Source organism: Mycobacterium sp. 141 (genome assembly GCF_000382405.1).
Lineage (GTDB): Bacteria > Actinomycetota > Actinomycetes > Mycobacteriales > Mycobacteriaceae > Mycobacterium.
Genome location: NZ_KB908273.1, coordinates 1 through 57,671, shown reverse-complemented (window position 1 = coordinate 57,671; position 57,671 = coordinate 1). Strand labels below are relative to the sequence as shown.

General features: G+C 65.5%; 51 protein-coding genes and 1 pseudogene (1 of these 52 running past the window's edge). 28 read left to right on the top strand and 24 right to left on the bottom strand.

The genetic code is table 11. The annotated features are described in order from the left end of the window. Positions 1–47 carry the final stretch of an NAD(P)-dependent alcohol dehydrogenase gene (locus H276_RS0119470; RefSeq protein WP_019972960.1) on the top strand. 994 nt of this gene lie to the left of the window's left edge, so 47 of the gene's 1,041 nt are visible here — the last part of the coding sequence; its start codon lies off the left edge, out of view; it ends in the stop codon at positions 45–47. Between the two features lie 51 nt (positions 48–98). On the opposite strand, the gene H276_RS0119465 is transcribed toward H276_RS0119470, so the two are convergent. From H276_RS0119465 to lon, 7 genes are all read right to left on the bottom strand, one after another. Then, the gene (locus H276_RS0119465) at positions 99–3,245 is read right to left on the bottom strand and encodes a helicase HerA domain-containing protein (protein ID WP_026357203.1); all 3,147 of its coding nucleotides are present in this window, start codon (positions 3,243–3,245) and stop codon (positions 99–101) included. Beyond that, a complete protein-coding gene (locus H276_RS0119460; protein WP_019972958.1) occupies positions 3,245–3,898 on the bottom strand; it encodes a hypothetical protein in 654 nt (217 codons plus the stop codon). Before H276_RS0119460 ends, H276_RS0119465 begins: the two co-directional genes overlap by 1 nt. After that, positions 3,895–4,869 (bottom strand): endonuclease domain-containing protein, encoded by a 975-nt coding sequence (locus tag H276_RS0119455; RefSeq protein WP_019972957.1) that lies wholly within the window; start codon positions 4,867–4,869, stop codon positions 3,895–3,897. The genes H276_RS0119460 and H276_RS0119455 overlap by 4 nt, the downstream gene beginning before the upstream one ends. Positions 4,870–4,916: 47 nt before the next feature. Beyond that, positions 4,917–6,161, bottom strand: a complete 1,245-nt coding sequence (locus H276_RS0119450; RefSeq protein ID WP_019972956.1) for an NAD(P)/FAD-dependent oxidoreductase — start codon at positions 6,159–6,161, stop codon at positions 4,917–4,919. A gap of 91 nt (positions 6,162–6,252) precedes the next feature. Further along, the gene (locus tag H276_RS0119445; protein ID WP_026357202.1) at positions 6,253–6,822 is read right to left on the bottom strand and encodes a hypothetical protein; all 570 of its coding nucleotides are present in this window, start codon (positions 6,820–6,822) and stop codon (positions 6,253–6,255) included. Positions 6,823–6,914: 92 nt separating this feature from the next. Then, a complete protein-coding gene (locus tag H276_RS0119440) occupies positions 6,915–7,553 on the bottom strand; it encodes a hypothetical protein (protein WP_019972954.1) in 639 nt (212 codons plus the stop codon). A 51-nt stretch (positions 7,554–7,604) separates the two neighbouring features. Beyond that, complete coding sequence (lon, locus tag H276_RS0119435; protein WP_026357201.1) at positions 7,605–9,959, bottom strand: endopeptidase La; 2,355 nt, start codon at positions 9,957–9,959, stop codon at positions 7,605–7,607. 249 nt (positions 9,960–10,208) lie between these two features. On the opposite strand from lon, the gene H276_RS0119430 reads away from it, so the two are divergent. Next, positions 10,209–10,586 carry an STAS/SEC14 domain-containing protein gene (locus H276_RS0119430; RefSeq protein WP_026357200.1) on the top strand — a complete coding sequence of 126 codons (378 nt, stop codon included), beginning with the start codon at positions 10,209–10,211 and terminating at the stop codon, positions 10,584–10,586. A gap of 57 nt (positions 10,587–10,643) precedes the next feature. Further along, a complete protein-coding gene (locus H276_RS0119425) occupies positions 10,644–11,288 on the top strand; it encodes a TIGR03085 family metal-binding protein (protein ID WP_369758524.1) in 645 nt (214 codons plus the stop codon). Between the two features lie 73 nt (positions 11,289–11,361). On the opposite strand, the gene H276_RS0119420 is transcribed toward H276_RS0119425, so the two are convergent. The 3 genes from H276_RS0119420 to H276_RS0119410 all read right to left on the bottom strand — a co-directional run bounded on the left by H276_RS0119420 (position 11,362) and on the right by H276_RS0119410 (position 16,088). Then, the gene (locus H276_RS0119420) at positions 11,362–12,312 is read right to left on the bottom strand and encodes an esterase family protein (protein ID WP_369758525.1); all 951 of its coding nucleotides are present in this window, start codon (positions 12,310–12,312) and stop codon (positions 11,362–11,364) included. Positions 12,313–12,522: 210 nt separating this feature from the next. Further along, positions 12,523–13,923: a mechanosensitive ion channel domain-containing protein gene (locus H276_RS0119415; RefSeq protein ID WP_019972949.1), complete on the bottom strand. Its 1,401-nt coding sequence runs from the start codon at positions 13,921–13,923 to the stop codon at positions 12,523–12,525. Then, entirely contained in the window at positions 13,920–16,088 is a 2,169-nt protein-coding gene (locus H276_RS0119410) for an adenylate/guanylate cyclase domain-containing protein (protein WP_019972948.1), read from the bottom strand. Before H276_RS0119410 ends, H276_RS0119415 begins: the two co-directional genes overlap by 4 nt. 92 nt (positions 16,089–16,180) lie before the next feature. Between H276_RS0119410 and H276_RS23325 the strand changes: the two are divergent. Then, positions 16,181–16,629, top strand: a pseudogene (locus H276_RS23325) (DUF1810 domain-containing protein). On the opposite strand, the gene H276_RS0119400 reads toward H276_RS23325, so the two are convergent. The 5 genes from H276_RS0119400 to H276_RS0119380 form a co-directional block, all read right to left on the bottom strand. After that, positions 16,613–17,920 (bottom strand): alpha-amylase family protein, encoded by a 1,308-nt coding sequence (locus tag H276_RS0119400; RefSeq protein WP_019972947.1) that lies wholly within the window; start codon positions 17,918–17,920, stop codon positions 16,613–16,615. The pseudogene H276_RS23325 and the gene H276_RS0119400 sit on opposite strands and share 17 nt — an antisense overlap. Further along, positions 17,913–18,392: a nucleoside deaminase gene (locus H276_RS0119395; RefSeq protein ID WP_026357197.1), complete on the bottom strand. Its 480-nt coding sequence runs from the start codon at positions 18,390–18,392 to the stop codon at positions 17,913–17,915. Before H276_RS0119395 ends, H276_RS0119400 begins: the two co-directional genes overlap by 8 nt. A gap of 109 nt (positions 18,393–18,501) precedes the next feature. Then, entirely contained in the window at positions 18,502–20,499 is a 1,998-nt protein-coding gene (locus tag H276_RS0119390) for an FUSC family protein (protein WP_019972945.1), read from the bottom strand. A gap of 84 nt (positions 20,500–20,583) precedes the next feature. Continuing rightward, positions 20,584–20,847: a bacterioferritin-associated ferredoxin gene (locus H276_RS0119385; RefSeq protein WP_231376720.1), complete on the bottom strand. Its 264-nt coding sequence runs from the start codon at positions 20,845–20,847 to the stop codon at positions 20,584–20,586. Positions 20,848–20,871: 24 nt separating this feature from the next. Then, a complete protein-coding gene (locus H276_RS0119380) occupies positions 20,872–21,504 on the bottom strand; it encodes a hypothetical protein (protein ID WP_019972943.1) in 633 nt (210 codons plus the stop codon). 238 nt (positions 21,505–21,742) lie between these two features. Between H276_RS0119380 and bfr the strand changes: the two genes are divergently transcribed. Together bfr and H276_RS0119370 are read left to right on the top strand one after the other, a co-directional pair. Continuing rightward, entirely contained in the window at positions 21,743–22,222 is a 480-nt protein-coding gene (bfr, locus tag H276_RS0119375; protein ID WP_019972942.1) for a bacterioferritin, read from the top strand. A 156-nt stretch (positions 22,223–22,378) separates the two neighbouring features. After that, entirely contained in the window at positions 22,379–24,430 is a 2,052-nt protein-coding gene (locus H276_RS0119370) for an MDR family MFS transporter (protein ID WP_019972941.1), read from the top strand. A gap of 123 nt (positions 24,431–24,553) precedes the next feature. Here H276_RS0119370 and H276_RS0119365 read toward each other — a convergent pair whose 3' ends face one another. Beyond that, positions 24,554–25,480: an SDR family oxidoreductase gene (locus H276_RS0119365; protein WP_019972940.1), complete on the bottom strand. Its 927-nt coding sequence runs from the start codon at positions 25,478–25,480 to the stop codon at positions 24,554–24,556. A gap of 101 nt (positions 25,481–25,581) precedes the next feature. Here H276_RS0119365 and H276_RS0119360 point away from each other — a divergent pair, with 101 nt between their 5' ends. From H276_RS0119360 to H276_RS0119350, 3 genes are all read left to right on the top strand, one after another. Further along, positions 25,582–26,493, top strand: coding sequence for a dienelactone hydrolase family protein (locus tag H276_RS0119360; RefSeq protein ID WP_019972939.1), 912 nt, complete (start codon positions 25,582–25,584; stop codon positions 26,491–26,493). Positions 26,494–26,706: 213 nt separating this feature from the next. Continuing rightward, positions 26,707–27,861 carry a glycosyltransferase gene (locus H276_RS0119355; protein ID WP_019972938.1) on the top strand — a complete coding sequence of 385 codons (1,155 nt, stop codon included), beginning with the start codon at positions 26,707–26,709 and terminating at the stop codon, positions 27,859–27,861. A 38-nt stretch (positions 27,862–27,899) separates the two neighbouring features. Beyond that, a complete protein-coding gene (locus tag H276_RS0119350) occupies positions 27,900–28,280 on the top strand; it encodes a cupredoxin domain-containing protein (protein ID WP_019972937.1) in 381 nt (126 codons plus the stop codon). 162 nt (positions 28,281–28,442) lie between these two features. On the opposite strand, the gene H276_RS23320 is transcribed toward H276_RS0119350, so the two are convergent. After that, a complete protein-coding gene (locus H276_RS23320) occupies positions 28,443–28,808 on the bottom strand; it encodes a MarR family winged helix-turn-helix transcriptional regulator (RefSeq protein WP_019972936.1) in 366 nt (121 codons plus the stop codon). Positions 28,809–28,982: 174 nt separating this feature from the next. On the opposite strand from H276_RS23320, the gene H276_RS0119335 reads away from it, so the two are divergent. From H276_RS0119335 to H276_RS0119310, 6 genes are all read left to right on the top strand, one after another. After that, the gene (locus tag H276_RS0119335) at positions 28,983–30,047 is read left to right on the top strand and encodes a substrate-binding domain-containing protein (RefSeq protein ID WP_051111483.1); all 1,065 of its coding nucleotides are present in this window, start codon (positions 28,983–28,985) and stop codon (positions 30,045–30,047) included. Between the two features lie 217 nt (positions 30,048–30,264). Then, positions 30,265–30,780: a N,N-dimethylformamidase, small subunit gene (locus H276_RS0119330; RefSeq protein ID WP_231376719.1), complete on the top strand. Its 516-nt coding sequence runs from the start codon at positions 30,265–30,267 to the stop codon at positions 30,778–30,780. Positions 30,781–30,906: 126 nt separating this feature from the next. Further along, positions 30,907–33,345 carry a LamG domain-containing protein gene (locus H276_RS0119325; RefSeq protein WP_231376718.1) on the top strand — a complete coding sequence of 813 codons (2,439 nt, stop codon included), beginning with the start codon at positions 30,907–30,909 and terminating at the stop codon, positions 33,343–33,345. Further along, a complete protein-coding gene (locus H276_RS23705; RefSeq protein WP_155943178.1) occupies positions 33,342–34,292 on the top strand; it encodes a hypothetical protein in 951 nt (316 codons plus the stop codon). Before H276_RS0119325 ends, H276_RS23705 begins: the two co-directional genes overlap by 4 nt. After that, the gene (locus H276_RS0119315) at positions 34,289–34,990 is read left to right on the top strand and encodes a hypothetical protein (protein ID WP_155943177.1); all 702 of its coding nucleotides are present in this window, start codon (positions 34,289–34,291) and stop codon (positions 34,988–34,990) included. Before H276_RS23705 ends, H276_RS0119315 begins: the two co-directional genes overlap by 4 nt. Positions 34,991–35,080: 90 nt before the next feature. After that, positions 35,081–35,617 carry an AmiS/UreI family transporter gene (locus H276_RS0119310; RefSeq protein ID WP_019972929.1) on the top strand — a complete coding sequence of 179 codons (537 nt, stop codon included), beginning with the start codon at positions 35,081–35,083 and terminating at the stop codon, positions 35,615–35,617. Positions 35,618–35,730: 113 nt separating this feature from the next. On the opposite strand, the gene H276_RS0119305 is transcribed toward H276_RS0119310, so the two are convergent. Both H276_RS0119305 and H276_RS0119300 read right to left on the bottom strand, forming a co-directional pair. Further along, on the bottom strand, positions 35,731–36,057 hold the full coding sequence (locus H276_RS0119305; protein ID WP_019972928.1) for a hypothetical protein: 327 nt from the start codon (positions 36,055–36,057) through the stop codon (positions 35,731–35,733). A gap of 17 nt (positions 36,058–36,074) precedes the next feature. Continuing rightward, the gene (locus H276_RS0119300; protein ID WP_019972927.1) at positions 36,075–36,281 is read right to left on the bottom strand and encodes a hypothetical protein; all 207 of its coding nucleotides are present in this window, start codon (positions 36,279–36,281) and stop codon (positions 36,075–36,077) included. A 132-nt stretch (positions 36,282–36,413) separates the two neighbouring features. Between H276_RS0119300 and H276_RS0119295 the strand changes: the two genes are divergently transcribed. From H276_RS0119295 to H276_RS0119285, 3 genes are all read left to right on the top strand, one after another. Then, positions 36,414–37,364 carry a threonine/serine dehydratase gene (locus tag H276_RS0119295; RefSeq protein ID WP_019972926.1) on the top strand — a complete coding sequence of 317 codons (951 nt, stop codon included), beginning with the start codon at positions 36,414–36,416 and terminating at the stop codon, positions 37,362–37,364. Between the two features lie 310 nt (positions 37,365–37,674). After that, positions 37,675–38,778, top strand: a complete 1,104-nt coding sequence (locus H276_RS23310) for a hypothetical protein (RefSeq protein ID WP_019972925.1) — start codon at positions 37,675–37,677, stop codon at positions 38,776–38,778. Between the two features lie 237 nt (positions 38,779–39,015). Then, complete coding sequence (locus H276_RS0119285) at positions 39,016–39,801, top strand: L,D-transpeptidase family protein (RefSeq protein ID WP_019972924.1); 786 nt, start codon at positions 39,016–39,018, stop codon at positions 39,799–39,801. Between the two features lie 173 nt (positions 39,802–39,974). On the opposite strand, the gene H276_RS0119280 is transcribed toward H276_RS0119285, so the two are convergent. Both H276_RS0119280 and H276_RS0119275 read right to left on the bottom strand, forming a co-directional pair. Further along, positions 39,975–40,241, bottom strand: a complete 267-nt coding sequence (locus H276_RS0119280) for a metal-sensitive transcriptional regulator (protein ID WP_026357194.1) — start codon at positions 40,239–40,241, stop codon at positions 39,975–39,977. A 94-nt stretch (positions 40,242–40,335) separates the two neighbouring features. Then, positions 40,336–41,070: a peroxiredoxin gene (locus H276_RS0119275; protein WP_019972922.1), complete on the bottom strand. Its 735-nt coding sequence runs from the start codon at positions 41,068–41,070 to the stop codon at positions 40,336–40,338. A 599-nt stretch (positions 41,071–41,669) separates the two neighbouring features. On the opposite strand from H276_RS0119275, the gene H276_RS0119265 reads away from it, so the two are divergent. From H276_RS0119265 to H276_RS0119220, 10 genes are all read left to right on the top strand, one after another. Beyond that, entirely contained in the window at positions 41,670–42,233 is a 564-nt protein-coding gene (locus tag H276_RS0119265; protein WP_081625513.1) for an MmpS family transport accessory protein, read from the top strand. Next, positions 42,230–45,172, top strand: coding sequence for an RND family transporter (locus H276_RS23305; protein WP_051111482.1), 2,943 nt, complete (start codon positions 42,230–42,232; stop codon positions 45,170–45,172). The genes H276_RS0119265 and H276_RS23305 overlap by 4 nt, the downstream gene beginning before the upstream one ends. 478 nt (positions 45,173–45,650) lie before the next feature. Then, a complete protein-coding gene (locus H276_RS0119255; RefSeq protein ID WP_019972919.1) occupies positions 45,651–48,023 on the top strand; it encodes a plasma-membrane proton-efflux P-type ATPase in 2,373 nt (790 codons plus the stop codon). A gap of 67 nt (positions 48,024–48,090) precedes the next feature. Then, on the top strand, positions 48,091–48,507 hold the full coding sequence (locus tag H276_RS0119250; protein WP_019972918.1) for a DUF302 domain-containing protein: 417 nt from the start codon (positions 48,091–48,093) through the stop codon (positions 48,505–48,507). Positions 48,508–48,812: 305 nt separating this feature from the next. Beyond that, entirely contained in the window at positions 48,813–49,430 is a 618-nt protein-coding gene (locus tag H276_RS0119245) for a hypothetical protein (protein WP_231376717.1), read from the top strand. Between the two features lie 84 nt (positions 49,431–49,514). Beyond that, a complete protein-coding gene (locus H276_RS0119240; protein ID WP_019972916.1) occupies positions 49,515–50,258 on the top strand; it encodes an HAD family phosphatase in 744 nt (247 codons plus the stop codon). Between the two features lie 45 nt (positions 50,259–50,303). Beyond that, positions 50,304–50,516: a hypothetical protein gene (locus tag H276_RS25395; protein WP_019972915.1), complete on the top strand. Its 213-nt coding sequence runs from the start codon at positions 50,304–50,306 to the stop codon at positions 50,514–50,516. A gap of 153 nt (positions 50,517–50,669) precedes the next feature. Further along, on the top strand, positions 50,670–53,393 hold the full coding sequence (locus tag H276_RS0119230) for a glycosyl hydrolase 2 galactose-binding domain-containing protein (protein ID WP_019972914.1): 2,724 nt from the start codon (positions 50,670–50,672) through the stop codon (positions 53,391–53,393). 9 nt (positions 53,394–53,402) lie between these two features. Further along, positions 53,403–53,627, top strand: a complete 225-nt coding sequence (locus H276_RS0119225; protein ID WP_019972913.1) for a hypothetical protein — start codon at positions 53,403–53,405, stop codon at positions 53,625–53,627. A 76-nt stretch (positions 53,628–53,703) separates the two neighbouring features. Beyond that, on the top strand, positions 53,704–54,987 hold the full coding sequence (locus H276_RS0119220) for a competence/damage-inducible protein A (protein ID WP_026357191.1): 1,284 nt from the start codon (positions 53,704–53,706) through the stop codon (positions 54,985–54,987). A gap of 24 nt (positions 54,988–55,011) precedes the next feature. Here the strand turns inward: H276_RS0119220 and H276_RS0119215 are convergent, their stop codons facing one another. The 3 genes from H276_RS0119215 to H276_RS23300 all read right to left on the bottom strand — a co-directional run. Next, positions 55,012–56,400, bottom strand: a complete 1,389-nt coding sequence (locus H276_RS0119215) for a pyridoxal-dependent decarboxylase (RefSeq protein ID WP_019972911.1) — start codon at positions 56,398–56,400, stop codon at positions 55,012–55,014. A 91-nt stretch (positions 56,401–56,491) separates the two neighbouring features. Beyond that, entirely contained in the window at positions 56,492–57,238 is a 747-nt protein-coding gene (gene yaaA / locus H276_RS0119210; RefSeq protein ID WP_019972910.1) for a peroxide stress protein YaaA, read from the bottom strand. A 43-nt stretch (positions 57,239–57,281) separates the two neighbouring features. Next, on the bottom strand, positions 57,282–57,671 hold a 390-nt coding region (locus H276_RS23300; RefSeq protein ID WP_036461383.1), incomplete at its 5' end, for an MMPL family transporter.

Here is a 57,671-nt window from a genome sequence, read left to right as displayed (position 1 = left end):
GTGACAGCGATGCCGCCAGCCTCAAGTCCATCGTCCGCCCGCGGTGAGTGACCCGCCGCGCCGCCGAGGTGCACCGGTGGCAAGTTGGTCCCGAATGTCTACCTGGGAGCCAGCTTTCGTTGGGCGAGGGCCAACACCTCCTCGGTGGTCGGCGGGCTCGCGGGATGATGCGACAGGGACCACGGCGTCTTGATCTTGTGGAAGGCTTCGCCTTCCGCCGCGACATAGAAAGTGCCGGCCCGCAGCCTGCTGATATCGGGCACCTCGCCACCCTTGACCCGGGCGAACTCGACGGCGGTCGCGATCTGGGCCGGTGAGTTGAGGAAGCCGTAGACCTGCGTGGCGGCGTTGCTGGGAATCCCGGTGTTGATGCCCTTGGGCATCTGGGTGGCGTAGAGCAGCCCCAGTCCGTACTTGCGGGCCTGTGACGACAGGGCCAGTGTGCTGCGAAGGCTGACGGTAGAGCGTCCCGAGGGGGCGAAGTTCTGCGCCTCGTCCATCACCAGTAGGCCGCCAAGTGGGCGGTCCCCGGCGGGATGGCGCTTGATCCACGAGAACAGGGCCATCTGTAGCTGATTGACGAATGCCTGCTTCTGTTGGTCGCTGATGAGGCCGATCATGCTGATCACCGACACCCGCGCCCGATAACCGTCCGACGGGGTCAACAACACTCCAGGGTCGGCGGATTCACCCGCGCCGCCGAACATGTTGTCGTTGATCATCGCGACGCGCAGGTTTGTCGCCAACTCCGCGGCCCGTTCCCGGGCGCCGGTCAGCGTGCTGGCTTCGTCGGGGAGGTCGGCCAGCACCCCGATGAACTCTTTCAAATCGGTGCCGGAGCGGCGTCCGTACCACTGCAGGGCCTCCTTGAGCACTGCTTGAGCGTGGGCGATCTTCGACTTGCTCCCGGTGATCAGCGCCCTGGGTTCCAGGGCGGCGACAGCGGATTCGACCGCTTCGTTGAACTCGTCGGGGGCGTCGACGACGCTGCCGAAATCGGGCAGCGGCTGAAAAGCCAACGGACGCCCGCTCATCCGGTTCGGTGTCCACACCACCACCTCGGTGTTGTCGAGATAGTCGTGGGCCCGCGGAGTGTCCTGCGGGTTCCAGCCCGGCGGGGTTTCCGGCCACGGCAGCCCAAGTCGGGACAGGTCGTTGTTCACGTCGAGGACGATCGACGACACGCCGCGCAGCGCGCATTCCTCCACGATGCGCCGCAGCAGCACCGTTTTGCCCGACCCGGAACCCGCGAAGATGGCGACATGCTTGCGCAGTGCGACAAGGTCGACAGTACGCGTGACCCCGCCGATGTTGTCGACACCGAGCGGGATGGCGGTGGGAGCGATGAGTGCGTCGAAAACCGGTGCGGGCGTAGGCTCGTCGACCGCCGCGTATTCGCGCGACTCGGGTACCGGTGGTGGCGTGTCGCCGGCCTCGTCGCCGAGCGCCTCCCGCAACAACGCGACGCCGTGCGCGGGCTTGCGGGACGCAAGCCAGGCGGGCAGATGTGGGGGATTCTCATCGATCAGGTCGCGCAGTGCGACCATGGTGCGCACGTCGTCGTCGGACATGCGCAGGGTGCGCCCGCCCGCCGCCTCGAGTTCGGCGATCATCTCCACCATCTTCTTGCCGCTCGGCCACGCCGTATTGCGCAGGAAAAACAGCTGGCGACGCTTCGCGTCGGTACCGAATCCTGTTGCACTCCAAGCATTTCGAATCCGACTCTGAGCTGCGACGGCGTTTGGAGCTGCGATCGCGCGAAACGCCCAGTGTCGTTCATCGTCGGTGGTGGAGTCCAGACTCTGCCGCAGTCTGGCGTGCAGCACGGCCTTGGCGCCGGGCCTGGGGTCGATCCGGAACTCTTGCTCGCCGCCGTCGCGTTCGACGATCCAGGCGGTCAGCGCTGCTCCGAGCAGGTCGGGCACCGTGGTGTCTTCGCCTTCCGGGTCGAAGGCAGCGATGGTGACCGCGCGCCGGCGGTAATCGGCGAACCGTGCGTCCAGCGCCGCGGTTTCGTCGTCGGTCAGCACGGGCTCCGGTGGCGCTTCGTCATGCGATGGCACCTGCGCGTCGGCGGCCAGGGCGCGTAGCTCCTCGACGGTCCCACCGGCCAGGCACGCCCGGATGTGCGTATCGGCCCGTTTGAGCAATTGCCGCGGAGTGTAGGCCGGGGCGTCGGCGAAGGCCTCGGGCAGAATCGGCCAGCTCGGGTAGGGCGGGGCGAACCCGACCGTGGCGTAGTCGGAGGCGAACCGCCGTTCCAGGATGGCCCGACCGACCTCCGGGGTGGGCAGGCCTTGCAGCGGCGAGGTTTCCCTGAACCGGTCCTGCACCGTCGAGGTGGCGTGGCGGCGAATGCTCTCCCAGGCGGTCGGCAGGCAGGCCACGACGCCCACCGTGCGGCGCATCGTCTGCCTGATCGACATCAACCCGTGGGCGACGTGCTCGATGTCGCGGTTGTCGGTGCGTTCGCTTGCCGATTCCGTGCGTTCAGTGGATTGCGCCAGCAAGGTGTCGATCTGGTCGACCGCCAGTACCGAGGGACCCGCCAGTGCCACCACCCTGGAGATGTCGCGCACGACTTCCTGCGGGGTGCCCGCCGGAGCCGGTAGCCCCCACGTGGCTCGCTCACCGGCAGGGCTGTCGGTGCCGTTGAGATAGGCGTCGCCGATGTCCTGGAGGCCGAAGTCGTTCGAGCCGGACAGCACCAGGGCACGGACCATGTGCCGGCACTGCCTCATGGTTTCCCGGTCCACCTTGCTCAACGCGGTGATGAACCCGTCGAGCGTTTCGGGTGACAGGTCGTCTTCACCGGCGATCGCGCGGCGGTCTGCCCGTGACACGTGCGCCAGCGACGCCAGCGCCCACAGCAGGTCCTTGAGCTGAGTTTCGCGGGCGCCGGGGCGTCCGAGGCTCTCCAGCATGCCTGCTCGGGCCGACTGCCAGAAGCTGGTGGCATCGAGCAGTTCGACGATGAAGAAGAAGCCGCCGCCGGTTTGCACCCGTTCCCGCACCTGACCGAGCATGTGCGTCTTACCCGAGCCGGCCGGACCGCGCAGTGCCACCCCGAGCGGGCTGACGTCGGGGTGGCGGACGGCGTCGGTGAATGCCGCCATCACCTCGCCGAGCGGGCCCTCGTTCAAGCCGGGCACGTGCAGCGCGCCCTGGGGCCGCCATAGGTCGTCGGTGGTCGGTGCCCAGGTCAGACGCAGCGCACCGAGCGCTTCGCGGTATACCGGATCCATCACTGCTCGATCGCGATGAGGTGCTTGTCCTGATCACCGATCGCCACCGCGGCCGATCTGTCATCGCCGGTGAGCACCTTCTGGTTCTCCTCGGGGATCAGGTGGACGCCGGGCAGGCGGTACATGCGCTGCAGTGCGGAGTCGAGCTCCGTCGGGGCGAGCTGCGGGATCTCGGCGCGTAGGCGCACCAGCGCAACCCACCCCCCGGGTCGCGGTGCAAGGCGGGCGTACGCTTCGCGCACCAACTGCTCGGCATCGGCGACCGGTGACGACGCGGGGGCATCTTGCGGTCCGGTGGCCGGCGGTGCGGCGAAGACTTCCGACAGGGGCACGTCGGACCCCGAGAGGTAACGGGCCAGGCCGCGCAGCACGGTGTAGAGCGCCTTACCCTGGCCGGAGGACAGCGGCGGAGTGTCACTGCCGATGATGCGGCGACAGGTGGCCCAGCCGTCGTCGGTCAATTCGTGCACCCAGCTCCGGCCAGGCCGGCTGGATTCCACCAGGCCCTTCTCGTTGAGCTTCACCCTGTTGTCCTTGTCCAGCCTGGGGCCCAGCTTTTCGAGTTCAGGGTTGGGCACCGCGCGGCATTCGGCCATGAGCACCAGCAGCACCGCCTGCTGGGCCCCGGTCAGCTCATCCGGATTGGTCGTCACTGCGTATCCCCTTCAGCTCGTCTGACCGCCAGCATCCGTTCGATCATGCCAACCACCCGTGACACATCCGCGGCTACCTCGTCGTTGGTGAATCGCAACACCATGAAGCCGTCCAGTACCAAGGTGTTGTCGCGCCACCGGTCGTCGGCGTACTTCAGTGCGCCACGATGGTCCGGCCCGTCGATCTCGACGACGCACCGTGCCTGTGGCCACAGTAGGTCGACGCGGATGGGCCGAACCAGCGAATGCGGCTGATAGACCTGGTTCCAGGTGCGTTCGGCCGCCCAGCCGCACCGCGCCAAGGCCTTTTCGAGGGCCTGCTCGGCGGCGCTGGCGGGGTGCGGGAGCCCGAGCAACGGCGGAAACTCGACGCGGTCGTCGGTATCGGCGGCCACTGCGCGGCACCCGCCGGGCAGCGTGACGGTGGGGAAGCGGTCCACCGATGCCATGGCGCCGGTGAGAAGCCACACTCCAAAGCCCCCGTGAGTGGCAAGCCACTTCAGTGCTGTCGCACAGGACGCCTCATCGACGTCCTCGTCGGCCGACGAAGACGTCGATGACGCGTCGATCAGTACGGCGAGATCGTCCCTGCCATATGCGGCGCCCAGTGCGCGTCGCAGTCCCCGCGCCTGCAGTTCCGGGTCGTGGCGCTCGTGCCTGGGCCGGCCCAGCAGCGCAGCCTCGGCCAGGTCGGCGAGGAATGGACCGAAATGTTCGCTGGTGGCGGCGTGCCTGCGCGCCAACGCGCGGACCACCCGACGGTCCAGGTCGCTGGTGTGCAACATGTCAGCATCGGGAAGCCAGGCCGGAAATAGCTGGCACGCAACCGTTTCCAGCTGGTCGAGGAGACTGTCGACGACGACGCGGGCAGCGCCGGGGCGCAGCCGGCAGTGGATCACCACCGGCGCTGCGGCCGGGAGGGGATCGAGCGCAACCGCGAGTTCCTCTGCGGTTGGCCCGGCCAATCGCACGACTTGACCACGAGGTATCGAGGCCCAGGGAATCGGGGCGGCAGGCCTCACGCAGTCGGAGCGTTGAGCGGCCGCTGTGGATCAGCCAGGTGTTGTGGGTCGACCTGGGCTCCCGACCGGATCAAGGTCTTGATGTCGTCGAGCACATCCCACACGTTCACGTTCATGCCGGCCAGGACGCGGTTGTCGGTGGAGAGCCAGAAGGCGACGAACTCGAGCTTGGCCACGTTCCCGCGGAACGCCACCTGCTCATACTCGGGGGCGTATCCGACGTACTCCATACCGAGGTTGTACTGGTCAGTGAAGAAGTACGGCAGTTCGGCGTATTCGGTGGGTTTGCCGAGCATGCCGGCCACGGCGGTGGCAGGTTGCTTGAGTGCGTTGGCCCAATGTTCGGTGCGGATCCGTGCGTCGAACACCGGGTTTTGAGCGGTGGCGATGTCGCCGACGGCGTAGATGTCAGGATCGCTGCTGCGCAGGGTCGCATCGACCTGCACGCCGCCGTCGGTGATGGTCAGGCCTGCTTCTTCGGCCAGCGTGATGTTGGGCGCCGCACCGACCGCGACCAGCACCGCGTCGGCTGCCACGGTCGACCCGTCGCCCAGTTTCAGGCCGGTCGCGCGGCCGCCGGCGACCGTGATCTCCTGCACCGTCTCACTCAGCCGCAGGTCGACGCCGTGGTCACGGTGCAGCTGGGCGAACACCTCGCCGACCTCGGCACCGAGCGAGCCCAGCAGCGGCAGCTGCGCGGATTCGACGACGGTGACGTTCACGCCGCGTTCGCGGGCGCCCGCGGCGACCTCGAGGCCGATCCATCCCGCGCCGATGATCGCGAGCGAAGCCCCCTCGGTCAGCGTGTCGCGCAGTGCCGCGGCGTCGTCGATGGTGCGCAGGTAGCGCACACCGGCCGCGTCGCTGCCGGGGATCGGTGGGCGCCGCGCGGCCGACCCGGTGGCGAGCAGGAGCTTGTCGTAGCCCACGGTGCTGTCGTCGGGCAGGGTGACGGTGTGGTCGCCGGGGTTGACGGCGGTCACCGTCGTGCCCACCCGTAGGTCGATGTGGTGGTCGCGGTACCAGTCGGCGGGGTCGACGGTGAAATCTGCGAGGGCCTTTTTGCCGGCCAGATATTCCTTGGACAGCGGTGGGCGTTCGTAGGGTAGCCGATCCTCGGCGGCGAAAAGTATGACTTTCCCGCCAAAGTCGTTGTCCCGCAGTGCTTCAGCGGCTTTGGCGCCGGCCAAGCCACCGCCGACGATCACGAAAGTGGATGACTGGGACGTGGATTGGGTCATGCCAACTCAGCGTACTCGCGGCGAGAACAACCGTTTGGTGTTCGGGCATTGCGCACTGGGTGACCCTGCCGATCCGGATCATCCCTTCACGTTAAGGGATGTCCGTGTACTGCGGAGTGAATGTTTCGCCGGAGAAGGTGAATCCTTTGCCGGTCAATTCGCGCACGCACGATATACCGGAGGATTCCTGCACATTGCACCGAAATCCCGCTACCGCAAGCACTTTGCCGAAGGGCAGTGTCTTTGCGTTGTCCACGGAGAACTCGGGTTCGGTCAGCGCGATGAATCCGGCGTCGTGGTCGCGGTCGACGGCGATCGCGTTGGGCGCGGTGGTGCCGCCGCTACCGTCGGGCACCGAGGTCGGTGCGCCGGTGACGGCGATGGTCGACAACCCGCTCGCGGACTGGCAGCCCGCCTTGTCTCGGGGCAGGATTGCGCATCGCCAGCGTCCGCTCGGGGTGCGGAAGTAGTACCCGGTGCGACCGTCCACCTCGGTGGCGTAGCCGGAGCCGTCGACCAGGTTCGCGGTGCTGTACTGCGGCACGGCTGTCGACGTGGGCGTAGGGATCTGCGGGGGTGCGTCACCGGTGTTGACCACCGTGCCGGAGGAACATCCGACCAATGCAGCAGCTGCCGCGGTCAGGACTGCGCAACGCCTCACGACGCGCAACCATAGCCCGCGGACTGAAGGTTTCTCACGCCGTCGCGCGCATGTCGCGGCGAACGATAGCAGCGGCCAAGCGGCCGGCCGGCTCATTGCCCGTCGGTCAGCTCAGCACGCAGGCCGCTATCCAGCGATACCCGGATCAATGCCGCGGCGAGTTTCGCAGTGTCGTGCGGCACCAGTCGACCCAGCTCCTCGGGCGTGTCGGGCAGTCCGAGGTCGGCAGCGGCCGAGCGGGCCCGGTCGTCGAAGTACGGCCGGACCCACGGCCAGGTGTCTTGAACCTCTCGCAGGAAGATGTCGGCGCCGGTGCCTCCGATTCCTTTGAACCGCATCAGCAATCGCTTGGCCTCGGTGGTGTCTCGCCCGCTGTGCTCGGCAAGGCGACGCAGATCGCCGCCGTAGTCGTCACACACCGCCGCCGCGATCGCCGACATGCGCGTCGCGGAGCTTTCGTCGTAGCGCGCGTAGTGCGCCCGGCCGAAGGCATCGATCATCGTCTGCCGGTCGCAGTCGAGAACGGCCTGCGGCGTACGCAGCCCGCAGCGGAAGAGCTCGCGGGCCGCCTGCGTCGCGATCCCGGCGTCGATCGGTTTACTCGCGAGCATGCACATCGTGAGCAACTCGAACAGTGGCATCGGCTTGTCCCGCAGGTGAATCCCGGCTTGTTCGGCGTATGTCGTCCCGGCAGCGTCCAGCAGGCGCCGGACCAGATCGTCGTTGGCCATACTGGTCGCGTACCCGCCGGTGCGCTTCGGAAACCGGGTATTACTCGGGCATTACGCCGCAGCCGCCGCGAACTGCTCGGCCGGCTCGAGCGCCTGCGCGATGATGTCGGCCACGTCGGTCATCGGCTTGACCTCCACTGCCTCGAGCACCTCGGCGGGCACATCGTCGAGATCGGGCTCGTTACGTTGCGGGATGAAGACCGTCTTCAACCCAGCCCGTTGTGCCGCAAGCAGTTTCTGCTTGACACCCCCGATGGGCAGCACGCGGCCGTTCAGCGTGACCTCACCGGTCATGCCGACGTCGCCGCGGACCTGCCGTCCGGTTGCCATCGACACCAGAGCCGTCACCATCGTGACACCCGCCGACGGGCCGTCCTTGGGCACCGCCCCCGCGGGCACGTGGACGTGAATCCGACGGTCGAGCGCCTTGGGATCGACACCGAGTTCCGAAGCGTGGGCGCGCACGTAGGACAGTGCGATCTGCGCCGACTCCTTCATCACGTCACCCAGTTGACCGGTCAGGATCAAACCGGACTCACCAGCTCCACCTGATCCGCCGGCGTTCACCTCGATGTAGAGCACGTCGCCACCCAGACCCGTGACGGCCAGACCCGTCGCCACCCCCGGCACCGCGGTGCGCTCGGTGGATTCCGGCGTGAACCGCGGACGTCCCAGGTACTCGACGAGATCCGGCTCGTCAACCACGATCGGAGCCTCAGTCGAGTTGAGCTTGGTCGCGACTTTGCGCAGCGCCTTGGCCAGCAGCCGCTCGAACTGCCGCACACCGGGCTCTCGGGTGTAGTCCGCAGCGATCTTGCGCAAAGCTGCGTCCGTGACCGTGACTTCGTCGGCCGTCAGGGCCGCCCGCTCAGCCTGCCGGGGCAACAGATAGTCCCGCGCGATCGCGACCTTGTCGTCCTCGGTGTAGCCGTCGAGCTGGATCAGTTCCATCCGGTCCAGCAGCGCTGACGGGATGTTTTCGATGACGTTGGCGGTCGCCAGAAAGACGACGTCGGACAGGTCGAGATTCAGCTCCAGGTAGTGGTCGCGGAACGTGTGGTTCTGCGCGGGGTCAAGCACCTCCAGCAGCGCGGCCGACGGGTCGCCGCGGTAGTCGGAGCCCACCTTGTCGATCTCGTCCAGCAGCACAACAGGATTCATCGAACCCGCCTCGCCGATGGCCCGCACGATGCGGCCCGGCAGCGCGCCGACATAGGTGCGCCGGTGGCCGCGGATCTCGGCTTCGTCGCGCACGCCACCCAAGGCGACGCGCACGAACTTCCGGCCCAATGCACGTGCGACGGACTCACCCAGGGACGTCTTGCCGACGCCCGGAGGACCGGCCAGCACCATCACGGCACCGGACCCGCGTCCGCCGACGACGGCCATGCCGCGCTGGGTACGACGCGCTCGCACGGCCAGGTATTCGACGATGCGGTCCTTGACGTCGCCCAGCCCGTGGTGGTCGGCATCGAGAATCTCGCGGGCCCCCTTGAGGTCCGTCGAATCCTCGGTCTTGACGTTCCACGGCAGCTCCAGCACGGTGTCCAGCCAGGTGCGAATCCAGCTGCCCTCCGGGCTCTGCTCGCTGGACCGTTCCAGCTTGCCGACCTCGCGCAGCGCGGCTTCGTGCACCTTCTCCGGTAGCTCGGCTGCTTCGACGCGCGCCCGGTAGTCGTCAACGGAACCGGCGCCGTGTTCATCCGATTCGCCCAGCTCCTTGCGAATGGCGGCCAGCTGCTGGCGTAGCAGGAATTCCTTCTGCTGCTTGTCCATCCCGGCCCGAACATCCTCGGCGATCTTGTCGTTGACCTCGACCTCGGCAAGGTGTTCGCCGGTCCAGTCGATCAGCACACGCAGCCGTTCGGCCACATCGGCGGTCTCCACCAGCTGACGCTTCTGGACGTCGGTCAGGTACGACGCGTAGCCGGCGGTGTCCGCGAGGGCGGATGGGTCGGTGATCTTGTTGACCACGTCGACAATTTGCCACGCCTCGCGACGCTGCAGCATGGCCAGCAACAGCTTCTTGTATTCGGCGGCCAGCGCCTTGGTCTCGTCGGTGACCTCGGGCTCAGGCGCCTCATCCACCTCGACCCACAGCGTGGTACCGGGTCCGGTGGTGCCGGGCCCGATGTGAGCGCGCCGCTCGCCACGGACGACGGCGCCGGCACCGCCACCGGGCATGCGGCCAACCTGCACGATCGCCGCGACCACGCCATGGGTGGGGTAGCGGTCATCCAGACGCGGCGCGATCAGCAGTTTGCCGGGCTCTCCGGTCGGAGCAGCAGCCTGTGCTGCTTCGATAGCCGCGCGCGCAGCGTCGTCGAGCTCGATCGGCACCACCATGCCAGGCAGCAGGATCGGTTCTTCGACGAACAACACCGGCACAGAAATTGGGTCGGACATCAAACCTCCAAAGTTCAGTCTGATGCACTCAACTCTGTCGGGCGCTGGTTTGTTCCCGAAAGGTGAACCCAGCTGGCCTTGGACCGCATGGCCACCACGACCACCGGGATCGGCCGCGGTATCAACGGGGTTGAAGCGCAACGTGACCCATGATGATCACCCCTGACACCGGTGACCTTGTGCTCTTCTGGAGTGCTGTCGGCAAGAGGACGATGACGGCAATATCACCCTGACATCGAGGAGCGCATGATGCTCGATTGCAATTTGGATCAAGAGAACTCGATCGTCCTCGTGCGTCCTGACACGGCGCTCGACAAGAACGATTTCATCGAATTGGCCCGGATGGTCGATCCACAGATCGAGGTCCATGGCGATCTGGCCGGCCTGATCATCGATGCGCCTCGCTTTCCCGGGTGGGACAGTCTGGGCGCGATGGTGACCCATATCCGTTTTGTACGTGACCATCACAAGCACGTGAAGAAGATTGCGGTTGTCACCGATTCGCACCTCGGTGATCTCGCCGAGCATCTGGCCGCACATTTCATCTCCGCCGAGATCCGACAGTTTCCCAGCGGTCATCTCGAACAAGCCCGAGCGTGGATCATCGGCGGCTCGTCTGGAGTTTGATATCGGGAATCATCCGAATCTGCCACTTGTCCCGGCGGCCGGGCCGGGATGGTGGACGTGATGGAAGCGCGGTTCGATGCACAGGAACGTCGTGCTTTGTGCGATCTCTTCGATGCGTTGGGTCCGGATGCGCCTACGCTGATCGAGGGCTGGAGCGCCGACGACCTCGCCGCCCACCTGGTGCTTCGGGAGCGTGATCTCATCGCCGGACCATGCCTCGTCCTGCCCGGGCCGTTTCACCGGTTTGCCGAACGGCGCAGGCAGCGGTTGACCCGCGAGCGGGAATTCGGATGGCTTGTCGATCGGGTGCGGTCGGGACCGCCTGGGATCTTCCGCCTCAGCTGGGTGCGTTCCCTGGCCAACCTGAACGAGTTCTTCGTCCACCATGAAGACCTGCGCAGAGCCAATGGGCTCGGTCCGCGCGACACTCTCGCCCCGGAGCTGCAGGCCGCTTTGTGGCGAAATGCCTGCCGAAGCAGCCGGTACCTGAGCCGACGGTTACGTGGGTTCGGATTGCAGCTCGTGTGGCCGACTACTGACTGTCGGATGGCGGTGCGAACCGCCGAGTCCACCGCGCGGCTCAGCGGTCGGCCGGGGGAGCTTTTGTTGTACCTGTTCGGACGCCGGGATGCGGCGGAGGTCGAAGTGACCGGTCCGCCCGAGGCCGTCGCGGCGGTCCGCCGGACGCGCTTCGGGATGTGACCCGGGCCCGGCACATGGACAGGGAGCCTGCCGTCGGGGGTAACGGCAGGCTCCCTGGGTGGGTGGATCTGTTCTAGGTCGCGGACTGAGCGCCCAATACCCGCTGAATGTCTGGCTTCATCTCCTGCAGCTGCTGTCCCCAGTAGCCCCAGCTGTGTGTGCCGTTCGGCGGGAAGTTGAACACTCCGTTGTGGCCGCCTGCCGCGATGTAGTTGTCGCGGAATGTGACGTTGGTGCGCAGGGTCAGCCCTTCGAGGAACTGTGCGGCCATCAGGTTCGCGCCGTTGTTCCCGGAATCGAGGTCCGACGGGGTGCCGGTGCCGCAATAGATCCAGATGCGCGTGTTGTTGGCGACCAGTTGGTTGATGTTGACCATCGGGTCGTTGCGCTTCCAGGCCGGATCGGTGGCCGGGCCCCACATGCTTTCGGCGTTGTAACCGCCCGCGTCGTTCATCGCCAGGCCGATCAGCATCGGCCACCAGCCCTCGGACGGGTTCAGGAAGCCCGACAGCGTTCCCGCGTAGATGAACTGTTCCGGGTGGTAAATCGCGTAGGTCAGTGCCGCACTGCCGGCCATCGAGATACCGACGACGGCGTTACCGGTCTGCGACACACCACGATTGGCGGCCAGCCAGGCCGGTAGCTCGTTGGTCAGGAACGTTTCCCACTTGTAGGTGTAGTCCTGCCCGTTACCCTTCGACGGCTGGTACCAATCGGTGTAGAAGCTGGACTGCCCACCGACCGGCATGATCGTGGACAGGCCGGACTCGTAGTACCACTCGAACGCCGCGGTATTGATGTCCCAGCCGTTGAAGTCGTCCTGGGCCCGCAGACCGTCGAGCAGATACACGGCGTGCGGTCCGCCGCCTTGGAATTGCACACGGATGTTGCGGTTCATCGACGGAGAGAACACATCGAGGTACTCCACAGGCAGCCCTGGCCGTGAGAAGGCTCCTGCGGTCGCCGACCCCCCGGCGATACCGACCAATCCGGGCAGCGTCAGCAGCGCGATGACACCAACCATCAATCGGCGCAACGCGATCCATGCTGTCGTGCCACGCATGTCTCTGAGGAACTTCATAACGGCGACCAACCCACCTTTCTTCGCATGCCACAAGCAATTGCCGTCGCTTTTGCGAGCAAAGTGAATCACGGGCCACACCAGTCACACGCGTAACAACACCGTGCCCGCGCATCGCGGTTGGCTAACGATTGGAACTCAGCACCGAGACCGTCAGCGCCCGCCTGCGGCAAGTACATGCTTGACGCGGGCCCGGCGTTCCTCGATTACGCGGTCGATGTCGTGCAACAGCCGGTGGTTGCGCAGCACCAGTTCCTCCAAGAAGTCCCGCTCGATCTGAAGGACCGTTACTTCCCCGACCGCATGGGCCGACGCCAGCACAGCCTCCCGGGTCAGTGTGGTCTGTCCGAAGAAATCTCCTTGGCGCAGGACCCGCACCGGAATCAGGGCGCCCTCGTCGCCGATCGCCGTCACCTGGATCTGTCCTTGCACGATGAAACTCATTTGCTCGGGCACCTCGCCGATGGTCTCGACGGCTTCGTCCGCGCCGAATCGCGTCAGACTGGCATGACCGAGAACGTCTTGCTGTTCGGTGTGGTTGAGCCGGAAGGTCGGTGCGACCAGCCGCACTGCCTTGGCCATCCGCTCCGGAGTGGCGAAGTCGTCGTCGACATCGTCCAGGTGGAGTCCCCCACGCCGCGCCGCATACCAGATCCAGCGCAGGAAGGTGGCCCGGGCGGCGGTATCTTCGGCAGGGCCGCCTAGCGGGATGGTGGTCCTGTACTGGTTCCCGCCGAGCGGCACGGCCCGGGGCACCGCACCGCCGCGGCCCTGCGGCAACTGCAGGGCCGTATGCGTGAGCAGCTCGCACACCCGGTCGGGCGGATCCGATGCGCGGAATACGCTGACGATGCTCAGTGAGTGGGACAGTTCAGGCCGGCTCAGATTGGTGAACGACGCCCCGGCCAGCACCGAGTTGGGCGTGATCTGCATCCCGCTGCCGGTATCGATGTGCGTTGCCCGCCAGTTGACTTCGACGACCCGGCCGCGGGCCGACGGGGTGTCGAGCCAATCGCCGAGCTGGAACGGCTGCTCGAACAGCAAGAGCAGACCGGAGATGATCTGGCCCACGGAATTCTGCAGCGCCAGGCCGAGCACGATCGAGGTGACGCCCAGCGCGGTGAACAAACCACCGACATTGGCCCCCCAGATGTAGGCGAAGATCATGCCGATGCCGATCGCGATCAGGGCGAACCGCGCGACGTCGAGGAAGATCGATGGAATTCGCTTGCGCCAGCTGCCGTCCGGAGCGCCCTGGAACAAGGTGGCGTTGAGCCCGGAGAGCAGCAGAACCATCACCACGAAACCGAACACCGTGGCGACGATCCGCACTGTGGTGGTCTCGCCTGAGATGTTGCCGCCCTTCACCATCAGGATCAGCAGAGCGCCCAGCGGCAGAATGTAGTTGCGCACCAGTCCGACCGGCCGGGCCAGATAGCTGTCGCGGCGGGTCAGCGTGTTGTGCAGCTCGGTCAATACCACCAGCCCGACGGGCAGCCCGATTGCGACGCCCAGTGCCCAGTAGAACCAATCGGTCTCAAGCACGCTTCTCATTGCTGACGCTCCGCGAGCCGCCAGATGGGTTCCTCGGTGTCGGCGACGGTGATCGATCCGGCCGCGGTGTACTGCCGGACATCCTGGGTGGCGTCGTGCACACGGCCGGACACATAGATTCCGGGTTGGGGTGAACCACTCCTGACCTGGTAGGCCAGGTCCACGGCAGCGCCCCACATGTCGTAGGCCAGGCTGGAGCGGCCGATCAGGCCGCTGCTGACGGTACCGGTGTCGATGCCGGCCCGGAGCTTGAGGTCGCAGCCGGATTCGGCGCAGAACCGGTCCACGATGCGCTGCATCTCCACCGCGAAATCCACTGTGCGGCGGACATTGTCGAGCCTGGGGACAGTCAGTCCGCAGCTGGCCAGGTATCCGTTGTGCAGGGTGCGCACCTGCTCGACGCCGAGGTTGTCCGCGGCGGCGTCGAATTGCCTCACGAGCTTGTTGACGATGCTCAGCACTTCGTCCGAGCTCAGGTCGGCGGACAGCACGTCGAGACCGATGAGGTCGGCGAAGATGACCGACACATTGTGATGGTCCTGGGCGATGGTCTCCTCGCCTTCGCGATACCGCTGGACCACCGGTTCGGGCATCATCGACCGCAGTAGCCGATCGTTTTCGTTGCGCTGTTCGGTGAGCAGATCCTCCTTGATCCGCAGATTGCGGCTCATGTCGTTGAAGGCGACTGTCAGATCGCCGAATTCATCACGGGACAGCACTGGTAGCGATGCTCCGTAGTCTCCCGAGCTGATCTGCTGGGCGCCGGCCTCCAACCGCCGGATAGGCCGCACGAAGAACCGCGCGAGAACGATGGCGGCGACGCAAACCACGAGGATCATCGCCACGGTCGAGAGTACGAGGGTCCGGGTGAACGCCGTCACGGGAGCGAATGCCTCGGTGGTGTCGATCTTGGCGATCACCACCCAGTTCAGACCCGGCAGGTTCACCGGGGCGTAAGACTGTAGCGTCTCGTGGCCCAGGTAGTCGACGTCGATGAGGGTGCCGGTCTCGCCGCGCTGAGCCCGTCGAGCGGCCTCGCCGGCTATCGGTTGGACCAGGGTGGTGCCGCCCTGGCGAATCGCCGACTCCGCGACGTCGGGCGGCGTGCCGGCATCGACGACGTCCTTCTTGTACTGGTCGCGGTTCTCGACAAAGAGCCGGGAGTTCGATCGCATCCGTGCGTCCGGTCCGACCAGGAACGTCTCACCGGTCGCGCCCATGCCGGCAGGTTCCCATTTCCGGTCGGCCGTCATGACCCGGTTCACGGCGGTTATCGGAAGCTGCAGGGCCAGCACGCCTTCCACCCGACCTTCGGTTCCAACCGGCGAGACCATCCATGCGGTCGGAGCCGAGGCCGGTTGGTAGTCGCCGAAATCGGTGACGCCGACATAATCGATGGCGTTCGACGCGAGTGCCCGCTGGTACGCGTCGGTGAGCCCACCGCCGCGGTACGGACCGGTGTAGACGTTGGTGCCGAGGTCCACCCCTTTGTAGGCGCTGTACACCACGTTGCCGCGGGTATCGAGCAGCAGTGCGTCCTCGAATTTGAACCGGTCGACGATGGTGCGGAAGTAGTCGTTGAACCGTGCGCAAGCCGCAGACCAGGCGCTGCCGTCGTGGGCGTCGGAGAACTTCAGCGACGCATCCCAGTTGCCGAACGGTGCCGTGTAATTGGCTTGCAGATACCTCTGCGGATTGGACGTGGGCAGCAGCGCGGCCACATTGATGTCGTTTCCAGTCTGGGCTTTTTCCGCCTGGGCGAACTGGTTCTGGTAGTAGTCGACGATCGCTTGCTGCTGGGCCGGCGTGATCACTGCGTTGTTGAGCTGGTCGAACCCGGCCGTGAACGCCCGTACGGCGTCGGTGGCGGTGGTGCCCCGGGTGTACACCACCAGTGAATCTCGCAGATAGCTAAACTCCGCCTCCAGTTGGCGCCCTTGCGCCGAGCGAATCTCGGTCAGCCGATCGAACACCGAATCGCGTAGCGAACTCCGGCCCGACTGATATCCGATGGCTCCGACCACAGCCGCCGACAGCACGCTGGTCACCAACAGCATGGCCAGCAGCTTGGACTGAATGCTGATCCGGGACAGGATGCGATGGCGCTGGTGCCTCTGCCTGCGCGCGGGCGTCTTCGGATCCGGGGGTTCGGCTGCGGTCGTCATCGAAAGGGAACACTAGCTGTGCGCTTCGGCGGGCTCAGCGCTTTCCCGCCAAGCCTGTGCCGGTCGGGGGATATCTGTGCGACATTCGACATATGGTCACCGAAGACGACTCGGATGATCTGCGTCGCTTCACTGAGGTGCAAGAGCGCGTCTATCCGACCGTGCTCGCCGAGTTGCGGGCGGGCCGCAAGCGCAGTCACTGGATCTGGTTCACTTCCCGCAGTTACGCGGGCTCGGCCGCAGCTCGACGGCGCACCACTACGGCATCGCGTCGCGGCAGGAGGCACTGGACTATCTGAAGCACCCGACGTTGGGGCCGCGGTTGCGGGAATGTGCGCGGTTGGTGACGGCGGTTGACGGACGCACCGCCGAGCAGATCTTCGGCTGGCCAGACTGCCTCAAGGTCCGGTCCTGCATGACACTCTTCGCAGCAGTTGCCACAGACTTTGACGAACTGGCGGACTTCCGGGCCGTACTGGACAAGTTCTACGACGGACTCGGCGATCCCGTGACCCTTGAGATGCTCAGTGTGGCTCGATGATCAGCCATCCGTGCGGGCTCACCTCGGTGGTCACGATATCGGTGTGCGCCGGGGCACCCGAGCCTGCGATCACTGTCCCGGAGGACACTCCCAGCTCCGGCAGCGACACCGTCAGCGCGGCGTCGTCGACGTTGAGGGCGACGATCAGTGTTTTCTCGGCAGCGGTGCTTCGGTAGATGTACTGCGTGTTGGTCAGTTTCAGCGCGGCCGTCGTCGCGGTGTGCAGCCACGGGTGGCGCCGACGCAACCCGATCAGATAGCGGTGGAATCGCAGGGCGTCGGAATCCTCAGGGGGAGAATCGAATTCGGGACGGACCGCGTCGTCTCCGCCGCGACGCTCCTCTTTGACACCGCGGTAGGCCGACTCGTCACCCGCGTAAATGCTCGGGGTTCCGCCCGTGGTGAGCAGGATGACCAGCGCATGTTCGAGATGGTCCGGGTTGGTCAGCTGGCTGGCGATCCGGGTGACATCGTGATTGCCGACGAACGTCATCGGGACGAATGTGTCGAGAAAACCGTTGTGGCGCTGCAGCCCCCAGTCCAGCTCATGGAAGTTTCCATCGTTGAGACTGCTCCAGATGGCCTTCCAGAGTTCGTACTGGGTGACGGAATCGAAGGTGGAGGCGCTGACGGTGGCCGAGTAGTCGCCGTGGATCACCTCGCCGACGAACCACGCCTCTGCGTAATCCTGGCGCACTCTCGGCAATACCCGTGCCCAGAACCGGTCCGGCACTGCATACGCGGCGTCCAGCCGCCAGCCATCCGCACCCCGGCCCAACCAGTGCCGCAGCACCCCGGCCGTGTATTCCACCACTTCAGGGTTGGCGTGGTTGAGCGCGATCAGTTCGTCGTGTCCCTCGAAGGTGTCGAACTGCCGTTCCGCCCCGCGGCGACGGAACCACGCTGATGCCGGGTGGTCGGGCCCGCCGTCGAGCGCTTCGCGGTACCGCGCGAAGTCGGTGCCGACGTGGTTGAAGACGCCGTCGAGCAGCACGCGCAGCCCGCGCTGGTGCGCCTGCGCCACCAACTCGTCGAAATCGGCGTCGTCGCCGAGTCTCGGATCGATGCGGAAGTGATCGGTGGTGTCGTAACCGTGCGTGCGCGAGGCGAAAATCGGGCCCAGTGCGATGCCGGAGGCGCCGAGTTCGACGGCGTGGTCGAGCCATTCGACGACGCGGCGCAGGCGGTGCTCGTCGGGGGCTGGCGGTGGCTCGGCGGGAAACGCGCCGACGAAGCCCAGCGGATAGATCTGCCACCAGATGGCGTGCGCCACCCACCCGGGCTCAGCCACGAAACTTCGCCGCGTACAGATCCTTCATCTCTTCGGCTAGTTCGGGGGCCGGGCCGTCCACCTCGACACCGGGCGCCACTGTGGTGATCGGCAGCGGTGCCACCGGCGCCGGTGGGGCACCCCATTCGGTGAGCCATTCGGTCAGCTGCGCCGTGGAGCTGGCATACACGATGCGGCCCAGCCCGACCCAGGCATGCGCCGCCGAGCACATCGGGCAGTGTTCGCCGGAGGTGTACACCGTGGTGCGGGCCCGTCGTTGCGGGCTGAGGTGTCCGGCTGCCCATCGAGCGATGGCGAACTCGGGATGCTGGGTCTCGTCGCCGTCCTTGACCCGATTACGGTCGGCGAACACCGTGGTGCCGGTGTAGTCGACCAGGATCGATCCGAACGGTTGATCGCCGGCGTCGAGAGCTTCACGGGCGAGTACAACGCATTTGCGCAGGTGTTTGAGGTCAGTGTCGCTGATGGCCACGGTCGCGAGTTTACGGTGGCGGCGGTGAGTCCGGGCCACAACGACGGTCAGCCGCCTACCGACTTTTACCTCGGTGCTGCCGACGACGTGGGCTAGGAGCCGACCGGCGTCAGCGTGAATGCGGGACGGCCTCGACGCGGTCGATCGCGATGTCGGCCACGCTGCCGGTGATCGTGGTGAGCTCACCCACCAGGATGCGGGCCGCCCCGTTGTCGGTAGCGAGCGTCGATGCGAGGTCGTGGATCCGGTGCAGAGCGGCCGACAGTTCGTCGGTGTCCAGGCTCCACGGCACCGCGGGACTGGGTGGTGCCCCGCGCAACGCCTCGATGTAGTCGTCGACCGCGGCGATGAACTCGGAGTCCAGCGCGGACGATGGGTGGGTGGGCAGGCTGTTCTCCAGTGTGCTGCACGCGCTCGTCACGGCGTTCAGCGCGGTGCGGTAGGACCGCAGCCACCGGCGCAGCGCGGGGGAGTCCAGCCGCGCCGCACCCCATGCCGCCTCGAACGCCGCGCGGGCCCGAAACGCCCGCTGCCAGGCCGCCGACAGTGCTTCGGCCGGGTGGTCCACCTCGTGCACGAACGCCGTGACCACCATTGCCGCGTAATCGATCTCGGTCATCAGCAGCTCGCCGGCGCGCTGGCGCAACCGGATCAGGGCGTGGTCGGGCAGCAGCACGTGGGCCATCACCGCAAGCCCGCCTCCGATGAGCACACCGAACAACCGGTCGAGAATCCCCGGCCACTCCGAGAACCCGCCGACACCCACCGTGAACACCAGGACCGCTCCGATGGCGACGACCACCGCGAGATAGCCGTATCTGATCACGCTGTAGGCGATTCCGACGACCACCGTGGCGCAGATCGCCGAGGCCAGCGCATCGGGCTGCCAGAACACCGTCAGCGCCGACGCGGCCATGATCCCCGCGGCGAGCCCCGCTATCCGCCCGGCGCATCGCGTATAGGTATGCGCGGTCTCCGGCCGCAGCACGACCACCACCGCCAAAGCCATCCAGCAGCCGTGCCCCAGCGTGCCGTACCGGGTGGCCGCTACAGCGATCGCAGTGGTCACCGACAGCCTGATGGCGTGTCGCAGGATCGGGGACGTCCAGGTCAGGTGTGACCGGACGACCGCAGGCGCCGAGGCCAGCGACCCGATCAAGTCCGGCCGGTGCAGCTGCCCGAACCGCAGCACCGCCGCTTCTCGCAATTGCTCGGAGAAACGATGTGCGCGCGTGGCTTCCGGTCCGGTCACGGCAGCCGCGGTGGCGTCGACACGGACCAGCGCATGCTCGGCGTCGCGGCGTGCGGTGTGGCCGTGGGCGGCGATGGCATCGAGCAGCACCGCTGCCGCGGCCAGCAGCTGCGGCACACCGTCATCGCGGTCACCGCCCGCCGTCGAGCGGAACGAGGCCAGACTTGCGGCAAGCCGTTCGGGCAACCGGTAGCCGCCGTGGTACGCCCGGGGCCGCTGGCTCACCTGAGAATTGGCGAACACTTCGCGCAGCCAGGTCATCGGCGCGTCCTCGACATCGGCAGCACAGTCCGCGGCCACGCTGCGGGCATCGGCGGCCAGCGACCGGTAGGCGCGGGTCAGTCCCTCCCGTTGGGCCCGCCACCGACGCGGTGGCCGCACCGCGATGAGCGCCGCCTGCAGCAGACCGGTGGCCAGGACCAGGACGGGGGTGAGCAGGATGTCTGCCCACGTCGGTGCATTCGCCGGAGCGATCACCAGCAGTGCACTGGCGGCGGAAGCGACCAGGCCGGCGTTGGCGCCCAGCGACCACTGCATCCCGGCGGCAAAACACCACAGTCCGACCACGATGATGAACAGCGCACTGTGCGCGCCGCTCAACACCGCGAGCAGCACCACGGCGGCCAACTCGACCGATGCGGTCACCACGAGGGGCACCCGCCCGCCGGGGCTGCGCTGCAGCGCGATGGCGCCGGCGATCACCCCGGCGCCCAGGGTCCACATGGCCGCGGGGGTCGAGATGGCGTAGAGCGCCAGCCCGGTGAACACGAGGGTGCCGATCAGGCTGCGCGCCACCGCCCCCGCGTCGGGAGGGCTCAGCCGCAGCGCGTCTGCTGCCTGTCCACCGGTCTGCACCCGCCCATTCTCGCGCCTGTGCGCCCGGGTACGTCGCCAACCGCGGTCAAGTGGCGCGAATCGCCTGGGGTATGCCGCCGCGATTCAGGAAGCGCTTCCGGTCCCGTTGTCCGAAGCGGATGCCACGATCTCGCCGCAGAGCCGGGGTGAGGCCTTGCTGCGCGCCGGGCAGCCGTTGAATGGGGTCGGGCACCCGTTGGCCTGGTGGGCGGCGATGATCGCACGGATGGTGCGCCGACACCGGCCGCAGTCGATGCCCGCGCCGCAGGCATCCGCAATCTGCTTGGAGGTGGTGGCTCCGGCCGCCACGACTTCATTGACCACGTGGCTGGTGACTCCGGTACACATGCAGACGAACATCAGCTCACCGGCTCATTCCTGGCCGTCGACAGTCATGATGTGGGCCAATTTGCCGACGAACAGGCTCGGATAGGCGCCGAAGCCGGCTCGCGTCATCCATTCGGCGGCGGCATCCGGGTGGTCGATCCACTGGCGGGCGCTGATCTCGTCTTCGATCTCCTGCAGGATCATGACTTCTTGCCCGTCGTCGAGCGCCTGGTACACCCACACCTTGCGCACGCCGCTGTTCTCGAACCGGCCCAGCCCGTCGTGCACTTTGCGCATCAGCGTTGGCACGTCGTCGACCACCGAGACCGCACCGACCACCACCCTGGCCGTGTAACCGTCCGCGGTCGGCCCGGCCAGGTCGATTTTCTCCACCACCTCCCCGCCGAATATCGGCGGAATGTCTTCGACGCCGGATATGTCGAACCATTCGAAAATGGCCGGCGAACGCAATATATCGCGAATTGATCGGGCATTACGGATACCGATGGTCACCAGAACCCGGCCGGGCTCCCAAATCGACGTGTAGAGCACCACATGATGTGCTCCGATAGTCAGTAATCTCGAACGATGTTTCTTCATCCATTTCCACATCTGTTCGACATCGTCGAGCCGGAAATCGCAGGACAAAATGAGCGAGTGCAAATCGAACTCACGCATTTCTTCTCGCGATTCCTGTCCGTCGGCCGGCATGTTAGCCGAGTCTAACCTTACTTAGGACAGGCAGTCCAGCCTTCGAGGTCTGATGGGTCGACGGGTTAGGCAGGGGCGGGTATTCCACCCGAAAAATGCGCGAACGTACCCGAAATCAATGCGCTCATCGGGAGTTTCTGCAGTAGATTGGCAATGCACGGCAAACAGCAACGCTTGAACAGCCCTCAAGTGCTTAGGAGTGACGATGCAAGGGGATCCGGACGTTCTGAAATTGCTGAATGAGCAATTGACGAGCGAGCTCACAGCCATTAATCAGTACTTTCTGCATTCCAAGATGCAGGACAGCTGGGGATTCACAGAACTGGCTGGCCATACGCGCTCGGAATCATTCGAAGAAATGCAGCACGCGGAGGTGATCACTGATCGTATTCTGCTGTTGAATGGATTGCCGAACTATCAGCGGTTGTCCTCGCTGCGCATCGGGCAGACGTTGCGGGAGCAATTCGAGGCGGATCTGGCCATCGAATACGAGGTGGTCGAGCGGCTCAAGCCCGGCATCATCATGTGCCGTGAGAAGCAGGACGCCGTGACGGCCAATCTGTTCGAGAAGATTCTGGGCGACGAGGAAGGTCACATCGACTACCTGGAAACGCAGCTGGAACTCATGGACAAGCTGGGCGATGCGCTCTACGCCGCGCAGTGCGTCTCCCGGCCGCCGCAGTAGCCCTCGGCCGCCACGCTTGTCGCCGCCTCGGATGTCCGGTTCGGTACCGGAGGTCCGAGGCGGTTTACGTCTGTGTTGCGCCTCACGGTAACTTTCATAGGCAACCTAACGATATGACGTCTGGACCGACCGTCCCGTCGTCGGCGAAAGGATGTCATGACAAGCGCACCGACCACCGCGGAACCGCAGCCCAGCGGCGGTGTTCTGCTGAGCCTGCGGCGCCGCAACCTCGTCTTCGTCGCGGTGCTGCTCGGCATGCTGCTCGCCGCTTTGGACCAGACCATCGTGGCGACCGCGCTGCCAACCGTCGTCGCCGATCTCGGCGGCGCGGGCCATCAGTCCTGGGTGGTGACCAGCTATTTGTTGGCCTCCACGATCGTCACCGCCGTGGTGGGCAAGGTCGGCGACATCTTCGGCCGCAAGGCGGTGTTCCAGGCCGCGGTGGTTTTCTTCCTGGTCGGTTCGGTGCTGTGCGGTGCATCCGGCTCGATGGCCATGCTGGTGGCTTCCCGTGCACTGCAGGGCATCGGCGGCGGTGCGATCATGGTCACCGCCACCGCGCTTATCGGCGAAGTCATCCCGCTCCGTGACCGAGGCCGCTATCAGGGCATGCTCGGCGCTGTCTTCGGCGTCACCACGGTGATCGGCCCGCTGCTCGGCGGGTTCTTCACCGACCACCTGAGTTGGCGCTGGGCGTTCTGGATCAACGTCCCGGTCGGCATCGTGGTGTTCTTCGTCGCCGCGGGCACCATCCCGGCGCTGAGCCGCGCCGGCCGGCCGGTAATCGACTACCTCGGTATCGTCCTTGTCGGGCTGGGCGCCTCCGGCCTCACCCTCGCCACCAGCTGGGGTGGCGGCGAATACCCCTGGGCGTCGCCGGTCATCATCGGCCTGTTCATCGGGTCGGCGATCGCTCTGGCCGCCTTCGTCCGCGCGGAAATGCGTGCGGCCGAACCGATCCTGCCCATGCGCCTGTTCGCCAGCCCGGTGTTCGCGGTGTGTTGTGTGCTGTCGTTCATCGTCGGTTTCGCGATGCTCGGCGCGTTGACCTTCATGCCCACGTTCATGCAGTTCGTCAACGGTGTCTCGGCGACCGAATCGGGGCTGCGCACGCTGCCCATGGTGGCCGGGCTGCTCATCACCTCGACCGGCAGCGGCGCCATCGTCAGCCGCACGGGTCGCTACAAGATCTTCCCGGTCGCCGGCACCGCGGTGATGACGATCGCGTTCGTGCTGCTGTCCCGGATGGACGCGGCCACGCCGACGCTGCAGCAGTCGCTGTACCTGTTCATCCTCGGTATCGGCATCGGTATGTGCATGCAGGTGCTCATCCTGACCGTGCAGAACACCGCGAAGTTCGCCGATCTCGGTGTGGCGACGTCTGGCGTGACGTTCTTTCGGACCATCGGCAGCTCCTTCGGCGCGGCCATCTTCGGCTCGCTTTTCACCAACTTCCTGTCGGGTCGGCTTCCGGGCGCGCTGGCTGCCAGTGGTGCCCCGGCGGCGGCCGGGGCCTCGCCCAAGGCGCTGCATGAACTGCCGGCCCAGGTGGCCGCGCCCATTGTCGACGCGTACGCCGGTGCCCTGGGCAATGTGTTCCTGTGCGCGGCGCCGGTCGCGCTGCTCGGGTTTGTGGTGGCGTTGTTCCTCAAGGAGGTGCCGCTGCAGGAGATGGACGCGAGCGTGGCGGTCGATCTCGGTGAGGGATTCGGCATGCCCAGTGCCGAGTCGGCGGAGAAGGTGCTGGAGACCGCGATCAGCAGGCTGATGCGCAACTCCCACGACATCCGGCTGCGTACCGTCGCCGGCTCGCCGGGCTGCGAACTCGACGTCGCCAGATTGTGGGCGCTGCTGCAGATCTACCGGCAGAGCCAGGTGTTCGGCTCCGCTCGGCTCACCGAGATCGCCGAGAGATTACGCGTTCCCCACGAGGTCCTCGAACCGACCTTCGACACGCTGGTCGGCGACGGGTATGTCCTGCGCGCCGGAGATCAGCTTTGGTTGACGCAGCGCGGGCTGAGTCAGGTTGATGCGGTGTCGGCGGCTCTGGTGGGGCGGATCGTCGAGAAGCTGGCCACGTCACCGTCATTCGAGGGAAGACCGGACCGCGATCAGGTCGAGGCCGCGCTTGAGCGCATCGCACACCGGGTGCTGGCGCAGCGGGACTGGGGTGAGGATAGCGCCGAGTCGCTTGCGGTCAAGCACTAGAATCTCTTCCGGTGATCGGCAGGTTTGCGGGCCGACTATCGCATCTTCAACTGGCACCGGCGAATTCGCCGTTCTGCGTGGGCCGGTTCGGATGGGCGGCGCTGGTGAATCGATGACCGGCGGTTATAGCGGCGCCCAGGCATCCGGCTGGCGTCCGTCGAGGTCGGTGAATCCGTATTCCCTGGCCAAGTCGACGGAGCTGACCGACCGCTGGTTCCAGCGGGCCCGGGTGGGATCGGCGGCCATGGCGGCGATACCCCGACCGACGAATCGGGGGGTCTCGGATTCGGTGAAACCTGGTGGCGCCATCGGGTAGCCGTCGGCGCGGAGCGGATCCAGGGCGGTGCGCCAATTCGCCTCGGTGACACCGTAGTTGTCCAGTATCATCTCCGAGCGCAACCAGCCCGGGGTGACGGCGACCGCCGCGGCACCGAACACGGCGAGCTCGAAACCGTGACTGAAGGCCAACCGGTTGACCGCATCCTTCACCAGGTCGTAGAAAACTGACAAGCGGTAATTCTCGGCATTGAATTCCGTTGTACCGTCGGTTATTTCGACCAGAAGGCCGCCGGGCTTGGTGGTCAGCAAGGGTAGCAGGCAGTGCGAGGTGATCAGATGTGTGTCGAGGCCCAGACGCAAGATGCGCAATCCGTCGTCGAGATCGTGCTGCCACATCGGCTGGCCCCACGTGGCCGGAGCGCCCTTCAGGATCTCGGCGCCCCAGATGTCGTTGACCAGGATGTCGATACTGCCGAAGTCGCGGTCGAGACGTTCGGCGAGCGCCCGGACCTGTGGGATGTCGAGGTGGTCGACCTGGATCGGGATGCCCGCGCCGCCGACCGCACAGACCAGTTCGGCGGTCTCCTCGATCGTTTCAGGGCGGTCGTAGTCGGACAGGCGACTGCCGGATACGCTGCTGCGCCCGGTGCAGACCACCGTGGCACCCGCCTCACCCAGTGCCATGGCGATGCCCCGGCCCGCACCCCGTGTCGCACCCGCGACCACCGCGACACGGCCCCGCAGCGCATTCGGATCCGGCGTCCACACCATCCGATGAGTATCGCGCCCGACAGTCGTTGACCACCGCGGTTCTGTGAACACCGTGGTTCAGCATTGTTGCGGTTCAAGCATTACCGCGCATACTGGCGAAGATGACACCGCTACAGCGCTACATTGCAGAGGAAATCGCCACCGACCACGTGGACGGCCTGCTGTCCCGGCGCGAGGCTCTGCGCCGGCTGGCCCTCATCGGCATGGGCACCGCCGCCGCCACTGCGTTGATCGCCGCATGCAGTGAACAGAAGCCGGCCGGTGGGCAGGCAACTTCATCGTCATCGACCGCGACGGGTACCGCCGAGGCACCGCCGGGTTCGGCCGGCGCATTGCCCACCGCCCCAGTCACCTGGGCGGGTCCGTCCGGCCAACTTCAAGGTGCCTGGGCTGCGGCTCCGCAACCTCGCGGCGGGGTCCTCGTGGTCCACGAGAACAGAGGACTCAACGACTGGGTGCGTTCTGTCGCAGGACGTTTCGCAGGCATCGGCTACTCGGCGCTCGCGATCGACCTGTTGTCGGCCCAGGGGGGAACCGGGGCGTTCGCCGACCCGGCCGGAGCCACCGCAGCGCTGAGCAAGATCACACCCGAAGAGTTCATCGCCAACCTCAAGTCCGGCGTCGATGAACTCGCCCGCCGCGTCCCCGACCACAAACTTGCCGCCGTCGGCTTCTGTATGGGCGGCGGGTTGGTCTGGCAACTGCTGGCCGCAGGCACGCCCCAACTGGCCGCAGCAGTGCCGTTCTACGGGCCGGCCCCGGACAATCCGGACTTCTCCGGTTCCCGCGAGGCGGCTGTCCTCGCCTTCTATGGTGCGCAGGATCAACGGGTGACCAGTACCGAGCCCGTGGTCCGCGCTGCACTCGAAAAGGCCGGCATGGTGCACGACCTCATCACCGAACCCGACGCCAACCATGCCTTCTTCAACGACACGGGGGATCGCTACAACCCCGCCGCTGCGGCCGACGCCTGGCGCCGCGTCCAGGACTGGTTCAGCCAGCACCTCGGCTGATTGCCCGCCGGACTTCCATCCGCGCGCCTCGGCACGGCTTTGTCACGCCAGTGTGGCGCTCGAGCTCGAGCGCCACACTGGCGTGACAAACGCTCGCGATGACCGACGGCCGACGACCGACGAGCCGCGTCCGGAACGGGAGTTCAGCACGTGTTCAGCCAACGGTGGGCGTCACGTTGTTGACCGCACATCACGCCCGGTTCTGATCTGGGCATGCGGGTTGTCCAGGTAGCCAACTTCTACGGCCCGCGCTCGGGGGGTCTGCGCACCGCGGTCGACCGGCTGGGTGCGGAATACCGTGCCGCTGGTCACGAGGTGTACCTCATCGTGCCCGGCACCCACCCGCAACAGCATGTCCTACCCAGTGGCGTCGTACGAATCTCGTTGCCGGCCAGACAGATCCCGTTCACCGGGGGGTACCGCGCCGTGCTGCCCGGCCCGGTCACCACGCTGCTGCGCGAACTCGAGCCCGACGCGCTGGAGGTGTCCGACCGGCTGACCCTGCGCTCGCTCGGGCCGTGGGGGCGTCGCCACCACGTCGCCACTGTGATGATCTCCCACGAACGCCTGGATCGTCTGGTCGGACAGGTACTTCCGCGGTCCACGGCCCGCGCGGTGGCGAACTTCGCCAACCGCCGCACCGCAGCGAACTACGACGCGGTGGTGTGCACGACGGCGTTCGCCCGCGAGGAGTTCGACCGGATCGGCGCGGTCAACGTCGCCACCGTGCCGCTCGGTGTCGATCTGGAGCAGTTCCACCCGCGGTGGCGCAGCGAGCAGATGCGCAGCCGGTGGGCCGCGCCGGAACACACCTTGCTGGTGCACTGCGGCAGACTCTCGGTTGAGAAACACGCCCATCGAAGTATCGATACCGTTGCAGCGCTGCGTGATTCCGGTGTCGACGCGCGCCTGGTGGTGGTCGGGGAAGGGCCGTTGCGGGCCCGGCTGGAACGCCAGGCGGCGCGATTACCGGTCGAGTTCACCGGCTACATCGGCTGTCGTGACACTGTGGCGACCATCCTGGCGTCGGCCGACGTCGCGCTCGCTCCCGGTCCGCATGAAACCTTCGGCCTGGCCGCGCTGGAAGCCCTGGCGTGCGGCACCCCCGCGGTGGTGTCACGAACCTCGGCGCTGGCCGAGATCCTCACGTCCGACAGCGGCGCGACGGCCGACAACGATCCCCGGGCCATCGCGCATGCGGTGACCTCGGTGATCAGCCGCCCGGAATCGCTACGCCGCAGCAGTGCGCGCCAGCGTGCCGAGCAGTTCACCTGGCCGCGGGCTGCCGCAAGGATGCTCGACGTGCTAGGCATCTGGAACGCCGCCGGTATCTGGCCGACTCGTGACCCGACGGTTGACGCGGGATAGATAATCGTAGTGTTTGATGACAGCCCTCAGGGAGTGTGATGAATCGCATCGTGGTGTGCTGTGCGGCGGCGGCACTGGCATTCGGAGCCGTCGCATGTTCGAACTCGCAGCCTTCCGCCGGGCATGACTCCGAAGCGGCCACAGGCAGCCCGGTGCCCGCACCGGCTCCGGGAACGCCTGTCATCACGATCGCCGGAATGGGGTTCAGCGCGCCGCTCACCGTAGCCCCCGGAACACAGATCACGATCGTCAACGACGACGAGGTCGCGCACACGGTGACCTCACTTACCAAGGGGCTGTTCGACGTTCATGTGGCCGGCAAGCAACGCGCGCTTCTCACCGCGCCTTCGGACCCGGGCGAATACGGCTTCGACTGCACCTACCATCCGGCGATGGTGAGCAACTTGATCGTCAAGTAGGCGCCAGCTCTCGACGAACCGATAATGCCGAGCACCGGATGACGCGTGCGTGTACATCGCGGCGTGGCTTCGGCAGGTCAAAGTCGAGATGCACCGTCGGGTGGCGGGGGAGTCAAGATGATTGATCAGGTAGTTCCGACGTTGGTGGCCCGCCGGTTCCGATCATTGCTCCAGGGTTTGCTCGGCTACGTCGACGAGCGGTTTCGATTCGTGGTAGGTCTGCTCGCCAAGCGCCGAGCAATGGACCGTTACCCGCCGACGATCTGCGGGATCAGTCTCGCGGAACGCGAGCGACGATGTCACCAGGTGATCGACGATTCGCGTCACCGTCGGGCTGGACAAACCGGTCTGGCTGCGCACGTCCGCCATCGACAGACCCGTCCGCTGATTTTCGACCAACAGTTCCAGGACCAACCACTGGTCAGTGGTTAGCTGGAAGGCAGATGTGACCGCGTTGATCCCCTCGCTGGCAAGGCGTGAACGCAGTAACAGTCGCAGGCTAGCCCGGCCACTGTCGACATCTGACATGTACCACCCCGTTGACCATACGATTGCTCCTCCGGACGAGTATGTCATAGTGACCAGGGACACAGATCCCTTCGTCGTCTGTAAGAATGCCAAGCCCGGCATGGCGTGAGCCGCAACGTCGATACTTTCTCGGTGTTGCTACCCGACAAACTCCACACTGACGGGAAGTGGGATATGGGTACGCGAGACTGCGAGCCGTTCGGCATTGCCTTGGTGGTGCCTTTGCGCTCGACCGGCGGAATCTTCGGTCCCTCGTGCTGCGCGGTTGCCCAACTGGCTGTAGAAGAAATCAACCAGACCGTAGGCATCCTGGGGCGGCCTGCCGAATTGCACGTCGTCGACGGTGGGCTTCCCCCCGCGCTCGTAGCCCGTGAGGTTGCCGGTCTGGTCGACCAGGAACGAGTACAAGCCATCACCGGGTGGCACACAAATCCGGTCCGCAATGCCATCGTTGCGCAAGTCCGCGGAAGAGTTCCCTACGTGTACACCGCCCTTTATGAGGGGGGTGAAGCAAGACCGGGAGTCTTCTCATCCGGTGAGGTACCGCACAACCAGGTGGCTCCGGCACTTGGCTGGCTGCGGCGCAATCTCGGTGTGACTGACTGGGTCGTAGTCGGACACGATTACTCCTGGCCGCACAGGTCGGCGCGGTTCGTAGTCGATGTGGCGGAACGCATCGGTATCCGAGTTCGCGGAGCGGCATTCGCCCCGATGGATGACGAACCGGCCGTGCTCCGGCTGGTCGACTTTGTCGAGCGCTCATCAGCGCGAGCAGTCATGATGTTCTTTGTAGGCCAGGATGCAGCCATCTTCAATCGCCGCTTCGCGGCCCGCGGTTTGCATCTGCGAACGTTGCGCTACAGCCCGCTCATGGATGAGAGCATGCTGCTGGCAAGCGGCGTGGACGCGACCCAAAATCTCTATTCGTCTGCGGCGTACTACCGTTCGCTGGTAACCGTGGCGACTCTCGATCTCCAGTCCCGTTACAGTGCGCTCCACGGACCAGTGGCACCGCCCCTGAACAACACCGCCGAGAGCATCTACGAAGGTATCTCGACCCTTTATCACCTGTACGCGCGTGCCAAGACAACCGAAATGACTCGAATCAACTCATCCGTTGTCGGGCTGGCCTACGACGGGCCCAGGGGTGTGGTCCAGTACCACGGGCCGCAGAGCAATCAGCATATCTACCTCGCTCAAGCCGACGGTTTCGACTTCGACGTACTCGCTGGACTCTGAAGTCAGCTGACGATGCGGTCCCGTCCCGGGACCTAGGAGGCTCGCGGCCGGGTCTTTTTGCCGCAAGGGACCACCTTCTGCGATAGCGAGCAGCCAAGCGCGCCTTCGGGACATCGTCCGGCACCAATTCTTGTGGGTCCCTTGCCAACGGCACGCATCCGACGGTAGCGTGACGTGAATCACCATCACATGAAACTATTTCACTAGATTACTACTGGTGGCAGCCCCCGCCACACCGCCAAGGCGGCCCGTGATATTCACCTGGCTCAACGAGGAGAAACCGATGTACCCGATCCCACGTGCAGACACCGTCGAACGTCAGCGTCTGATCGATGAGCACAGAGCGTGCATCGACGATATGAAGGGCGTAGCAGGTTGTTCGATACTGCGCACAGAGCGACCTGGAAGCGCGATCGGCCCCCACGGCGGCATCCATGAGCACAAGGACCTGGCCAACGTCCTGGTGCGTATGCGCGCCCAGAATCCGGGTGCCCACGGCGGGAAACTTGTCACGATCTGTGTGGAGCGGGAGCGCGCGTGGCGAATTGGCCGGCTCTCCGGAATCCGCGGAGTGCCTCCAACTTTTGTCGATGATCGAGTGTTCAACGATGAGAACGAAATTCAGCACGCCATCTTCCTGATGCGACTCGACCAATATCCCGAGACCGACGGCATGCCCGAAGACTTCCACGAAGGCTGGAAACGCCACAACGACAGCTGGGCTGTCACCTAACCGGCTCTGCCGAATTATCATGCCTCGGTGGTCCTTTGAGTAAGGAAACCGAGCAATTCTGGGCACCTGCCTCACCACGATGCCGGTGTAATTGACAACTCACCTGACGAAGGACAATGCAAGAAAATGACGACACTAGCCGATAATTCGACCCAGCCACATTGGATGCCGATCACCGCGTATGCCGACAAATGGACCGTCGAGCGCGGCGACAAGATCCACTTCTACGTCAATTGCGATGGGCCGGACCGGTATCACGCCCAACTGGTGCAATTGATCAATGGCAATACCGATCCTGCTGGTCCCGGGCTGAAGGAAATCCCCACCGACGCAGAACTCAACGGTACCTATCCAGGTCGACGACAGGTAATCAACAGCGGATCCTATATCGTTGTGCCCCAGCGTCAGCCGCTCGATGTCGACAGCTTCACCATCCAGGCGTTCATCTGGCCGACCATGCCGCACAAGGTGGATGGCTATTGGCGACCGGGCGCACAGGCCATCGTCGCGAAGTGCATCGACAATCAGGGCTACGGCTTGTTCATCAACGACCGGGCCGAGTTGGAGTTGCGCGTGAACGGCCAGACGCTGACCACGGGCGCGCCCGTGCGGGACCACGCCTGGACCTTTGTCGCCGCCACATACGACGCTGAAACCGGTAAGGCGACATTGATTCAAGAACCGCTCGTACGGTATGCGCTTGACCCCGAAATCCCATGTGCGGAAACAGTATTTGCTGACCGGCTCGTCAACGCAGACGTTCCGCTTTCCATCGCGGCGGCGGCGGGGCGCTACGACGAAGGCCCCCAAGGCGCTTCCTCGGTCCCGCAGGGATTAGTCATCACCAACCACTACAACGGAAAGATCGACAGCGTCCGTATCGCCTCCAAGGCACTGTCCCGACTGGAAATCGAGCAACTCAAAGGAGGTCTCAGTTCCGGATTGGACGAGCGGCGCAGTTTCGGACCCCTGTCCGACCGCGTCGTCGCGTCATGGGATTTCGGCAAGGACATCCCGACAAAGAAGGTGCGCGACGAGGGTCCGTACCGCCTCGACGGAGACATCGTCAACCTCCCCACGCGCGCGATGACGGGATACAACTGGACCGGCACCGAGACCGACTGGCGGCAAGCCCCCGAACAGTACGGTGCGATTCACTTTCACGACGACGACATCGACGATGCGCGGTGGCAGGCCGATTTCAGCTTCGATATCGACGCAGACATGAAGTCTGCAGTGTGGGCCGTCAAGCTCACCAGCGACGACGGAAACTTCGACTACGTGCCCTTCGTCGTGCGTCCTAAACTGGGTGAGCCCACGGCGAAGATCGCGGTCATTCTCTCCACCCAGAGTTACATGGCTTATGCCAACGAGCATCTGGCGGCCAACGCCGGCGCCGCTGAGCTGCTTGTCTACCGCGTCCCGATCATGGCTGCGGCCAACATGTTTCTGGCCACACATCGTGAGTACGGCGGTTCCATCTACGATACTCACACCGATGGCTCTGGACTCTGCCTGTCCTCACGCCTACGGCCTGTGCTGTCATTCCGTCCGCAATACGACCACTTCCTCGCTCAGGCTCCGTGGCAGTTCCCTGCCGACCTCCACCTGATCGACTGGCTCACCGAGAAAGGCTACGAGTTCGACGTCATCACCGATGAAGACGTTTCCTACGACGGGCTGGAGCGCATCGAGAACTACAACGTCGTGCTCACGGGTACACATCCCGAACATCACGACGGCCACTACCTCGACGCGATCCACAATTACAAGGAGCGCGGTGGACGCTTCATGTACATGGGGGCCGACGGCTTCTACTGGATTCACACCTTCCACCCCGCCTACGGTCGCGGAGAGGTGACCGAGATGCGCCGCTGCGAGTCCGGTATCCGCACCTGGCGGGCCGATCCCGGTGAGTATCACCACCAATCCAACGGCCAGCTCGGAGGAATGTGGCGGTACGTCGGCCGTTACCTGCACTCGGTCGCGGGAACGGGTATGTCCTCCGAAGGCTTCGACATCGGCACCTACTACACCCGTACACCGGAATCGAACGACCCGCGGGTGGCGTGGGCGTTCGAGGGCATCGACTACGACGAGCGGCTAGGTGATTTCGGGCTCGTTTCGGGCGGTGCCGCCGGCCTGGAGCTCGATATCGTCGACACCACGCTGGGCTCACCGCCGCACACACTGGTCACCGCGACGTCGGCGGGCCGCCATACCGAGGGAGTGCTGTTGGTCATGGAGGATTACGGCTTCAGCCAGGCCGGCATCGACGGAACACACCACCCGCGCGTGCGTTCTGACATTGCGTTCCATGAAACTCCCAATGGGGGTGCATCTTTCGCATTCAGCTCGATCGCGTTCTGTGGCTCGCTGTCGCACAACAACTATGACAACAACATTTCCCGCCTCGTCGGAAACGTCCTCAATCGGTTCTCCCAAGACGGCCCCCTGCCCGAACCCAGTGCGGACTGCGTCGTGCACCGTGGCCGCGCGGACTACGATCCCGAGTTGAACCGAGTGCGCCTCGACGCCCTTCGTCCAGCGGAGAGTGCGCGGTGAGTCCTGCGGCCAATCTCGGCTTACCGACCGCTATTTCGCGACTTCCGCAGTTTTCCGACGAGAACGCCCAGCTGTGGAGTCGATGCTGGGTGGCGGCCGGTGTCGAGGAGATGATCGCAGAACCAGGGGAGATCCTCCCGGCGACGATTGGCGATCACGGAGTCCATGTCTTGCGGACCAGCCAGGGACACCTCGACGGTGGATATAACGCATTCCAGCAGGGCTCGTGCTGGAATATCCCCGCGCAATGTAGCAACGGAGCAAAAGTCGAATGCGCTTATGTTTCGTGCGGGCACAGCCGGGACGGAGACGTCCTCCGTCCCGGCGTCTCCGAGAACCGGCTCATCCGGCAGATGGTCGGCGCCCGTCCGTCTCGTCGGGTAGCGATCCGCGTCGCCACGGCTGGACCGGTGATCTTCGTCGCTCTCCCCGGGCATGAGCCTGCCCCCTTGGCCGATCAGACCCCGGAGGGCGTCAGCGCCCTGGTGTCCGCATCATCCGATCTGCGCTTCCACAGTTACTTTCACGTTGATGCCGTGTGTAATTGGCGTTATGTAGCGGCGCGCCTGGCCTATGCGATGGGTGCACGCGACCCCGTATCGAATGTTTCCGTGATCATTCCGCCGCAAGACTTACCTGACGGTCTGCGACCGCTACCAGGTGATCGGGGAGGTCTGCGGTCGGCGGTGGTCATATCCGGGTTCCCCAATCTGACGATTGTGGAGTTGCCGACACATCGCGCGATCCTGATCGCCAAGCCAGTCAACCTCGGTCGCACCGAGATCACGGTGGCCCTCTACGGACGCGAGTCGGCGCCGGCGTCATGGCCGACCGTGGAGCATACGTGGCGCAGAATGATCGAAACCCTGCCATCTGTCGACGATGAGACGGACTCGCCGGTCGCCCGGTGGGCGACTCAGCGCTGCGAAATGGCCGGCGCCGGGTGACGATGAAATCGAAGTGGTTTCGAAGCGAACCCGCGCTGCTCGATGACGCGGTAATCACGTTCATGGCCGAGTACCTGACGTATCGGCTCGGGCGTGTGCAGCGAATCGTCGATCTGTGGGCGGACAGCGGGCATATGCTCGCGCCATTGTCCATGCGACTGGAAGCGGAAACGGCCGTTGGCCTGTGCGGTAGCCAACTGGTCCAACAGTCGCTCACCATGCGCCGTTCGCGGCATGAGGTCGTCGACTACAAAGTGGCCAATCCGGCCGGCCCACAGTTCGATCTGCCGTCGGGCATCGACCTGGTCGTGGGCATGCCGGCTTGGCACTGGGCGCCCGAGCTTATCGACGTGACCGACCCCATAGGTGCAGTGGTAACACTCACCGAGGATCCCGCCAATGTCGCCATGATTCAGGCGTGTCGATGCCTGACAGCCGAAGGACTGGGGGCTTTCGTCGTCGGCCCGGGACTTCTGATGCGGCCTGGCCCGGGCACACTCATGCCCAATCTCGAACGCCTCGGCCTGCATATCGACGGCATCGTCGAGTTGCCGCACGGCGCTATCAAGCCTGATCACGGCGCCATCCAGGCGCTGTTGATCCTTTCTCAGCTCAAGCGTGTCCCCCTCATCGGCTCAATGACCTTGGGGGAGAATTCGTTTGCGGAGGTATTCGGCACCGAGTCGACTACATCATGACCTAGCGGGGACTCTGGTATTCCGCAGGTGGCGATCATCGTGTGTTCCAAACGGATCGGCCATGGCCCCACTACGAAAGCGTGTTTAGCAATGCTTCCGGTATTTCTCGTGTTCGTCGGTGCAAGCCTGCTCGTCAACGGAGTATGGATGTGGCGCACCGCCACACCGAACGCTCCAAACCAGCTGGCAGGCAAAGATATCGCGGTTCTCAACATCTTCACCGGGTTTGTCGGATTAGTGATCATCGCGCTGACACTGGCCCGAAGCACCGACGCCGCCAGCGCCGCCCCGGCCGCCTACATCGGGCTTTTCGCACTGACCTATCTTTGGGTAGGCGCCAATCAGTTCACCGGTGTGAACGGCGCCGCACTCGGATGGTTCTCACTCGTGGTGACGGCGGTCGCCCTTCCTGTCGGAATATATTCGCTGTCTACCTCCAGCGGCGCCTTCAATGTGTGGATGGCGGGTAACTGGTTCGCGTGGGCGGCCTTGTGGTTTCTGTTCTTCCTCACCCTGGGGCTGGGCAGACCCCTTGTCCGCGTCACCGCAGTGGTTGCAGTCGCTGAAGCTATCGGCACCGCACTGGTTCCAGCAATCCTGGTATTCACCGAAGCAATTCAGGTGTAAAGAACCAGGCGAAGCGCTCACCGTCGCTGTGACGGTCGGGTTCGTGACGGTGTTCGGTGCTTTCGCTGCGCTGGCCGTACTGGTGGTCTGCGGCGCGGTGTGGCGGCTTGCCGTCAGGCGCGTCGCGAAAGGTCGCCCCGCAGATCCGGCCACGGTGGGCGACGGATCATAGCCACTGTCGCGAGGGTGGCCGCGATCAGACCGATCAGCTCACCCATCAGGGCGATGCGGGTGGCGTCCACCGCAGGGACCCAAGTCGGGGTGCCGTCCTTGATCACGAACACACCGAACGCGCGGGTGACCCGGCCGCCGTCGCGCCGGTGGTGCACCTTGGACACCGGGATCACAGTGGTCCCGTCGGGGGTCTGGTATGGCTCGCCGAACAACCGGTCGGGATCGCCATCGGTGGACAGGGCTTCCAACGCGTCGGGCATCCGCATGCCGGCGTCCTTTCGGGTCAGCGGTCGAAATCCAGATCGTCGTCGATCGGTACGGCAGTGGCCTGCTCGATGAGGTCCGCCTCGTCGGCGTCGGCATCAGGGGATATACGAACCAGGCTGGATTCGGATATGTCATCGTCGTCGACATTGACGGGCGTGAGCTGTTCGACTGCATCAGCCTCGGGTGCGTCGTCGTCGAACGCCCCATTGTCGGCATAGGTCATGATCGTTCCTCCCCGATCGGCCGGCGATGACCTCGATTGTCCTACCGGTGCGGGAATGATTCAACGGTGCCGGTCAACGGGCCCGACACCCGAGCGCCGGCAACTGTATGGCCGGGGTGAAGACTTGGAGTCGTGAGACTGGTGACGATCGACGACATACGCGGTGCCGCCGAGCGTATCGCCGCCGACGTGATCCGCACCCCGCTGCTGCCTGCCACGTGGGCCGACCCCGACCGCCCGCTGTGGATCAAACCCGAGAATCTGCAGCCGATGGGCGCTTTCAAGATCCGTGGCGCGTTCAACGCGCTCGGCCGACTGGATCCAGGGGTCCGGGCTAGGGGAGTCGTGGCGTATTCCAGCGGCAATCACGCCCAGGCGGTCGCCTGTGCCGCGGCAAGTTATGGCGTAGTCGCGCATATCGTGATGCCCGAGGAGACCCCCGCCGTCAAGGTTGCCGCGACCCGGGCGTACGGCGCAGACGTGGTGCTGTGCGCGGCTGGTCAACGCGAGCGGGTGGCCGCCGAAGTCGTCGAACGCACGGGAGGGGTGCTGATACCGCCATTCGACGACCTCGACGTCATCGCCGGGCAGGGCACCGTCGGGCTGGAGATCGCCGAAGACCTCCCCGGAGTCGCGACCGTGCTTATCCCGATCAGCGGCGGCGGCCTGGCCTCCGGCATCGGCACGGCGGTGCGTGCGCTGTGCCCGCAAGCCAAGATATTCGGGGTCGAACCGGAACTCGCGGCCGACACCGCCGAAGCGCTGGACAGCGGTCATCTGGTAGATTGGCCTGTGGCGCAACGCAATCGGACCATAGCCGACGGGCTGAGGTCCACTCCTTCGGCGTTGACTTTCGCGCATCTGCAGCGCGTACTCGACGACGTCATCACCGTCAGCGAGGACGAGATCCGCTCTGCCATGCGGGAATTGGCCTACCGGGCGCATCTGGTCGTCGAGCCGAGCGGGGCCGTCGCACTTGCCGGCTACCACCGCGGGCAGTTCCCCGAGGGGCCTGCGGTGGTCATCGTCTCCGGCGGAAACATCGAACCGGCGTTACTGAGAGCTGTTTTCGCCGATGGCTAGTGCACACCCTCCAGCAGGTGCGGCTGTCATGGCGCCGACCCTGTCGCGCAGCCGAAGGCGGGGCCGGAATTTCGCCTATCCATCGGCAAACCGATGCGTGGGTCTGTTCACCGGATTCTGATGGCGCAGCACACTTTCACGTACCGCGGGGTCAGCGAAGCCGCCGTGCGCCAAGTGTGCTCGTACGGCCTGGCGCGGGTATGGTCAGCTCGAACAGGTGGACGTCGGCCACATTGTCCGGATCCGCGGTGCTTTGCGTCGTTGCTCGTGCCGGTGGACCACCGTGTCGTGGCCACAGCTCCGAGGGGGTATGCGCGTGGACGCGGTGCTCGGCGTCTCGATGACAGCGGCCAGCGTCGGTCTGGTCCTGGTCAAGGGGCGAAACGGCGACGGCGCCACCCTCGCGCACGACACGATCGACCTGCGGGCCTATGACGAGAGTGACGTTTGCGACGAGGTTGTTTCCGCCGTCGCGCACCTGGGTCAGACGGCGGCCCGGAGCGGCCACACCTTGCGTTCGGTCGGCGTCACGTGGAGTGACTACGCCGAGCGCGAGGCTGCTGAGGTCGTGAACTCGCTCTCAGAGTCCGGCTTCGGAAGAACGGGGCCGATCCGACTGCCGCAGGCCACTGAAGCGCTGGCACGCGGGATCGCCGATGCCGTCGGGTTCGACACCACGGTCATCTGTGTCATCGAGCCCGAAATGGTCGTCGCGCTGACCGTACGGCCCGGCGCCGGCCCGGTCCGCAGCACGGTCAATCATCTCGTCGACAGCCACGAGACGCTGTCCGGCTGGCTGCATCAGGTTTTCGCCGCGGCCGATGAGCGTCCGGATGCGCTTGTGGTCGTCGGCTCTGCCGGAGATCTGAGCGCTGTTATGCCGAAGCTGGAACGGGCACTTGGGGTTCCGGTGTTCACGCCGGCTGAGGCCAAACTCGCGCTGGCCCGTGGTGCGGCTCTGGTCGCGGCGCGGCGCGGCCGGTTCATGTTTGATGACGAGACGCCTGAGCGCCGAAAGCGTTGGACCTCAGCCACATTGGCTCCGATAGCGATGCTGGCCGGCGGTGTGGTGACATTCGTCGTGTCGATCTCTCTGGCCGTCAGCATGCAGCTGATACCGCACCGGCAACCCGCTACGACGGGGGTTCCACCCGCGCCGTCCGCACAGCTCGTGGAGCCCGCATCTGTCGATCCACCCGCGCAACAACCACCGACACCGGAATCAGCTGTCGAGCCCGGTGCCGATCAGTCCCCGGCCGCGGTGCCGGCGTCCGAGGAAGTGCCGGCAGCAGCACCTGTCGCGCCGCCCCCGGCGGAGGTCCCGTCGGATCAGCCCGCCGGGGAGATTCCGGACCAGGCCGGGATGTCGGCTGGCGATCAACCGCCTGACTTGGCACCGGTTCTTACGCCGTAACGCTCAGCGCCGGCTGTCGGCAATTACCGATTCGGTTTCGCCAGCCGGTGCTGCAGCGCGACCCGATGTTGCTGGTCGCGCGTAACGACAGGGTGGTTTGCGGTTAGGTGAAACGTTTGTGCGCCGCGCACCGATGCAGTAACTGTGAATCGCTGCCTCCGTGAATCCCATGTGCCGCTTACCGGCCTCGGCCTGCGTATACTGCGGGTGGCCGCGCGAACGAACTACACTGCAGTAATGCTGAACGCCTCGTCGCCCGGTCCTCGAACCGCGCTGGGATCGGTCCGAAAAGTGTTTGCGGTGATCGGTATCGCCATGCTTGCCACCGCCGCGTCGGTTAATGTCGCGGAGGCTGCCGTCAGCACCCCGAACCCGGTGGCCAGTGTCGAGCCGTCGGCGGGCTCTGTCGTGGGGGTGGCCTACCCGATCACGGTGACGTTCAGCCAGCCGATCATCGACCGAGGTGCGGCCGAGCACGGCTTGCGGGTGTCGACCTCTGCGGCGCGCACCCCGACCGGGAAGTTCACCTGGTTGAGCGATGACGTCATGCGGTGGACCCCGGATCAGTTCTACCCGGGCCACTCCACCGTCTCGGTTGTCGCGGAGGGCTTCAAGACCACTTTCGAGACCGGTGCCACCGTGCTCGGTGTGGCCGATATCAGCGCTCACACCTTCACCGTCAGCATCGACGGCGAGGTTGCGCGCACCATGCCCGCGTCGATGGGCAAGCCCAAGCATCCGACCCCGGTCGGCTCCTTCACCGCATTGTCGAAAGAGAAGACGGTCGTGATGGATTCGCGGACCATCGGGATCCCACTGAGTGACCCGGAGGGCTACAAGTTAACCGTCAACGACGCGGTCCGAGTGACCTGGGGCGGGGTGTACGTGCATTCGGCACCGTGGTCGGTGGCACAGCAGGGCAATTCGAACGTCAGCCACGGCTGCATCAACCTGAGCCCGGACAACGCGGCGTGGTATTTCAACACCGTCAGCATCGGTGATCCGATCATCATCAACGCCTGACGGCCACTTCGCGACGTAGCCTGCCGTAGGTTCTCAGCGACGCCTTGTAGCAGCGGAGCGGTTCCGGCGTTGGGCTGCAACAGATTCCAGGACCGACGCCAGCCGCGGCACCACGGCCCAGCTGGAACCCCACGGCTCGCAACCAATGGCGCGCGCCGACCCGTGGGGTCCGCTTACGCCAAGGCTAGGAACAGCTTTTCTAGTTCGGCCTCGGTCAACGGATTTCGAGATTGGTCGTCGCCAGTGATGCAGTTCCGCAACCCGGTGGCCACAATCTTGAACCCGGCGCGATCGAGCGCGCGGCTGACCGCAGCGAGTTGCGTGACGACGTCCTTGCAGTCTCGGCCCTGTTCGATCATGGAAATCACTCCGGCAAGCTGCCCCTGGGCCCGCCTCAACCTGTTGAGAACGGCAGTCATCGATTCTTCGTCACCGGCCACGTTCACATCCTTCTTCCCGATCAGTGCGGTCGCACCGCCGCCGAGTGTAGCGAATGTACGGGTGGGGGTATTCCCTCAGTGGCCACGGTAGGGTTCAGGCGCGTCGACTCCGGATCGCCGACTCGACATCGGATTCAGGAAGCTGCTTGGTGCAGAAGAACCAGTCCTCGCATTCGACGCCGTCGTCATGACCGTCCATGCGGTCTTTGGCGGTGCCGCACGACCCGGCGGTTGGCACGATCACGGGATCGCCCGGACGCCAGTCCGCGGGTGTCGCGACGTCGAAGTGGTCAGCGGTTTGTAGTGCCTTCACCACGCGAAGCAGCTCATCGAAGTTGCGGCCCAAGGACAATGGGTAGTAGATGACGGTTCGGACAATGCCCTTGGGGTCGATGACGAACACGGCCCGCACCGCTTTCGTCGAGTCTTCTCCCGGCATGATCATGCCGTACTTGCGTGCGATGTCCATCGAGATGTCCTCGATGAGCGGGAAGGTGACTTCGACCCCGCTCATATCCTTGAACGTGATCTTGTCCTTGATGGTGCGCAACCAGGCGATGTGGCTGTAGAGCCCGTCGACCGACAATCCGACCAGTGCCGTGTTGTAGGCCGCGAATTTGTTTTGCATGGAGGCAAACGTCATGAACTCGCTGGTGCAAACCGGCGTGAAGTCGGCGGGGTGCGAGAACAAAATGACCCATTGACCGGCGTAGTCGGCTGGGAAGTTGATATCGCCCTGTGTGGTTGCGGCGGTGAACGAGGGGGCGGGGTCCCCGATTCTCGGCATGGTGCCGACTGTGGCCGCCGGCGTCTCAATGGTGTTGGTCATAGTGGTCCTGTGTTTGTGTGTTGGTTCGTGAAAGGCATTGTTGCTAAACAAGATCCTTGAGCATCGGCTGTCATTACATCAACGGCAGCCGCATTCTTCAAATCATACCTCCTGGGGTATGTCGCTTTAGTATAGGTGCGGTGGTTGTCAGGCGCACAGGGTCTTTGGTCACCAGGCTCGGCAGCCAGCGCCAGGCATCGTTGCGAACCGACATACCCAAAGGGGTATATTCCCTCGCGCCCGAGGGGTTTATCTCTTTTTCTTGAACGGGTTCCACCGCGATTGCTTCGGCGTGCCGTCGGAGTGTCCGCTACACCACTGCGCGGCGGGCACACCACGCCGGACGGCCTCGACATGCATACCGCATCCCGCCCAGGTGGTCTTTCCGCATTCGCGGCATTGAACTGCACGGCACATGTTGTTTCCCTTCGTTTTTGGTTGGCTGTCGGGTTTCTGGTTGATCAGGCGAGGCTCAAGAACAGCTTTTCCAACTCGGCGACAGTGAGTTCGTCCTCTCCGGTGAGTGCCCACCGTCGTGTTCATCGCCCATCTCTCCGTGAGCCTACTTAATACTATACCCCCTATGGTATATATGGCACATGCCTCACGTTCCGCCCTCCGATCCTGCACCGGGTTCCGCACCCTCATCTGGGCCGGATCCCGCGCCGCGGACATCGCCCACGCAGCCCGACGGCGCCGGTGCGCCCCACCGTGCTGCCCGGAGCCGGTCGCCGCTCGGCGTGCTCAAGCAGTACTGGGTTGTGCTCGTCGTTGCCATCGCCGTGGTCGCGGCTGTCGCAGTGGTTGGTCGGCTGCGGACGTTCTTCGACTCTGATCAGCCGCTGGCTCCCGATGCCGGTCGGGCCGATCTGATCGTGCCGTTCAACACCAAGAGCGTGACCTATGAAGTCATCGGGCCGCTCGACACCACCGGCCAGGTCAGCTACCTGGATGCCACAGGCAAGACGCTGCAGGCGAGCTTTACCGGCCTGCCATGGTCGGTCACCGTCACCACCACCGACCCCGGCGTGCTGGCCAACGTCGTCGCCCAGGGTGACGCTGATGTCCTCGGCTGTCGCATCCTCGTCAACGGTTCGGTCGTCATCGAACAGCAGGCGCACGCACACGGCGCGCAGGTCTTCTGCTTGGACAAGGCCGCATGAGCGCGTCTACCGCACGCCCTGCTGTGCCCCGTCTGCTGCGCGCTGCCGCGGTGCCCATCATCGTGGCCTGGGTGGTGCTGACCGCGGGGCTGAATCTGCTTCTGCCCCAGGTGGAGGTCGTCGGCAAGCACAACGCGGTGTCGATGTCGCCGCAGGATGCGCCGTCAGTCATCGCCGCGAAGAAGATCGGCGAGAAGTTCCGGGAGTCGACCTCCGACAGCATTGCGATGGTGGTCCTCGTGGGAGACGAGAAGCTCGGCGACTCCGCCCACCAGTACTACGACACGCTGATTGCCAAGTTCCAACAGGATACTGGGCACGTCGAGCACGTCCACGATTTCTGGGGTGACCTGATCACCGCCGCCGGCGTGCAGAGCAGCGACGGCAAAGCCGCCTACGTGCAACTCAACCTCGCCGGCGACCAGGGCAGCACCAAGGGCAACGAGTCGGTCGAGGCCGTCCGTGACATCATCGCTGACACCCCACCGCCGGCCGGCGTGCACACCTACGTCACCGGGCCGGCGCCGTTGACCACAGACTCGTTGGAGACCGGCGACAAGAGCATGGTCAAGATGACCGTGACCACCATGGTGGTCATCACCATCATGCTGTTGGTCGTCTACCGGTCAGTGCGCACGGTGTTGATCATCCTGGCAATCGTCGGAATCGAAATGGGTTCCGCGCGTGGGACGGTCGCACTGCTCGGGCACTTCCGGATCATCGATTTCTCCACCTTCTCGGTGCCGCTGCTCACGGCGCTGGCCATTGCGGCCGGTACCGACTACGCGATCTTCCTGATCGGCCGATATCAGGAGGCCCGCCAGCGCAGCGAAGATCGCGAGTCCGCGTACTACACCGCCTTCCACGGTGTCGCACACGTGATCCTGGGTTCGGGGTTGACGATCGCGGGCGCAATGCTGTGCCTGCGGTTGACCAGGCTCGCCTACTTCCGGTCGTTGTCGTATCCATCGGCGGTCGCGCTCGTCGTCGTGGTGGCGGCGTCGCTCACGGTGGCGCCTGCCGTTCTCGTGGTCGCCACCCGCCATGGATTGCTCGATCCCAAGCGCAAGATGAAAACCAAAGGGTGGCGGCGTATCGGTACCGCAGCGGTGCGCTGGCCCAAGCCCATCCTGGCGGCCGCGACGGCCGTCACGCTGCTGGGCATCCTGGCCATGCTCGGATACAAGACCAGCTACGACGACCGGCGTTATCTGCCCGACGACGTGCCGGCCAACGTGGGCTACACCGCAGCCGAAAAGCACTTCAGTGCGGCGCGACTCAACCCCGACATCATGATGGTCGAATCCGACCACGATATGCGCAACCCCACGGACATGATCGTGTTAGACCGGATCGCCAAGGCGCTCTTTCGTATTCGAGGGATCGCGATGGTGCAGAGCATCACACGGCCATTGGGTTCGCCCATCGCCCACAGTTCCATCCCGTACCAGGTGAGCATGTCCTCAGTGCCGATCACCCAGAACCTGCAATTCCTCAAGGCACGTGTCGGTGACATCGGCGATATGTCAGACGATCTCGGCGCGATGATCACGTCGATGACCGCACTGCAGACGTTGATGCAGGGGTTCGCCGACTCGATGCAAGGCACTGTCGATGCTGCCGACCGCATGGCGGGCTCGGCACACCGCGGCGTCACGGACATGAACACGATGAAAGCCACCCTGGACGAGATGCGGGATCACATCGCCGATTTCGATGACACGATGCGTCCGCTGCGCAACTACTTCTACTGGGAACAGAACTGCTTCAACATCCCGGCCTGCTGGGGGATCCGCTCGGCATTCGACGCCCTCGACGGTGTCGACACCTTCAGCGACGATATGGCAACACTGCAGAAGGACATGGACGCCATGGTCAGCGGGATGGACGGCATGGTCGGCGGGATGAAACAGACCAACATGCTGATCCCGCGGATGGTCGCCGAGTTCCGGCCGATCATCGCCACCGCCACCGGTATGCGCAACACGCTGCAGGTCATCCAAAGCAGCTTCACCGGCCTCATCGACCAGATGCAGCAGATGACCGACACCGCAACGGCAATGGGCGACGCCTTCGACGCCTCCAAGAGCGACGACTACTTCTACCTCCCGCCGGAGGTTTTTGCCAATCCCGACTTCCAGAAAGGACTTAAGCTGTTCCTCTCGCCGGACGGTAAGGCGGCGCGCCTGATCATCACCCATGACGTCGACCCCGCCACCGAGGCGGGCATCTCCACCGTCGACGAGGAGGTGGTAGCCGCCCATGAAGCCGTAAAAGGCACCGCGCTGGCCGACGCCAAGCTCTACCTGACGGGCACTGCGGCGACCTACCGTGACATCCAGGCCGGCGCCAAGTACGACACGATGATTGCCGCCTTTGCCGCTATCACGCTGATCTTCCTGGTCATGGTCATCATCACGCGCGCATTCGTGGCGTCGCTGGTGATCGTCGGCACCATCGTGTTGTCGCTGGGCGCCGCATTCGGGCTGTCGGTGCTGGTGTGGGAACGCATCGTCGGCATCGAGTTGAACTGGATCGTGCTCGCCTTCGCGGTGATCATCCTGCTCGCGGTGGGCAGCGACTACAACCTGCTGCTGGTCTCACGATTCAAAGAGGAGATCGGCGCCGGAATCAACACCGGCATCATCCGCTCCATGGGCAGCACCGGCAGTGTCGTCACCGCCGCCGGGCTGGTATTCGCCTTCACGATGGGCTCCATGGTGTCCGGCGATCTGCTCAACGTCGGCCAGGGTGGAACCACAATAGGCATCGGCCTGCTCGTGGACACGCTCATCGTACGGTCACTGATGACCCCAGCGATCGCCGCGTTGCTCGGACCGTGGTTCTGGTGGCCGCTGAGAGTACGCCAGAGGCCGGCGGCCGATACCGCACGGCGCGCTGTGGCAACCACGGGAGCGGCTCCGAGCCCCGCCACATAAGGCCGCCATGTACGTATTCCGTGCATTCGACGATGCGTATCGAGCGCCTGGCGCAATTTCGCTGTGCCGGTGGGGCCGCCCGCGGATCCGCCAGACCTGCCGTGCCTAGATTCCTGCGGTGTCACAGCCACGACGGTCTCGGGGATTCGTCTCGCCGGGACTATTGGCCCTCGGCCGTGAGGCGATGGCCTCTAGGGCCTGGTCGCGGTTGGGCGGATCGTGAGGGCTACCTGATCGGGGTTGTTTGGCCGGCGGGGGAGGGAAGGGAGCGGTGCGATGTGCGGCTGGGGTGGTCACGGATGGATGAGGACCCGACAACTGCCCGGGCGACGGCCGAGTGGTCCTGACGGACGCGTCGATGAATCCGGCAGCACCGTCGCCGGGCACTACGTGGCCGGCACGTCCGCCGCCCTCGACGTCACTGCACCCCAAATAGACGAAACGAAAAATGCTGTGGCCCATGGTTACCCAACGTGAAATGTCTGATCCTGATCCGGCGGTGAGTCCTGTCGGGTTGACGTCGGCTCAGGCGGACGCATTGTTGGCCGAGTGCGGCCCGAACACGGTGCCCGAGCAACGGCCAGGCGTGCTGTTGCGGTTGGCGGGTGGATTGTGGGCGCCGGTGCCGTGGATGCTTGAGGCCACGATCGTGTTGGAGTTGGTGCTGGGCAAGTGGCTGGACGCGGCGATCGTGGGTGCGGTGCTGGCGTTCAATGCTGGTTTGGGATTTGCGCAGCAGCAGCGGGCCGCAGCGGCGCTGGAATTGCTGCGTCACCGATTGGCGGTTAATGCCCGGGTCTGTCGTGATGGCGCCTGGCAGCTGGTCCCGGCGGCCGGGCTGGTCAACGGGGACGTGGTGCATGTGCGTGTCGGCGATCTGGCACCGGCCGATATTCAGGTCAGCTCGGGTGATGTGCTGGTCGATCAGTCCACCCTGACAGGCGAGTCAGTGCCGGTCGATCGTGGTCTCACTGACACGGTGTTTGCCGGCTCGATTATCGCGCGCGGGGAGGCAACCGCGGTGGTGACCGCGACGGGTGCGCGCACCTATTTCGGCCGCACCGCGCAACTGGTGGGCGGCGCCGAGGCGAACGATCACCTGGCCGGCGTGGTGCTGCGCATGGTGAGGGTGTTCATCGCCGTTGACGTGGCGCTGGCGATCGCCGGCACGATTTATCTGGTCGCCGGCGCAGCAAGCACAGTGGACATCGTGTCGTTTGCCGTGGTGCTCCTGTTGGCCTCGGTGCCTGTGGCGTTGCCGGCAGCGTTCGCGTTGGCTGGGGCGCTGGGGGCGCGGCATCTGGCGGGGCGGGGGATCTTGACTGCGCGGCTGGCCAGTGTGGCCGATGCCGCCGAGATGGATCTGCTGTGTGTCGACAAGACCGGCACTATCACCTACAACCAGCTGGCCGTTGCCGCCGTCGCCGCCCGGCCTGGCACCTCCGAGTGCGACGTGCTGCGCCTGGCCGCAGGCGCCTCCGATGAGGCCACCCAGGATCCCATCGACTTGGCTATCCTGCGTGCCGCTGCGGCGGGTGATGTCGGGAACAACGTCCGGATCGGGTTCGTCCCCTTCGATCCAGCCACCAAACGCTCCGAAGCTACCCTGCGCACTGGTTCGCAGACAGTGCAGGTCGCCAAGGGTGCGCCCCGGGTCATCGCCGAACTCGCCGGTCAAGCAATAGACCCGCAGGTCGAGCAGCTCGCCGCGGCCGGCGCACGGGTCCTGGCGGTGGCGGTCAGCGACGACGGGAATTCCTGGCATCAGGTTGGGCTGATCGCCTTGGCCGATCCACCGCGCCCGGATGCGGCCAGCCTGATCCAGCAGCTGGCTGAGCTCGGGGTCAGGGTCGTGATGGTCAGCGGGGACAGCGCGGCCACGGCTACGGCCGTGGCCGCCCAGGTGGGTATCGCGGGGCCGACGCTGCGGGCCGATGCGCTAAGCGATGCCAGCATCGACGCGCTCGGTGTAGGGGTGATCGCCGAGGTTCTGCCCGAGGACAAGTACCGACTCGTCAAGCGACTGCAGGACGCCGGCCACACTGTCGGCATGACCGGCGACGGGGTGAACGACGCGCCGGCCCTGCGGCAAGCCGACGTGGGCATCGCGGTGGCCGGCGCCACCGATGTCGCCAAATCCGCTGCGGGGATCGTGCTCACCCGTGAGGGACTCATCGACATCATCGGCCTGGTGACGGAGAGTCGCCGCATCCACCAGCGCTCTCTGACCTACGCCCTCAACGTCAGCGTGAAGAAGCTGGAGGTGCCGCTGCTGTTGACCTTCGGTGTGTTCGCCTGGCAGCAGTTCGTGTTCACGCCGCTGCTGATGGCGTTGCTGCTGCTCGGCAACGACGTCGTCAGCTTGGCCATCACCACCGATCGCGCCGACTACGCGCGGCGCCCGGACCACTGGAATGTCCGCCACATCATCACCGGTGCATGTGTGATTGCCGCCCCGCTACTGGCCGCCTCAATTGGACTGCTGTGGTCGACCCGTAACCTCTGGCCCCACCTGGATCTGGGCCAGTTGCGCAGCTTGATCTTCTTCACACTCATCACCAGCAGCCAGGCCACCATCTACCTCGTGCGCACCCGCGAACATCTCTGGACCAGCCGCCCCAGCACCTGGCTGCTGGGCGCCACCGCAATCAATCTTGCCGTCGCGCTCACCCTGGCACTCACCGGCACTCTCATGTCGCCGCTGGCACCAGTTGTGGCCGCTATCGTGATGTTGGCACTCACCGCCGCAGCACTGCTGGCCGACTACCTCAAGATTCCCACTTTCAAAGCCCTTGGGTTGCACCGTCTCTGGCGCCAGCCTCGACCGGCAGAACGTACGGTATTGAGCTAGCCGACACCATATACCCGCCGGGGTATAATGGGTGAAACGAAACTGATCGTCCAAAGTAAGGAAGACCATGGCACTGGCGTTATCGACAACGTTGCGGACATCGTTCGACGATGCGGTTGCCCGCACCCGCGAAGCGTTGGCGGAACAGGGTTTTGGAGTTCTGACCGAAATCGACATGCGGGCGACTTTGAAGTCCAAGCTCGGCGAGGAAATCGAGGACTATCTGATCTTGGGTGCGTGTAACCCATCATTGGCATTCCGCGCGCTCGGCGCCGACCGCCGTATCGGGCAGCTGCTGCCGTGCAACGTCGTCATCCGCAGTGACGTCCAGGACGCCGGTGCGGTGCGGGTTGAGGCGATGGATCCTCAACTCATGGTCGAGCTTGCCGGCGAACCCAGTCTTCAGCCTGTCGCCGACGAGGCGGCGGCCAGACTTCGGGCCGCGGTAGACAAATTGACAGCAACCACCGGCACGTCCCGCTGACGGCCCCGCGTTACCGCGGCAAGCTCAGCTGACAATCACGATAACCGGGCCAGCGGGATCGGTGAAGCCGAATCCGGCGGGAGATTCAAGGTCGGCATCATGGCCTGTTGACTCCTCGCAACGACGTTGTGTAGTGCTGCCGCTCCTGTTGATACCCCAGGTGGGGCGGTGTGCAGCGGGTGATCGAAAATCGAGAGTCCTCAGTTTTGTAATGTGTTCCGATTCGGCTGGTGTAACGAATGACTGGCACCGCCGATGTACTCAGCGCTACCATCAGCCCCTGGAGTAACAGCGAGAGGCCACCGATGACTGTCGACATCCGAAAGCTTGCGTCCGCGGCTGCGTGCTGCGTGTCGGCCCCCGTCGTCGCGCTGATGATCGCGGCGGCGGCATCAGCCGACCCGGGCGTGCCGGTACCGCCCCCGGACCCCGGCGCCGTGCCGGCGCCGCAGGCGGCCGATCCGGCGGCCCCGACACCGCAGGCGGCCGATCCGGCGGCCCCGACACAGCTGGCGGCGCCGCCCTCGGGCACCCCGCATCTGGCCAGTCCGGACGCGCTGCCGCCGGGGTCGACGATGGATCCCAGCGCGGAGGACACGGACCGTCCCAATGTGAGCTATCTCAAGGATCTGTGGCACGCGGTCCAGAACAACGAGATCAGCGGTAAGCAGGCGCTGCTGCTCGGTCTCGCGCAGCGCAATATGAACACCCCGATCCCGGATCAGGCACCCGGCCCAAACGTTCCGCTCTCTCCGGGCGAGCCGGCGCCGCAGGGCGCACCGGGGCCGAACACCATGGCGCCCGCAAGCCCCGTCCTGCCCGGCGCGCCTGCGCCGGCGGCACCGGCGAACCCGTTTGCTCCGCCACCACCAGCCAACCCGCTGCCCCCGCCGCCGGCTGATCCGGCTCCGCCGCTGCCCTGATCGTCGCTTGCGGGATTCAGTCCGCAGAGGTCCGATCTATTGAGGATTGGCCCGATCGTGGCTCGGCTTGGTCTACTTGTTTCCATGGGTCGCATATTGTCGCCGCCCGAATCGCTTGCCGAAATCGGCGAAGGTTCAGGTGGTGCGAGAGTGGGGGCATTCTTCGATCTCGACGGGACGCTGGTCGACGGGTTCACCGCCAGCGCTCACGCCGGGCACCGGATCCGCAATCGACAGGCCGCGCTCGGCGAGATCCTGGGGATCATCGAAGCTTCGGTGCGTTACCGACTGGGCCGGATGCCATTCGAGAGGCTCCTCGTGCGGGCCACCGGCTATCTACGGGGCGAGTCGCTGCGAGAGCTTGACGAGTTGGGGGAGCAGCTGTTCACCCGGCGCATCCTCGAACGGGTCTACCCGCACATGCGCGAGGTGGTCCGGCGCCACCAGGAGCGTGGTCACACCGTAGTGATGAGTTCGTCGGCGCTGACCATCCATGCCGAGCCCGTCGCGCGTCACCTCGGCATCGACCATGTGCTGTGCAACCATTTCGAAACCGACGCCGACGGACTGCTGACCGGCAACGTGGTCCTGCCGATCGTGTGGGGCGCCCGTAAAGCCGATGCAGTGCAGCGGTTTTGCGAAGACAAAGCCGTCGAGCTGCGCAGCAGTTACTTCTATGCCGACGGTGGCGAAGACGGCGCGCTGATGAGGCTGGTGGGTCGGCCCCGGCCGGTGAACCCCAGGCCGGGTCTCGCCGCGGTGGCAGCCGAACATGGCTGGCCGGTGCTGACCGTGGAGCGGGCCGGCAGATCGGTCGACCGCCGATGAAAGATACCGTCGCGCAGCGGAATTCATCGACGAAGTCCGGGCGCTATGGGAGCCTGGGATGACGATGCGGTGCTGGCCGACAAGACCGCCGAGGCGTTCACCAGATCGGGGTGCGCCATCGACCACCGCGGCGCCTGTTTTCAGTGTCGATGGGCCGCTGACGCTGCCGCGTGCAGCCGTACCAAGTCGCTGATGGCCCCGGGTGTCGCCCATGGCGCGCAGTCCAACTTGGCCAACGACGTCCCACACAAGCTCTGAGGGTGCACCGGCCGCGCGGCCGGGCGTCCGTCACGGCAGAATGACCGGGCGGCCGCCCGCCGCATCGGTCCCGAGGAGCCACCCATTTCCAGCCCGAAACGTCGCGTCGGCCCGCTCATCGCGGGTGTCGTCGTCACGCTGCTGCTGCTGTCGGTGTGTGTCACCGACCTGCCCGTGTTCGCCCGGCCGGAACCACCATCGGGTCGTATCGAGCTGTCGGCCGGCTGGCAGCTGACCTCTGCGCGGGACGTCAAGGCCGGGGGAGCCGAGATCTCGACGGGCGCATTCCGTGGGGACAGCTGGCACCAGGTGGAGCACATGCCCGCCACGGTGCTGCAGGCACTGGAGGACGACGGCACCTACCCGAACCTCTACTACGGCGAGAACCTGGCCAACGTCCCCGACGACCTGTACCGCCAGGACTGGTGGTACCGGACCACGTTCACCGCACCGGCAGGCAGCTCCAGCTACCGCATCGAGTTCCCCGGCATCAACTACCGCGCCGAAGTGTGGCTCAACGGCAGGCAGATCGCAGGCAGCTCCGAGGTGGTCGGCATGTACACCGCCCACGAGCTCGACGTCACGCCATGGCTCAACCAGGGCGGTCAGAACACCCTGGCCGTCAAGGTCACCCCCGAGCGGGCCCTGCAGGACATCAACGGCGTCGAACTCGCCGACAGCTGGTGGGACTGGATCAACTGGAACCGGATCGGCTACCAGGGCCCGGGCAAGAACCCGCTGCGCGGCAATTCCTTTGTCGCCGACCGCAACGCGGGCATCTTCAAACCGGTGTACCTGAGCTTCTCGGGAACCGGTGTGGTCAGCGACCCGATGGTGACCACCGAGTTGCCGCTGCCGTCGACCGACACGGCCCGGCTCACCGTCTACAGCGATGTCCGCAACACATCGTCGACCACGCTGCGCGGGGTGGTGCACGCCACGATCAGCCGGTCCGGCAAGCCGGATATCACCCTCGAACAGCCGGTCACCCTCGGCGCGGGGGAGCGTCGTGAGGTGAAGTTCGATCCGGACTCCTACGCCGCGCTGACGGTGCACAACCCGGATCTGTGGTGGCCGTACACCATGGGCGATCCCAATCTGTACAACCTGCACCTGGAGTTCCGGCAGTATGGTCGGGCCACCGACACCGACGACTCGCGGTTCGGTATCCGGACCATCGCCCAGCATCGCGACGACGACGAGCAGTACCCGGACCTGGGCCGTGGCGGCAGCTTCTATCTCACGGTCAACGGCAAGGATCTGCTGGTCCGCGGTGCCGCCTATACCCCCGACCTGCTGTTTCGGTACGACCCGCAGCGCGAGGACGCCATCCTGGGCTACGTCCGCGACATGGGCCTGAACATGCTGCGGCTGGAGGGAAAGTTCCCCGGCGACAACATCATCGAGCGGGCTGACGAGCTGGGCATCCCGCTGATGTACGGCTGGATGTGCTGCAACCAGTGGGAGAAATGGTCGCAGTGGGACGCCGAGGACCATCGCGTCGCCAACGAGAGCCTGCGCTCGCAGCTGCTGACCCTGCGCGGTCACCCGTCGGCGTTCATCTGGGCCAACGGCAGCGACGGCAAACCGCCGCAGTCGGTTCTGGACGCCTACCACGGCATCCTGGCCCAGCTGCACTGGCCGGACGCCGTCGTCGACACGGTGTCGTCACTGGCCCGCGACGGCGACGGTCAGCCCGACTGGGACGGCATCCACATGGCGGGCCCGTACACCTGGCGCCCACCCAGCTACTGGTTCAGCGGCGGGTATCAGGCCACCCGCGGGTCGAACGCCGAGCAGGGTGACAACGAGAACATCCCACCGTTCGCGAGCCTGCGGAAATTCATTCCGCCGGACAAACTGTGGCCGATCAACGACGCCTGGTACTTCCATGCCGGCGCCAACCCCAGCAACAACGCGCTGGAGAGCATCCGCACCGCGGTGATGCGGCGATACGGATCCTCGCCCAACGCAGAGGAATTCGCGCGCAAGGCACAGTTGGCGCACTACGAGTCCACCCGGGCTCAGTTCGAGGCGTTCGCGGCCATGGGCTGGGCGAACCACAAGATGACGATCTACTGGATGCTCAACAACCACTGGCCGTCGTTCTTCGGGCATCTCTTCGACTACTACCTGCGGCCCGGCGGTGCCTACTTCGGCGCCAAGAAGGGGCTGCGCCCGCTGTCGGTGGTGTTCGACTCGTTCGCCACCGGTGACCACAACACGGCCAACGTCACGGTGGTCAACCAGACGCCGTCCGAGCAGCACGGCCTGCACGTGCGGGTGCGCACCTACGACCTGGCGGGACGGGTGCGGGACGACCGAACCACGGACACCATCTCGGTGCCGTCCGGCGGGGCCGTGCGGGCACTGGTGCTGCCGCACGTGGTCCGCGACTCGCGGGTGTTCTTCGTTCGGTGCGAACTGCTCGATGCTTCGGGGGACGTCGTCACCGAGAACACCTACTGGCAGTCGCAACAGCGCGACGACGTCGGCAACCCGATGAACGACCAGGCCTTCGACCTCGCCCAGACCAGCTGGGCCGACATGACCCCGCTCAACACGATGCCGCCGGCATCCCTGCAGGTCAGCGCCTCGCGTTCGGTCGGCCCCGACCGTACCGTGGTGGCGATCCGCCTACACAATCCCACCCACCAGATCGCGTTCTTCGACCGAGCCGAGATCACCGAGACCCACGACGGTGACGAGATCCTGCCCATCGAGTACTCCGACAATTACGTCACGGTCTACCCGGGTGAGACGGTGGTGCTGACCGGCACCGTCACCGGCACGGAACCGCAGGCCAACTGGGTGCGGGTCACCGGTTACAACTCCGCACCCGTGACCGTGCCGATCGACCAGTCCAGCCGCCGATAGGATCACCTGATGACGACGACCGATGAGCGCCGCGATCTGTCCCAGGTGGCCGAGTCCAGCGGCTGGTCGCGCCGTGATGTCGACCGCGTGGACGTCTATCAGCGCGGCAACGATCGGATCCGGGTGATCTGGCGAGGATCGAACGCGATCAGCGGCGCCAGCCGGTTCCAGGACGACATCATGGTCACCTACACGCGCGACCTGCCGACGGTGAACAACTGGCTCAAGCGCTGACCGCCGAAGGCGACAATCGGTCGCGGCGAGGCAGTGCGGGTTCCGACCTGAACACGTCTGCGTAGTGTGCTTCGGTGTGAGCACACGCGCAGGCATCGTGGTGACCGGAACCGAAGTTCTCACCGGACGCGTTCAGGACCGCAACGGGCCGTGGATTGCCGACCGGCTGCTCGAACTGGGTGTCGAGCTCGCCCACATCACGATCTGTGGTGACCGTCCCCAGGACATTGCCGCACAACTGCGGTTTCTGGCCACAGAGGGAGTGGACCTGATCGTCACCAGCGGCGGGTTGGGCCCCACCGCCGACGACCTGACGGTGGCGACCGTCGCCGAATTCTGTGGTCGCGAGCTGGTGCTGGACACCGAGGTCGAGGAGCGGATCGCGGCGATCTTGCGTCGGCTCATGGCGGGGCGCGGCGTCTTCTCGGAGGTCGACTTCGAGGCGGTGCGGGCAGCCAACCGCAAGCAGGCCCTGGTTCCCGCCGGCGCGGAGGTCCTCGAACCGGTCGGCACCGCACCTGGCGTCGTGGTTCCCGGAACACCGACCGTCATAGTGCTGCCCGGTCCGCCCCGCGAACTGCAGCCGATGTGGTCTGCGGCCATCGCGACCGCGGCTGCGCAGCAGGCGATCGCGCAGCGCACCGTCTACCGCCAGGACATGCTGCGCATGTTCGGGCTCGCCGAGTCCGGCCTGGCCGAAACCCTGCGGGAGGCCGAGCGTGACATCGTCGGGTTCGCCGACCTGGAAATCACCACGTGTCTGCGCCGAGGCGAGCTGGAGATCGTCACCCGTTACGAGCCGGCGGCGGCCGACACGTACGCCCAACTGGTCAAGACGCTGCGGGACCGCCACGCCAACACACTGTTCTCCGAGGACGGCTCCACGGTCGACGAGCAGGTCGCCGCGCTGCTGGCAGGTCGGCGCGTCGCAACTGCGGAATCGTGCACCGCGGGCCTGCTGGCGGCGCGGCTGACCGAGCGGGCCGGCGCATCGGCCTATGTCGCCGGAGGGGTCGTCGCCTACGCCAACGAGGCCAAAACCCAACTGCTGCAGGTCGATCACGAGCTGCTTGCCGAGCATGGTGCGGTCTCGGAGCCGGTGGCCGTCGCGATGGCTGCCGGGGCACTGCGCAGCTTCGAGGCCGACACCGCGGTGGCGATCACCGGCATCGCCGGTCCGGGCGGTGGTGGCGCGGACAAGCCCGTCGGCACGGTGTGCTTCGCCGTACAGCTCGCGGGTGGTGAGGCCGTCACCCGCACACTCCGGTTGCCGGGCGACCGCACCGATGTCCGGGAACGTTCCACCACTGTGGCGATGCACATGTTGCGGCGGGCGTTGCAAGGTTCCAGCGTCGGGTGACTGCGGCCGAATCCGGTCACCTCGTCACGGTGTGCTCAGCACGGCCCGGATCGCCGCGGCCGACCGGTCGACGTCGTCATCGGTGGTCGCCCAGTTCGAGAAGGACACGCGTAACACGTACCGACCCTGCCACGTGGTCCCACCGAGCCAGCAGGTGCCGTCGGCCTGGATCGCCGCCACCGCGCGCCGGTTGGCTTCATCGCCACCGGGGAGCCGAACCAAAACTTGGTTGAGCACTACGTCGTTGAGTATCTCGGCCCCGGGGATTTCGGCGAGCAGTGCCGCCATCCGCCGGGCCTGCGCGCAGTTACGTTCCACGAGTTCGGCCACTCCGGCCCGGCCGAGGGAGCGCAGCGCCGCGTAGACGGGGACAGCACGGGCGCGCCGCGAACTTTCGGGCACATAGTTCGTGTTGTCCCGCTGGCCGGCGTCGGCGACAAGGTAGGGACCCGCCAGCCCGGTCGCGGCCAGGTGCGCTTGCTGGTCGGCGACAATCGCCATGGCACTGTCGTAGGGCACATTGAGCCACTTGTGGGCGTCGACGGCCCACGAATCCGCCCGGCCGACGCCCGCGGTGAGGTGCCTGTTCGACGGGGAGGCCGCGGCCCACAGCCCGAAGGCCCCGTCGACGTGCAGCCATGCGTCGTGGGCTGCGCACACATCGGCGATAGCGTCGAGATCGTCGAAGGCGCCGGTCGATACGTTGCCGGCTTGCGCGCATACGATCGCCGGTCCGGTACCGCGACTGAGGGTTTCGTCGAGGGCATCCGGCTGCATCCGGCCCTGGCCGTCCGCGCGTACCCGGGCGGCCGTGCCCTCGCCGAGCCCGAGGAGTCTCAAGGCGGTGTGGATGGTCACATGGGCCTGCTCGCCGCACAGTACCCGGACCTGCGGTGCCCCGATCAATCCGTCGCGACCGACATCCCAGCCGGCTCGGGCGAGGACCGTATGACGGGCGGCGGCCAGGCCGGTGGTGTTGGCGGCCTGTGCACCTGTGACGAATCCAACGCCGGCATCGGGCGGTAACCCCAGCAGGTCCAAAACCCACCCGCCAGCCACTTCTTCGATCGCGGCCGCGGCCGGGGACAGCGAGTGGAACGCTGCGCACTGGTCCCATGCCGATACCAACCAGTCGGCTGCCAGTGCAGCCGGCAGGGCACCTCCGACGACGAAGCCGAAGTGCCGGGGTCCGGCGCTGGCGACCAACCCGGCCTCGGTGCCGGCGGCCAGTGCGTCAATGACGGCAATGGGGTCTTCACCGTGTTCGGGCAGTGGCCCACCGAGTGCGGAGCGCACGCTCGACGCGTCGACTCGTGCCGCCACCGGGCGCTCGTCGAGCCCTGTCAAGAATGTTTCGGCGTGGGCAACGGCGGTTCGCAATGCGGCTGTACGAGCGAGTGACGGGATCGACATGGCCCGACCATACGGTTTCGGCGTCCGGGCCGGCGGATTCCAGAGGTACGAGATCGCGGCTCTCCTGGCGGTGAGATTTCGAAGCTGCGCCTCAAGCCGGCACCACGACCGTCAACTCGTCGCCGTCGCGTTCGACGTGCATGTGAGCGCGACGGGCGACGGCGGCCACCGCGGCGGCGTCGTTCGGTTCGGATCGGGAGCCGGCCAGCGTCCGCGCCAGCCGACCTTTGTGGGCCTTGTTGAAATGACTGACCACGCTTCGGTGTCCGTCGGCGTGTTGGGCGAGGACCTGGACGCGGACCGCTCCGGGTATACGGCCCAGCGCGGCGTAGGAGCCCGAGCGTAGGTCGACGATCAGATGTTGGTCGGACAGTTCGGCGAGCACCGGCTCCAGGATCGGACGCCAGCGGGTGCTCAGCCCTGGTTGTCCCGGCAGCTTCGAGGTTGCCGACAGGCGATAGGCGGGCACCTGGTCATCGGCGCGCAGCAAGCCGAACAGCGCCGATCCGACGGCAAGCCGGGCCCGCGCACGCTCAGCCGCTGCGCCGCGTAGCGAGCCGATGTCGAGCGCGTCGTACAGCACGCCGGTGTAACGGTGCATCGCCGGCAACGTTGGGGCCGAGCAGAGTTCGGCATTGCGCTCGATCTCCGCATCCTGCTTGGTCGAGAGCCCGAGGGCCTTGCGGCAGGCCGGAATGTCGGCGGAAAGTCCGATCAATTGGTTGAGCAGCTCCTCACGCAGCGGCGTGAGGGCCGTGGAGCTGAGCTGGTCCAGTCGCAGCGGCGGGCCGTCTCCGCCGGTGCGCTTGGTCTCCGACGGAGGCAGGAGCACGATCACACGGCGACGTTAGCCGAGCGATCGCCCACCGGAAGCGGCCGAATCACGCCAGCGCGTCCTGTGTTTCTTTGGATACCGGTTCAGGCCATGGCGCGGGAACAGGTCGCTGGCGCACTTTCTGTGGCCACCAGAACCATTTTCCGAGTAGGGCTGCGATCGATGGGGTCATGAAGGAGCGGATGACGAGGGTGTCGAAGAGTAGGCCGAGGCCGATGGTGGTGCCGACTTGGCCGATGACGGCGAGTTCGCTGAAGGCCATGGACATCATGGTGAAGGCGAAGACCAGGCCTGCGGAGGTGACTACTGAGCCGGTGCCGCCCATGGCGCGGATGATGCCGGTGTTGAGGCCGGCGTGGATTTCTTCTTTGAATCGGGAGACCAGCAGCAGGTTGTAGTCGGCGCCGACGGCCAGCAGGATGATGACCGACATGGC

Excerpts from the sequence above, each read along its gene's own strand:
- H276_RS0119465 (WP_026357203.1), bottom strand. The coding sequence starts at position 3,245 with ATGGATCCGGTATACCGCGAAGCGCTCGGTGCGCTGCGTCTGACCTGG.
- H276_RS0119450 (WP_019972956.1), bottom strand. The coding sequence starts at position 6,161 with ATGACCCAATCCACGTCCCAGTCATCCACTTTCGTGATCGTCGGCGGT.
- H276_RS0119440 (WP_019972954.1), bottom strand. The coding sequence starts at position 7,553 with ATGGCCAACGACGATCTGGTCCGGCGCCTGCTGGACGCTGCCGGGACG.
- lon (WP_026357201.1), bottom strand. The coding sequence starts at position 9,959 with ATGTCCGACCCAATTTCTGTGCCGGTGTTGTTCGTCGAAGAACCGATC.
- H276_RS0119430 (WP_026357200.1), top strand. The coding sequence starts at position 10,209 with ATGCTCGATTGCAATTTGGATCAAGAGAACTCGATCGTCCTCGTGCGT.
- H276_RS0119420 (WP_369758525.1), bottom strand. The coding sequence starts at position 12,312 with ATGGTTGGTGTCATCGCGCTGCTGACGCTGCCCGGATTGGTCGGTATC.
- H276_RS0119415 (WP_019972949.1), bottom strand. The coding sequence starts at position 13,923 with ATGAGAAGCGTGCTTGAGACCGATTGGTTCTACTGGGCACTGGGCGTC.
- H276_RS0119410 (WP_019972948.1), bottom strand. The coding sequence starts at position 16,088 with ATGACGACCGCAGCCGAACCCCCGGATCCGAAGACGCCCGCGCGCAGG.
- H276_RS0119385 (WP_231376720.1), bottom strand. The coding sequence starts at position 20,847 with ATGTGTACCGGAGTCACCAGCCACGTGGTCAATGAAGTCGTGGCGGCC.
- H276_RS0119380 (WP_019972943.1), bottom strand. The coding sequence starts at position 21,504 with ATGCGTGAGTTCGATTTGCACTCGCTCATTTTGTCCTGCGATTTCCGG.
- bfr (WP_019972942.1), top strand. The coding sequence starts at position 21,743 with ATGCAAGGGGATCCGGACGTTCTGAAATTGCTGAATGAGCAATTGACG.
- H276_RS0119370 (WP_019972941.1), top strand. The coding sequence starts at position 22,379 with ATGACAAGCGCACCGACCACCGCGGAACCGCAGCCCAGCGGCGGTGTT.
- H276_RS0119365 (WP_019972940.1), bottom strand. The coding sequence starts at position 25,480 with ATGGTGTGGACGCCGGATCCGAATGCGCTGCGGGGCCGTGTCGCGGTG.
- H276_RS0119360 (WP_019972939.1), top strand. The coding sequence starts at position 25,582 with ATGACACCGCTACAGCGCTACATTGCAGAGGAAATCGCCACCGACCAC.
- H276_RS0119355 (WP_019972938.1), top strand. The coding sequence starts at position 26,707 with ATGCGGGTTGTCCAGGTAGCCAACTTCTACGGCCCGCGCTCGGGGGGT.
- H276_RS0119350 (WP_019972937.1), top strand. The coding sequence starts at position 27,900 with ATGAATCGCATCGTGGTGTGCTGTGCGGCGGCGGCACTGGCATTCGGA.
- H276_RS23320 (WP_019972936.1), bottom strand. The coding sequence starts at position 28,808 with ATGTCAGATGTCGACAGTGGCCGGGCTAGCCTGCGACTGTTACTGCGT.
- H276_RS0119335 (WP_051111483.1), top strand. The coding sequence starts at position 28,983 with ATGGGTACGCGAGACTGCGAGCCGTTCGGCATTGCCTTGGTGGTGCCT.
- H276_RS0119325 (WP_231376718.1), top strand. The coding sequence starts at position 30,907 with ATGACGACACTAGCCGATAATTCGACCCAGCCACATTGGATGCCGATC.
- H276_RS0119310 (WP_019972929.1), top strand. The coding sequence starts at position 35,081 with ATGCTTCCGGTATTTCTCGTGTTCGTCGGTGCAAGCCTGCTCGTCAAC.
- H276_RS0119305 (WP_019972928.1), bottom strand. The coding sequence starts at position 36,057 with ATGCGGATGCCCGACGCGTTGGAAGCCCTGTCCACCGATGGCGATCCC.
- H276_RS0119300 (WP_019972927.1), bottom strand. The coding sequence starts at position 36,281 with ATGACCTATGCCGACAATGGGGCGTTCGACGACGACGCACCCGAGGCT.
- H276_RS23310 (WP_019972925.1), top strand. The coding sequence starts at position 37,675 with ATGCGCGTGGACGCGGTGCTCGGCGTCTCGATGACAGCGGCCAGCGTC.
- H276_RS0119285 (WP_019972924.1), top strand. The coding sequence starts at position 39,016 with ATGCTGAACGCCTCGTCGCCCGGTCCTCGAACCGCGCTGGGATCGGTC.
- H276_RS0119275 (WP_019972922.1), bottom strand. The coding sequence starts at position 41,070 with ATGACCAACACCATTGAGACGCCGGCGGCCACAGTCGGCACCATGCCG.
- H276_RS0119265 (WP_081625513.1), top strand. The coding sequence starts at position 41,670 with ATGCCTCACGTTCCGCCCTCCGATCCTGCACCGGGTTCCGCACCCTCA.
- H276_RS23305 (WP_051111482.1), top strand. The coding sequence starts at position 42,230 with ATGAGCGCGTCTACCGCACGCCCTGCTGTGCCCCGTCTGCTGCGCGCT.
- H276_RS0119255 (WP_019972919.1), top strand. The coding sequence starts at position 45,651 with ATGTCTGATCCTGATCCGGCGGTGAGTCCTGTCGGGTTGACGTCGGCT.
- H276_RS0119250 (WP_019972918.1), top strand. The coding sequence starts at position 48,091 with ATGGCACTGGCGTTATCGACAACGTTGCGGACATCGTTCGACGATGCG.
- H276_RS0119245 (WP_231376717.1), top strand. The coding sequence starts at position 48,813 with ATGACTGTCGACATCCGAAAGCTTGCGTCCGCGGCTGCGTGCTGCGTG.
- H276_RS0119240 (WP_019972916.1), top strand. The coding sequence starts at position 49,515 with ATGGGTCGCATATTGTCGCCGCCCGAATCGCTTGCCGAAATCGGCGAA.
- H276_RS25395 (WP_019972915.1), top strand. The coding sequence starts at position 50,304 with ATGGGAGCCTGGGATGACGATGCGGTGCTGGCCGACAAGACCGCCGAG.
- H276_RS0119225 (WP_019972913.1), top strand. The coding sequence starts at position 53,403 with ATGACGACGACCGATGAGCGCCGCGATCTGTCCCAGGTGGCCGAGTCC.
- H276_RS0119215 (WP_019972911.1), bottom strand. The coding sequence starts at position 56,400 with ATGTCGATCCCGTCACTCGCTCGTACAGCCGCATTGCGAACCGCCGTT.